The sequence below is a fragment of the Chryseobacterium sp. PCH239 genome (assembly GCF_018924625.1).
In the GTDB taxonomy this organism is placed as follows: domain Bacteria; phylum Bacteroidota; class Bacteroidia; order Flavobacteriales; family Weeksellaceae; genus Chryseobacterium; species Chryseobacterium cucumeris.
Map to the genome: position 1 here is coordinate 4,499,273 of NZ_CP073027.1, position 57,671 is coordinate 4,556,943.

Annotated in this window: 51 protein-coding genes (2 of these 51 running past the window's edge); 38 read left to right on the forward strand and 13 right to left on the reverse strand. The window is 36.9% G+C overall.

Features of this window, described 5'->3' with window-relative positions:
* From KBP46_RS20760 to KBP46_RS20810, 11 genes are all read left to right on the forward strand, one after another.
* On the forward strand, positions 1 to 1,085 hold the 3' portion of the coding sequence (locus KBP46_RS20760; RefSeq protein WP_062674240.1) for a DUF2235 domain-containing protein. The gene continues 328 nt to the left of window position 1, outside the view; the window shows 1,085 of its 1,413 coding nt (coding positions 329–1,413); the start codon falls outside the window, past its left edge; the stop codon is at positions 1,083 to 1,085.
* A gap of 53 nt (positions 1,086 to 1,138) precedes the next feature.
* On the forward strand, positions 1,139 to 2,182 hold the full coding sequence (locus tag KBP46_RS20765) for a hypothetical protein (RefSeq protein ID WP_216444070.1): 1,044 nt from the start codon (positions 1,139 to 1,141) through the stop codon (positions 2,180 to 2,182).
* A 29-nt stretch (positions 2,183 to 2,211) separates the two neighbouring features.
* Positions 2,212 to 2,700: a DUF4280 domain-containing protein gene (locus KBP46_RS20770; RefSeq protein WP_062674244.1), complete on the forward strand. Its 489-nt coding sequence runs from the start codon at positions 2,212 to 2,214 to the stop codon at positions 2,698 to 2,700.
* Between the two features lie 11 nt (positions 2,701 to 2,711).
* A complete protein-coding gene (locus KBP46_RS20775) occupies positions 2,712 to 5,504 on the forward strand; it encodes an OmpA family protein (RefSeq protein WP_216444071.1) in 2,793 nt (930 codons plus the stop codon).
* 10 nt (positions 5,505 to 5,514) lie between these two features.
* On the forward strand, positions 5,515 to 6,102 hold the full coding sequence (locus tag KBP46_RS20780) for a hypothetical protein (RefSeq protein ID WP_148045399.1): 588 nt from the start codon (positions 5,515 to 5,517) through the stop codon (positions 6,100 to 6,102).
* A gap of 3 nt (positions 6,103 to 6,105) precedes the next feature.
* Positions 6,106 to 6,876: a hypothetical protein gene (locus KBP46_RS20785; protein WP_216444072.1), complete on the forward strand. Its 771-nt coding sequence runs from the start codon at positions 6,106 to 6,108 to the stop codon at positions 6,874 to 6,876.
* A 68-nt stretch (positions 6,877 to 6,944) separates the two neighbouring features.
* Positions 6,945 to 7,727 (forward strand): E3 ubiquitin ligase family protein, encoded by a 783-nt coding sequence (locus KBP46_RS20790; RefSeq protein ID WP_216444073.1) that lies wholly within the window; start codon positions 6,945 to 6,947, stop codon positions 7,725 to 7,727.
* Positions 7,727 to 8,287: a LemA family protein gene (locus KBP46_RS20795; protein WP_123279363.1), complete on the forward strand. Its 561-nt coding sequence runs from the start codon at positions 7,727 to 7,729 to the stop codon at positions 8,285 to 8,287. The genes KBP46_RS20790 and KBP46_RS20795 overlap by 1 nt, the downstream gene beginning before the upstream one ends.
* On the forward strand, positions 8,268 to 8,648 hold the full coding sequence (locus KBP46_RS20800; protein WP_076596124.1) for a hypothetical protein: 381 nt from the start codon (positions 8,268 to 8,270) through the stop codon (positions 8,646 to 8,648). The genes KBP46_RS20795 and KBP46_RS20800 overlap by 20 nt, the downstream gene beginning before the upstream one ends.
* Positions 8,649 to 8,665: 17 nt before the next feature.
* Positions 8,666 to 9,319, forward strand: coding sequence for a hypothetical protein (locus KBP46_RS20805; protein WP_216444074.1), 654 nt, complete (start codon positions 8,666 to 8,668; stop codon positions 9,317 to 9,319).
* Between the two features lie 105 nt (positions 9,320 to 9,424).
* Positions 9,425 to 10,144: a hypothetical protein gene (locus tag KBP46_RS20810; RefSeq protein ID WP_216444075.1), complete on the forward strand. Its 720-nt coding sequence runs from the start codon at positions 9,425 to 9,427 to the stop codon at positions 10,142 to 10,144.
* 200 nt (positions 10,145 to 10,344) lie between these two features.
* Here KBP46_RS20810 and KBP46_RS20815 read toward each other — a convergent pair whose 3' ends face one another.
* From KBP46_RS20815 to KBP46_RS20825, 3 genes are all read right to left on the reverse strand, one after another.
* Positions 10,345 to 12,135 carry an endonuclease gene (locus KBP46_RS20815; RefSeq protein WP_123279366.1) on the reverse strand — a complete coding sequence of 597 codons (1,791 nt, stop codon included), beginning with the start codon at positions 12,133 to 12,135 and terminating at the stop codon, positions 10,345 to 10,347.
* A 289-nt stretch (positions 12,136 to 12,424) separates the two neighbouring features.
* Positions 12,425 to 12,952 (reverse strand): DUF4136 domain-containing protein, encoded by a 528-nt coding sequence (locus tag KBP46_RS20820; RefSeq protein ID WP_047434230.1) that lies wholly within the window; start codon positions 12,950 to 12,952, stop codon positions 12,425 to 12,427.
* A gap of 1 nt (position 12,953) precedes the next feature.
* Complete coding sequence (locus KBP46_RS20825) at positions 12,954 to 13,136, reverse strand: DUF5522 domain-containing protein (RefSeq protein ID WP_047434227.1); 183 nt, start codon at positions 13,134 to 13,136, stop codon at positions 12,954 to 12,956.
* Between the two features lie 40 nt (positions 13,137 to 13,176).
* Between KBP46_RS20825 and KBP46_RS20830 the strand changes: the two genes are divergently transcribed.
* Complete coding sequence (locus KBP46_RS20830; protein ID WP_120231980.1) at positions 13,177 to 13,503, forward strand: hypothetical protein; 327 nt, start codon at positions 13,177 to 13,179, stop codon at positions 13,501 to 13,503.
* Here the strand turns inward: KBP46_RS20830 and KBP46_RS20835 are convergent.
* Positions 13,487 to 13,633: a hypothetical protein gene (locus KBP46_RS20835; protein ID WP_216444076.1), complete on the reverse strand. Its 147-nt coding sequence runs from the start codon at positions 13,631 to 13,633 to the stop codon at positions 13,487 to 13,489. The genes KBP46_RS20830 and KBP46_RS20835 overlap by 17 nt on opposite strands.
* A 214-nt stretch (positions 13,634 to 13,847) precedes the next feature.
* Here KBP46_RS20835 and KBP46_RS20840 point away from each other — a divergent pair, with 214 nt between their 5' ends.
* The 6 genes from KBP46_RS20840 to KBP46_RS20865 all read left to right on the forward strand — a co-directional run bounded on the left by KBP46_RS20840 (position 13,848) and on the right by KBP46_RS20865 (position 21,251).
* Positions 13,848 to 14,756 carry a 1-aminocyclopropane-1-carboxylate deaminase/D-cysteine desulfhydrase gene (locus KBP46_RS20840; protein WP_216444077.1) on the forward strand — a complete coding sequence of 303 codons (909 nt, stop codon included), beginning with the start codon at positions 13,848 to 13,850 and terminating at the stop codon, positions 14,754 to 14,756.
* Between the two features lie 66 nt (positions 14,757 to 14,822).
* Positions 14,823 to 15,881, forward strand: a complete 1,059-nt coding sequence (locus KBP46_RS20845; protein ID WP_062674272.1) for a glucosaminidase domain-containing protein — start codon at positions 14,823 to 14,825, stop codon at positions 15,879 to 15,881.
* A gap of 75 nt (positions 15,882 to 15,956) precedes the next feature.
* Entirely contained in the window at positions 15,957 to 17,246 is a 1,290-nt protein-coding gene (gene hemL / locus KBP46_RS20850; protein WP_062674274.1) for a glutamate-1-semialdehyde 2,1-aminomutase, read from the forward strand.
* Positions 17,247 to 17,555: 309 nt separating this feature from the next.
* A complete protein-coding gene (locus KBP46_RS20855) occupies positions 17,556 to 18,887 on the forward strand; it encodes an amidohydrolase (RefSeq protein ID WP_216444078.1) in 1,332 nt (443 codons plus the stop codon).
* A gap of 200 nt (positions 18,888 to 19,087) precedes the next feature.
* Positions 19,088 to 19,933, forward strand: coding sequence for a helix-turn-helix domain-containing protein (locus tag KBP46_RS20860; protein ID WP_216444079.1), 846 nt, complete (start codon positions 19,088 to 19,090; stop codon positions 19,931 to 19,933).
* Between the two features lie 79 nt (positions 19,934 to 20,012).
* Positions 20,013 to 21,251 carry an amidohydrolase gene (locus KBP46_RS20865; protein WP_123279371.1) on the forward strand — a complete coding sequence of 413 codons (1,239 nt, stop codon included), beginning with the start codon at positions 20,013 to 20,015 and terminating at the stop codon, positions 21,249 to 21,251.
* A gap of 430 nt (positions 21,252 to 21,681) precedes the next feature.
* On the opposite strand, the gene KBP46_RS20870 is transcribed toward KBP46_RS20865, so the two are convergent.
* Positions 21,682 to 23,091, reverse strand: a complete 1,410-nt coding sequence (locus KBP46_RS20870) for a hypothetical protein (RefSeq protein ID WP_062674285.1) — start codon at positions 23,089 to 23,091, stop codon at positions 21,682 to 21,684.
* A gap of 44 nt (positions 23,092 to 23,135) precedes the next feature.
* Positions 23,136 to 25,925, reverse strand: coding sequence for a TonB-dependent receptor (locus tag KBP46_RS20875; protein WP_062674286.1), 2,790 nt, complete (start codon positions 25,923 to 25,925; stop codon positions 23,136 to 23,138).
* A gap of 275 nt (positions 25,926 to 26,200) precedes the next feature.
* Here KBP46_RS20875 and KBP46_RS20880 point away from each other — a divergent pair, with 275 nt between their 5' ends.
* The 11 genes from KBP46_RS20880 (at position 26,201) to KBP46_RS20930 (ending at position 41,105) form a co-directional block, all read left to right on the forward strand.
* Positions 26,201 to 26,923: a response regulator transcription factor gene (locus KBP46_RS20880; RefSeq protein WP_216444080.1), complete on the forward strand. Its 723-nt coding sequence runs from the start codon at positions 26,201 to 26,203 to the stop codon at positions 26,921 to 26,923.
* 48 nt (positions 26,924 to 26,971) lie between these two features.
* The gene (locus tag KBP46_RS20885) at positions 26,972 to 28,003 is read left to right on the forward strand and encodes a cell wall metabolism sensor histidine kinase WalK (RefSeq protein ID WP_047434197.1); all 1,032 of its coding nucleotides are present in this window, start codon (positions 26,972 to 26,974) and stop codon (positions 28,001 to 28,003) included.
* A gap of 134 nt (positions 28,004 to 28,137) precedes the next feature.
* Complete coding sequence (locus KBP46_RS20890) at positions 28,138 to 28,737, forward strand: plasmid pRiA4b ORF-3 family protein (RefSeq protein ID WP_216444081.1); 600 nt, start codon at positions 28,138 to 28,140, stop codon at positions 28,735 to 28,737.
* A gap of 214 nt (positions 28,738 to 28,951) precedes the next feature.
* Complete coding sequence (locus tag KBP46_RS20895; RefSeq protein ID WP_253297100.1) at positions 28,952 to 30,226, forward strand: alpha-amylase family glycosyl hydrolase; 1,275 nt, start codon at positions 28,952 to 28,954, stop codon at positions 30,224 to 30,226.
* Positions 30,227 to 30,376: 150 nt separating this feature from the next.
* Positions 30,377 to 30,817, forward strand: coding sequence for a hypothetical protein (locus KBP46_RS20900; protein ID WP_216444082.1), 441 nt, complete (start codon positions 30,377 to 30,379; stop codon positions 30,815 to 30,817).
* A 135-nt stretch (positions 30,818 to 30,952) separates the two neighbouring features.
* Positions 30,953 to 31,747, forward strand: coding sequence for a thymidylate synthase (locus KBP46_RS20905; protein ID WP_062674291.1), 795 nt, complete (start codon positions 30,953 to 30,955; stop codon positions 31,745 to 31,747).
* Positions 31,748 to 31,977: 230 nt separating this feature from the next.
* Complete coding sequence (locus KBP46_RS20910) at positions 31,978 to 32,196, forward strand: hypothetical protein (protein WP_062674294.1); 219 nt, start codon at positions 31,978 to 31,980, stop codon at positions 32,194 to 32,196.
* A 12-nt stretch (positions 32,197 to 32,208) separates the two neighbouring features.
* Positions 32,209 to 34,719, forward strand: a complete 2,511-nt coding sequence (locus KBP46_RS20915) for a M1 family metallopeptidase (RefSeq protein ID WP_216444083.1) — start codon at positions 32,209 to 32,211, stop codon at positions 34,717 to 34,719.
* Positions 34,720 to 34,886: 167 nt separating this feature from the next.
* Complete coding sequence (locus tag KBP46_RS20920) at positions 34,887 to 36,215, forward strand: hydroxymethylglutaryl-CoA synthase family protein (RefSeq protein WP_216444084.1); 1,329 nt, start codon at positions 34,887 to 34,889, stop codon at positions 36,213 to 36,215.
* Between the two features lie 619 nt (positions 36,216 to 36,834).
* A complete protein-coding gene (locus KBP46_RS20925) occupies positions 36,835 to 39,630 on the forward strand; it encodes a SusC/RagA family TonB-linked outer membrane protein (RefSeq protein WP_062674300.1) in 2,796 nt (931 codons plus the stop codon).
* A gap of 14 nt (positions 39,631 to 39,644) precedes the next feature.
* Complete coding sequence (locus KBP46_RS20930; protein WP_062674302.1) at positions 39,645 to 41,105, forward strand: RagB/SusD family nutrient uptake outer membrane protein; 1,461 nt, start codon at positions 39,645 to 39,647, stop codon at positions 41,103 to 41,105.
* 74 nt (positions 41,106 to 41,179) lie between these two features.
* Here KBP46_RS20930 and KBP46_RS20935 read toward each other — a convergent pair whose 3' ends face one another.
* Entirely contained in the window at positions 41,180 to 42,103 is a 924-nt protein-coding gene (locus KBP46_RS20935; RefSeq protein WP_120231970.1) for a helix-turn-helix domain-containing protein, read from the reverse strand.
* A gap of 183 nt (positions 42,104 to 42,286) precedes the next feature.
* Here KBP46_RS20935 and KBP46_RS20940 point away from each other — a divergent pair, with 183 nt between their 5' ends.
* The 3 genes from KBP46_RS20940 (at position 42,287) to KBP46_RS20950 (ending at position 45,526) form a co-directional block, all read left to right on the forward strand.
* The gene (locus tag KBP46_RS20940; protein WP_062674306.1) at positions 42,287 to 43,816 is read left to right on the forward strand and encodes an aldehyde dehydrogenase family protein; all 1,530 of its coding nucleotides are present in this window, start codon (positions 42,287 to 42,289) and stop codon (positions 43,814 to 43,816) included.
* A gap of 202 nt (positions 43,817 to 44,018) precedes the next feature.
* Complete coding sequence (gene adhP / locus KBP46_RS20945; RefSeq protein WP_047434164.1) at positions 44,019 to 45,053, forward strand: alcohol dehydrogenase AdhP; 1,035 nt, start codon at positions 44,019 to 44,021, stop codon at positions 45,051 to 45,053.
* A gap of 89 nt (positions 45,054 to 45,142) precedes the next feature.
* Entirely contained in the window at positions 45,143 to 45,526 is a 384-nt protein-coding gene (locus KBP46_RS20950; protein ID WP_062674311.1) for a DUF779 domain-containing protein, read from the forward strand.
* A gap of 20 nt (positions 45,527 to 45,546) precedes the next feature.
* Here KBP46_RS20950 and KBP46_RS20955 read toward each other — a convergent pair whose 3' ends face one another.
* Entirely contained in the window at positions 45,547 to 46,746 is a 1,200-nt protein-coding gene (locus tag KBP46_RS20955) for a dicarboxylate/amino acid:cation symporter (protein ID WP_216444085.1), read from the reverse strand.
* A gap of 93 nt (positions 46,747 to 46,839) precedes the next feature.
* On the opposite strand from KBP46_RS20955, the gene KBP46_RS20960 reads away from it, so the two are divergent.
* Genes KBP46_RS20960 through KBP46_RS20970 form a run of 3 tightly spaced genes read left to right on the forward strand, consistent with a single transcriptional unit; the run spans position 46,840 to position 48,628 of the window.
* The gene (locus KBP46_RS20960; RefSeq protein WP_120231966.1) at positions 46,840 to 47,754 is read left to right on the forward strand and encodes a DnaJ C-terminal domain-containing protein; all 915 of its coding nucleotides are present in this window, start codon (positions 46,840 to 46,842) and stop codon (positions 47,752 to 47,754) included.
* A 3-nt stretch (positions 47,755 to 47,757) separates the two neighbouring features.
* Positions 47,758 to 48,060, forward strand: a complete 303-nt coding sequence (locus tag KBP46_RS20965; protein WP_120231965.1) for a chaperone modulator CbpM — start codon at positions 47,758 to 47,760, stop codon at positions 48,058 to 48,060.
* A gap of 37 nt (positions 48,061 to 48,097) precedes the next feature.
* A complete protein-coding gene (locus KBP46_RS20970) occupies positions 48,098 to 48,628 on the forward strand; it encodes a hypothetical protein (protein WP_216444086.1) in 531 nt (176 codons plus the stop codon).
* A 58-nt stretch (positions 48,629 to 48,686) separates the two neighbouring features.
* Here KBP46_RS20970 and KBP46_RS20975 read toward each other — a convergent pair whose 3' ends face one another.
* Both KBP46_RS20975 and KBP46_RS20980 read right to left on the reverse strand, forming a co-directional pair.
* Positions 48,687 to 49,679 carry a PLP-dependent cysteine synthase family protein gene (locus KBP46_RS20975; RefSeq protein ID WP_216444087.1) on the reverse strand — a complete coding sequence of 331 codons (993 nt, stop codon included), beginning with the start codon at positions 49,677 to 49,679 and terminating at the stop codon, positions 48,687 to 48,689.
* A gap of 146 nt (positions 49,680 to 49,825) precedes the next feature.
* On the reverse strand, positions 49,826 to 51,055 hold the full coding sequence (locus KBP46_RS20980; RefSeq protein ID WP_216444088.1) for an FtsX-like permease family protein: 1,230 nt from the start codon (positions 51,053 to 51,055) through the stop codon (positions 49,826 to 49,828).
* 4 nt (positions 51,056 to 51,059) lie between these two features.
* Between KBP46_RS20980 and KBP46_RS20985 the strand changes: the two genes are divergently transcribed.
* A complete protein-coding gene (locus KBP46_RS20985; RefSeq protein WP_216444089.1) occupies positions 51,060 to 52,256 on the forward strand; it encodes an exo-beta-N-acetylmuramidase NamZ domain-containing protein in 1,197 nt (398 codons plus the stop codon).
* On the opposite strand, the gene KBP46_RS20990 is transcribed toward KBP46_RS20985, so the two are convergent.
* Genes KBP46_RS20990 through KBP46_RS21000 form a run of 3 tightly spaced genes read right to left on the reverse strand, consistent with a single transcriptional unit; the run spans position 52,257 to position 54,284 of the window.
* A complete protein-coding gene (locus tag KBP46_RS20990) occupies positions 52,257 to 52,463 on the reverse strand; it encodes a hypothetical protein (RefSeq protein WP_062674325.1) in 207 nt (68 codons plus the stop codon).
* 4 nt (positions 52,464 to 52,467) lie between these two features.
* On the reverse strand, positions 52,468 to 53,094 hold the full coding sequence (locus KBP46_RS20995) for a DUF3575 domain-containing protein (RefSeq protein WP_062674326.1): 627 nt from the start codon (positions 53,092 to 53,094) through the stop codon (positions 52,468 to 52,470).
* Positions 53,095 to 53,108: 14 nt separating this feature from the next.
* Positions 53,109 to 54,284, reverse strand: coding sequence for a thioredoxin fold domain-containing protein (locus tag KBP46_RS21000; RefSeq protein WP_062674328.1), 1,176 nt, complete (start codon positions 54,282 to 54,284; stop codon positions 53,109 to 53,111).
* A gap of 229 nt (positions 54,285 to 54,513) precedes the next feature.
* Here KBP46_RS21000 and KBP46_RS21005 point away from each other — a divergent pair, with 229 nt between their 5' ends.
* Both KBP46_RS21005 and KBP46_RS21010 read left to right on the forward strand, forming a co-directional pair.
* The gene (locus KBP46_RS21005; protein ID WP_110010169.1) at positions 54,514 to 56,097 is read left to right on the forward strand and encodes a histidine kinase; all 1,584 of its coding nucleotides are present in this window, start codon (positions 54,514 to 54,516) and stop codon (positions 56,095 to 56,097) included.
* 129 nt (positions 56,098 to 56,226) lie between these two features.
* Positions 56,227 to 57,671 carry the 5' portion of a zinc-dependent metalloprotease gene (locus KBP46_RS21010; protein ID WP_253297101.1) on the forward strand. It continues 1,129 nt past the right edge of the window, so the window shows 1,445 of its 2,574 coding nt (coding positions 1–1,445); its start codon is at positions 56,227 to 56,229; its stop codon lies beyond the right edge, outside the window.

Below are 57,671 nucleotides of genomic sequence, written 5' to 3' on the forward strand. Positions count from 1 at the left end.
AAGTGAGAAAAGGCTGCGAAGAAATTGTAAAAAAGGTGAAAACCCTTAAAGCTGAAAAGAAAGCTGATAAAATTGCGGTACTTACTTTCGATGTATTCGGATTCAGCCGTGGAGCTGCTGCCGCACGTAATTTTGTATACGAAATAGGAAAGGCAAAATATAAAGCCAGTTCACGCACCGTCGCAAACGAAGCTGTTTCAGTGACCACCTATTCAGATGATGACGGGAAAAGTGTTGATTCTGAAGAACTTCCAAAATGGGGACACCTTGGTCTCAAGCTCGAAGAAGCAGGATTAAAGGTAGATGTCTTAAAAGTAAGATTTCTGGGAATTTACGATACTGTTTCTTCCTATTCAAAATATCTGTCACCGGTACCCAATTTCAGCAATGACGTAGAAGAATTAAGCCTGAATGAAATTGGAAAAGCCCAGACTGTAGTTCACTTCATTGCAGCCGATGAACACAGAGAAAACTTTGACCTGACAAGAGTACATATCGGAACTGAAAAAACATTCCCTGGTGTACACTGTGACGTAGGCGGAGCTTATGAAAACGGAAATGAAACATGGGAAGAAGTTGAAACATCATGGACTACCAGCAGCAAATTAGAAGCACTAAAGACAGAGCTTGAAAATGAAGGATGGTATCATAAAGGTGAGCTCACCATTACCCCCGGATTCTATTTGTCGTTAAGAGGTTCACGTGATCTTGTAAAGACTTTTAGTTATATCCCTTTGCATTTTATGGCAGAATACGGCATTGATAAAAATCTTCCTATCACCTTAAAAAAGATGACGGATGATAAATATTCCATTTTGAATGATCAGTTTTTAATAGGAATAAAAGACCGTCTTAGAACTTACGTCATGGGAGACGGTAAACCTTATTCTTTCAGACATTACAAAGAGCTTAGGGATGCCTATGGAGGAAATGAAATCCCGGAACACCGTCAGGCAGCGTATCAGAAAGAAGTAAAGGAACAGGACGATTTAAGAAAGCTTCGTCATGAGTACCTTCATTGGTCTGCAAGAAGAGAAAAAATAGGAATGGATCCGAGACCCAACAGAACAAGGGTTATCCATTAAACATTTAAATAAGAGTATTATACCAAAAAAGAATTTGAAGCAGGAACATTTTTATGCAGAAATATAATATACATACCGTTCAGAAAGATGAAACTTTAAAAAGTATAGCCTCACTGTACGGGCTTGATAAAGATGCATTAAAACTCTTCCATAATAACCACTGCGCCGTTAAGGATATGATCCTGATTAACCTTAACGGGCAGAAAGAGCTTTTTGTTCCGAGAACTGCTGTTGCAGATAAAAACATTTTAGTCAAATTCGGAAGAGGAAACAGCCTTACTCTTCAGCCGGAAACTTCAGTGCGAAGATATAGCGTAGTTATTACCATTGAAAAAGGAGAACATAAAAGCGAATTAAAATATGAAGTATCCGTTCGGTGGCTGAAAACAGATAAAGGGCATCATTTTTTTGAGATAGACAGAACATCAAAGCTTTATCTCAATGAAGAAGAAGTGAATGAAATTGCAGATCTGCTGGCTTACAGAACTTCTAAAGTTTTATACCCTTTACACATCAGTACAGATGAACATGGTCAATTTGAAGGAGTAGAAAATGCTGAGGCTTTTTCAAAAAGATGGCCAGCTATAAAAGAAGAGCTCTATAAAGAATTTGAAGGCAAAACGGTAAGCGACTACTGTGAAAAGATTGAAAAAGTAATCAGTCAGCCTGAGGCGATCAGTCTTTACCTGAAAAATGATTACTTCGTCCGTGCTTTATTTTTTGGAATATATCAAAGTTTTGGAAAGGAATTTAAAACAGAGATGACAACAACCTTTCCTTTAGTAGACAATGCAATTGAACCCAGCTACAAATTGACACTGGAAACAGATCCGGTGAAAGGAGAAACAGGCCTGATTACCATAGAAGGGTCAGGAAAATTATATGAAGAAAGAAATATTGATGATTTTATAAGAAGATCACCTTTTTCATTGATTATAGAAGACGACCCTGTGATGAATGAAGAAGGACATTTCAGACTCATAAGCTATCTGAAAGGAGAAACTTCACTTCCGGAATCTCTTTACCTCGAATGCAGTATCATGCTGCAGGAAGAGAAAAAGATTTCAGTATCAGTTTCAGGAATTGATGAAAACTAAATTACCACTTCACTAAAGATAAAATTAATATGGCAGAAAAACATATTGTAGTACAGGGCGCCCTATGCAAATGCCAGTTCGGGCAGGTTCCGGACAAGCTGAAAGTACTTACACATCAAAAAGAATATGCCAATGATAAAAGCGCTTCCAAAAAACTGATCGTCACCACGAAAGAAATTGGAGCCGCCACATTTGAAAAAAATACATTCGGAAACTGTACCAAAATGGGAGTGCCGCCGCCGCCGTGCAAAATTATGGTTACAGAATGGCAGAAATTTTATGATAAAGTACAACTCAGCAATGGCGGATATATCATTGTGGAAGACAGCAAAGCCGTATGTGCTGTTGCAGGAACGCCATGCATCGAGATTATAGACCATGGGCAAAGAGCGGAAGCCAGCCAGCAGAACTTTAAAAATGCCGACAAAGATGTTCAGCAGCAGATCAATCCGTTGGTAGATTCTGAAGAAATGTATAACGAACAGCCTTCAGGAGGAGGGCAGGATGGTGCAATCTAAATGATAAGAAAATGGCAAAAGGCGTAAAAAAAATAAAAGTTGTAAGCGGATTGTATTACCCAAAAATGTCTGTATTAGGGCAAAGAATTACCATAAAACCGGATCAGTGGGTGCAGTTCGGTGTGGACGAATGGCTGCCGGGCACTACAGATGCAGACAAAAAGAAACCGCTGACCTGGATGAGACAGAACAGCAGCAAAAAAATTATCATCAATCAGATCACCTCTGCTACCGGATATAAATTTTTAATTGGTAAGCAGTACTGCGGAAGCTATCAGTTTTATATTGAAGCCAGTCTTTCAGGAGTAAGAGATCCCAAAAATGATACAGGAATATATGTAAAAGGCTGGTGTGAACCTAAAATTGTAAGCAGCAAATGGTCTACGCAGAAAAACAGCAAAAGCATCAAAAACAATAAAAAAGTTGATTACATTTCCTATGGACATATTGTTCACCTGAACCTCGTGACAGAAGGGCTTAATGGAAATACAGTCAGTATCGAACTCTGGAATCAGCAGACAGCCAAGGCAGATAAACTGGTACATACCTACAACAATGTACAGGTAATAGATGGTGAAGTCAATCTGAAAATAGAAAACACTTTTGCCTGGATGGCCTTTGTAGACAATATCCAGAATGTAGAGGAATTCTATGTTAAAGTGAAAGATGTTGCTTCCAAACAATATATCAAAGATAAATTGGGTGATGATCTTCATGCCATCTATCTGAATGTTAAAAATAAAGTAGTCACTACCAATACCAACGGTGCTCAGAACCAGACACCAACCAAAGTATATAAGCCGGATGTAAACTCTGTCAGACTTGAGCCCTGCAAATTTGAAGTGATCAAGATTACTGAAAATGAAACTAAGGACGGAAAAGCCAGCAATACAACTGTTAAAGTTTTTGACAATGGGAATGGTGTTAAACTGATAAAATCTGCTGCATTACAGGAACATATTCAGAGAACAATCTATTATAAATTTGATTCCACAGTCATTGATAAAGATGGGGTTGCTATTCTTAATAATGTACTCAAATTCCTTTTGGAACATAAAGATGCCACCATGAATCTCAGCGGCTATGCCTGTGTGATAGGAAAAGAAAATTATAATAAAGGACTTTCCCAAAGAAGAGCAGACGTTGTCAAAAAATTCTTTGCCGATGGTGGATTAGATCCCAGAAGAATAATATCCGTAGGAAAAGGAGAAGTAGATCCTACCGATGATAAAATGGGAAGAGACAATATCAAATACAAAAATGAGAAAGACTACGAAAATAACCGCAGAGTAGATATCTCATTTGTTTTTAATGCCCATGATGCACAAACTATTCATTATGAAGTAACAGCACCAGATGTCTCTACAAAGAAAAACCTCATCATTGATGTCACAGGTTTTCAAACCAATGAGTGTTTCAGGGATAGTAAAGGAAAACATAAAAAACAGATTCAGGTTGTAGATGTAGGACAGGCAATCGATAAAGGAGATACGGTAAAAACATTTACCACACCTACCTTTACTTATGGAGTATATTCAGATTTATCTCAATTTAATGCTCTTCCTATACAATATATCTGGCCTGCAGGGACAAATCCGAATCAGTTTCATCTGCATGTTCATACCTGCAGATATTATAGCAATGAGAAAAGGACGACAGTATTGATAAAAGCCTATCCGGATATCAACTGGACATTGAGCTTTACTTTGAACCTTACCAATGATCTCAGTGTAAAGTGGATGAATATGGATCCCCATGAGCATAAAGAACTGCAGAAAAGAGCAGGTAAAATGGGAGCAGAAAAAAGATGGAAGCAAAAGGATGCCTCACTTGCATTCAGTTTAAAGGCAAAATGGAACAATGATAAGCAGGAAAAAGAATTAAAATATCAGTACGAAACCAAGTTTAAAAAAATATATGATACATTTGCTGCCATAGGAGCATTGTCAGATGGAGTTCTTAATCAGGCCAAAGGAAAAGTACGCTCCATTTCTCCTAAAGGGATTCCGGTAAGCTTTGCTGTGAAACCTCCTAATATGGAATTGTCAGGTAACTGGCTTTTAAAGCATCCTAAGGATAATAATGCCATTATTGGTACAGATGTAGCTATAGGTTTGAAAGCAAATCCGCTGATTGGTCTGGAAATGACAGTTGATCTTCTGGGAGCCCTGGTATTTGGTATTTCCGGAGCGGTAAGCGGAGGAACAGCTGCGCCGGGAGTCACAAGGCTGTATCAGGAAATTCAGGGAAAACTGAAATCCGGAATAGATGTAGGGAATGATAATGCAGGCTTCAAGGCATCTGTTGATATCTTTATGGATCTTATTATTTCCAGTACGATAGAAGTGGAATCCGAATTTAAATTTAATACGGCAGGAAAACTCAAAGATTCCGAATTTAAAGTCTCAAGTAAGAGTAAACTTAAATTGGAATTGAAAGTAGGAGTGAAAATTCAGGGAGAAGTTTCACTGGCTGTTATAAAAGCAGAAGCTTATTTTGAAGCATCAGCATCCGGAAGTGCTTCCATAACCTATGGACATGGTATCAACTATGATGAAAAAGGACTTTATTACCGTCCTGTTCTCGGATTTGACGGCCTTGATGCCCAATATGTAGTTACAATAAGTGTGGGTCTTGCTATTAAAATTGCAAAAAATAAACATAAAGTGGAGGAAAGCAGAAATGGAAAATATGAAATTGCCAAAGGGGATTTTAAAAATGTAATTCCTCCTTTTGATGTGATAAAAGAATTAGAGTCCTTATTTGGAATGAGTGCAAATATTCCGTTGATTAAAAATGATTAATATTCATACAATGAAAAATCTTATCTTATTATTTAGCTTTTTGGCTATTGTGTCCTGCAACGGACAAACCGATCTGGAATCTTTAAAATTTGATGAAAAAGTATCAGATAATATTACGAAGGGAGAAAAAGAAACAGAAGCCAATTACGGATTATTATCATATAAACAGGCCGATGTTAAAAACTATAAGCTGGGAACTGTATCATTTTCTGAATATACCGTACCCAAAGGATATGATTATTCCAACAACAACCTTGCGCTTTTTGTAAACTCTTACCAGAATAATCAATACCTCGGATTTATACTGAACCTTGCTAAAGAAGACGAAGGGAAAAAGCTGATTGATTATTTGACTAAAATCTATGGTAACCCGGAAAAAAGATCCACTGATAAAACAGGAGCTGCTTACTTCTGGGATGCATCAGCTAAAAATAAATGGATATTTTTAACCCAAACTCAGGAACTGACACAGGACAATACAAAATATACCAATACCAAACTGATTGTAGTAAAGAAAGGAACCAGAGTGGAGAATTCTTCAGATGCCGGCACTTTCTCCATCTTAGACAGTTTTACCCTTGCTTATCCTAAAAAATAAAAAATGAAACCTTATTACGAAATAGATTTTAGTGCGGTAATGTGTTCATTTCAGATCAAAATTAATGATGTGGAATTAATTTCATTGAGTATTGAGGGACAGACCAGATCAGATTTTCCCATCAATCATCTTATTCTGGAAGGAGGTAAACAAACGATTGAAGTGAAAGGTCTTCCCATGGACGGGCATCAGGAGTTACACGAAGATTCTTACATAAGATACAGAGTGAATCTCTATGATATGGCTTCCGGAGAATATGCTTTTGTAAAACAGTTTGATGAATATTTTACCAAAAAGCCCGATAAAAACATACCTTTTATAGGACACGCAAGTACATTTGAAGCAGATGTACCTTATAAATTGGAGGCATGGCAGAACGGAATGAACCTTAAAGACGCTAAGTTCGACGTTAAAGAAAAACTAATCAGAAAGTATAACGAAATTATAAAGCTGATTAATGGCGGCAATTACAGTTCGTTCATAGCACAATATCAAAAAAGAGAAAATAATAACGCTGTAGCCATGTATCTTAGCAAAAGCCAGGCAGAAGGCAGGATGCAGAGTATCATTTCAGATATGCAGAATGGATACAAAGCGCAGAGCCTTCCGGATGATATTCAGGTAGAATATTCAGCATTTGGAAAGTTGGCCGCGTTAAAATGTACAGATATGATGTCTGCATTACGCCTTGAAAATCCGGAAAGTGAGGAGGAATTAGTTCTGCCCATAACATTTTATATCCCAGAAGGGAAGGATGAGTTTGAGATTATATAGCAATATTTAAAAGAAAGAAATACTGAAGCAAAATTCAGATATTTCCACCAGATTTTAGAACAAAATAGATGGAAGTAAAAAAAGGAAAACCATACATTGCATATAGTATTTTAGGAATAATAGCTGCAGGCTTTATTTACTTTATTCTGTGGATTATTTTCAAAGATAGAATGCCGCTGCATGAATATGCTTCTGAAATTTCCAATAACTATGACAGTTACGCAGAGAAAGCAATCGTTTTTTTTCCTTTACTTTTTTTTGTTTTCATCTTTATTGTTTTAATGAAGCCTACTGCTTCAAAACGTTTTTTACGCCTGCAATCCTCACTACCTACCTCTAAGATCCATTCTGTAGCAAAAGGACTGGCAGAGATTGAAGGAACTTTAATGATGATGAATCCTTTATTTTCACCAGTAAATAATGAAGCCTGCATCGGATATTATTATACCATTGAAGATATTGACAGAGATTCAGACGGAAAAGAAAGTTACAGAACCATTCACAGGGAAACGAAATGCAATATCTTCCGGGTTAAAGATGACACAGGAATCATAGAAGTAGAACCGGAAGGAATAGAGCTGGTTTTATTAGAAGAAACCAATGTAAGCAGCTACGGCGGTAAAAGGTACAAAGAAACTCTTTTAAAAGATGGTCAGAAGATGCTGCTGGTAGGCTATGCCGATTCTAAAAACGGAGTACCTTTCATCAGAAAAGACGATTATTATAAAATACTCGGTATTACTTCTTCCTCAGGAATCACAGTCTGGAACAAATACCAGCCCTTGCTGAGGTCATTTATGTTTACCTGTTCCATCATCCTTTTAATAATTATTTATATACTTACACAATAATGAATCAGACGGTCGCTATCATATTACTTATCCTGCTTGGGGTAGTTGTTATAAGTTTTCTGATCAATCTGTACAACAAATTGGTCATGCTCAAATTTAACGTTGACAAAGCATACGGCAATATTGATGTGGTGCTGAAACAACGTGCGGATGAAATTCCCAATTTGGTCACCGTTGCCAAACACTTTATGAACTATGAAGAAAAGCTGCTTACCCGCCTTACAGAGCTCAGAACTTTTTACAATAACAGTACTGATGCCAATAAGAGAACCGAGATTGCCAATGAAACCTCAAAAGCGCTTTCTTCATTCTTTGCGGTTTCAGAAAACTATCCGGAACTGAAATCTAATAATAATTTTCTTGAACTGCAGAAAAGAATTTCCGATCTGGAGAACAAAATAGCAGACAGAAGAGAATTTTTCAATGACAGTGTAAACCTTTATAATATTGGAATTCATGAATTTCCCAATGTGATGCTGGCAAAAATGTTAGGCTATAAAGACAAAACGTTACTGGAAATTACAAACGAAGAAAAACAGTATGACGGGGTTCAGTTTTAATACTTTTTTCGGATTAGAAGGCAAAATAGCTGCTTACCCGGAAGCAACCATTTTCGGAGCGATGTTAGTACCCATTTTGCTGCTCATTCCGATAGCAGTGATAGGATGGATCTTTAGAAAACTGAAATTCAATATGTACATCATTCATGTATTGATGTATACTTTGCTTTTTACATTTATAATAGGAACACTGACCATATTTATCCTTTTCTTTATTACCGATAAAAATGGAGTGAAACTGGCCTATTGCTGGCTTACGATACTTACGGGAATGTTTGTTTTCAGTTTAATCAATGCCAATACTATTACCAAAATGTTTAGTGATTGGTCTAAAATAATTAAGGAAAGACAAAATCAGTAATTTTAGAAAAATATAGCATGATGAAAAAAGCAAGAGTGCTGGTATTGATTTTTGTAGTATTGATCAATATCTGTTGTGGAAATCAATCATTTGACCTGTCATCAGTTTCATTAGGGGAGGATGCAAAGAAGTATGATTTTGAAAACAAAGACTTATTTCTGAAAGATGGAGCAAAAGCTGATATCATTCAATATTATGCTGATGAAAACAAAGGAATAACCTACGGAAATATACCATTAGATAATAGCATGGGTACAAGGATTACAGTATACAAAGGAAAAGTAGGAGCTCTCGACACCAATGCTGCCGAAAAATCTTCTCTGGAATTTGTAGAAAAAATAGTAAAAAAGAATGGAAATCCTACTGCTTCTATTACAGATAAAGCCACGGTAGATCCCAAACTGGTAAAACCTATTTTTGAAAAGCTTAAAAAACTTTCTCCGGAAAAAGTGTCATGGAATCAAAATGAAAAAAATTCCTTTACATTTCCTACTTCTTTCTTCTGGGATGACGGGAAAAATTATTCCATATTAAGTATCTCCATTGAAGATGATGGGAAAATAAGAAATAAGTACATTTCTGTGACAAAAGAAGCTTACCGTAATAACGCAGTTTTTGGATTGAAATATCCAACACCTCCTGCGTCCCCATGGTATAAGTATATGAACTAAATATAGGGCTTAAAAATAGAAAGCAATAAATAAAAAGCATCTCCGGATACTTCAATTACTTTTTTTCTGTTCTATTATTGATAACTGCATACTAACACTAACATTATGAAAAGATTGAAATATATAGTAATACCAATAGTCTGTTTGGCAATTGCTTCATGCGGACATCAGAAAAATAAAGAGACTGAGTCTTTTGTTGAAACACAGGGAAGTACTCAGACAGAGCCCTTCAATCTTGCTAAAATTGCTGTAGGACAAAATATCAATGAAATTTTAAAATCTGCCGGAGCAACGGCTAAGGATGCTGTACGTACCACTGACGTTACGCTGATCGGAAATGAAAAGCTGGCTTTTTCATCAAAAGAATTATTACATTTCAACGGGATAGATTTAGAAGGAAAAAATAATAAAAATACCAATAAAGTCCTTCTGCATTTTGGAAAAGTAGATCAGGAAATCGGCCCGCTTGCTAATGAAAAAGAAGATGAATTGGGAATGTATCAGCTTGATATCTATACAGAACACGAAAAAACAGCACTTCTGGATAATCTGAATAAAACACTTCAGAAACCTAGCTTTGATACCATCCGCGAAGGTTTTGAATCTGAGGTTAAAGACAATGAAATCATTCAGACTCATAATAAATTCAGACAGGAAGTTGCCATCTGGAGAAACAGAGATATGCTCTATTACTACTGTGAAACCAAAATAGATAATAAACCGGACGAATACCGTTGTAATCTCTTCGTATTCAAAAATAAAGAATGGAAAGACCTTCTGAAAGGGTCAGGATATCCGGACCTGGATAAAATCTCCCCGAACTAAAAGAATATAGCAAAGAAATTAAACCATTTGCTTAGCCAGATCAGCTTGCTGATTCCTCTTTGTCCTCTAAAATAAAACATTAGAAAAATAAAATCTCTGCGTTACAAAGATCTGCTCAATCAGTAAAATCTGCGAGAGTTTAAAAAAATAAATGCCGGTCCAAAAAGAACCGGCATTTTTATATCAAATCAGTATTTGAATTATTTTACTAAGAACTGCATCGTTACCTGATCCAGCTTCAAAATATAAACTCCCTGACCAAGATTTCTTGTTTTAATAGAGTTTCCATTTCTGAAAGGCTGATCAATCGTCTGAAGAGTTTTCCCCTGAAGGTTATAAATCTCCGCTTTTCTTACCTTCTGAAGATCTCCTTTTACAAAGATTTCCTGATTGGTGATAGGGTTAGGAGAGATTTTAAAACTGTTAGAAGTAGTTTCAGTAGCTGTACTTTGAGCCATTCTTGCACTTGATCCGGAATAACATGTCCATGCAAGATCATCAATAGCCACTCTGTTGCTTGATGAAGTATTAACCAGACTTACCACTACATTTCCTGAAATGTTGATATTGTTAATGGTCGTCGTTGTAACTGAAGTACTGTAAGGAATAGTTCCTACGGTAGTTCCGTTTACTTTTACATCAAAAGTACCGTTGGTTCCTGAGAATTTAAGCTGCGTAGTTACCGTTAAAGATCCAATACCGTTTGCAGAGCTTCCGGAAGTTAAAGAACCGTTTCTTACCGTAATCGCTTTATTGTTAATAGTTTGGTCTGTTCTTGCATCCGTTGCTGTCCAGGAAGTACCTCCGTTGCTCCACGTTCTCGTTGTATAGGTAGAGCTGGCTGCAGGAATGGTTTCAAAATTTTCATTGGCACAGCTGGTACCCGGAGTAGTACCGCCAGAATTAGTAGTGCCGGAAATTGTTGAGCTGTTTGATGATGAATTTCCTGCGGCATCCTTCGCTACTACATAAAAACTGTAAGTTGTAGAAGGAGTGAGCCCTGAAATGGTTGTTGAAGTCGAACTTGTCGTAGTTTGCAGACTTCCGTTCATGTAAACATTATAAGCTGTTACGCCTACGTTATCGGTAGAAGCATTCCATGCAAGAGAAATACTGCTGGAAGTTGTTCCTGAAACATTCAGACCTGTTGCCGCAGTAGGTGCCTGAGTGTCACCTGAGGGCTGTTGAGAACCCCAGATAAGGTTAACATAATTTGGATTGTCGATAAACGGGTTTCTGTTTCCCTGGAAAGTATATGAAGCATTATTTCTTTTGATCTCAGCCTGAGAAACAGGATCCTGATTATGCCATGCCAGTAGAACATTAAGTTCCCAGGTCTGTAGTCCCGGAAAAGTAGAGCTTCCTAACATATTTCCTGATGAAAATGTTGAAAGTTTGCTTTGGTAACGGGTTACAAAATAGAAAATCATACGGGCCACATCTCCTTTAAACTCATCAATCGGTTCAAATACAGTTCCTGAATATCCTGAAGAAGCAGAAGTTCCAAGCTTCGAGCCATTCAGTGAAGTAAATGAAGCACTTCCCACCTTTCCGAAAGGATAATTACTTCTCATTCCATTTACTTTCCCGTCTGTAGCTCTGATAAAGTGAATATCCGCAACCATTGGCGAAGCTTGATTGAATAGGCTTTGAGGAACAATATGCTCTCTGTTATAACAATTTCCTTCAGTAGAATACGTTCCACACTGATCAGATCCCGGAGTATAAGTATAAGGATCACTACCTGCTGGTCTTTCAGAATAAATATCAAGGATGGTTCCGTCATTTTCATAGTCCTTATCGATATCAGTGGTTTTATAAGCTGTCCAAAGCCCACTGTACCCTTTATCCATATGTCCGTTGGTGATAATGCTGCTTAATTCAGTTTTCAGTGCTGCACCACTCAGTCCGTTGGCAGAATTGTAGTATCCTGCAGGAGCCTGGGCGTGGGCAAGTCCCGCAAATACAGAAAATAAAATGATTTTTTTCATAATTAATATTTAGTATAAAGTTTCAGCAAGAATACCACAATTTTTGTGAATAAAAAATTACAAAATTGTTAATTTTAAATGCACTGTATGCGATACATAATGAGTGATGAATGATGAATGATGTTGTGGTTAAATATCTGTATCTGTATTCAATAGAGGAGGGCTTTAGCCCGCCTTATACATTGTAATTCCATTTATCGGGCTTTAGCCAAAACTTAAAACTTAATAATTTTATCCATAAAAAAAGCCGATACAAAACGTACCGGCTATATAATGGATGACATTAATGTTATTTTCTTTGTGGCGGATAATTTTTCATAATCTCAGCCATAATCTCCGGGATTTGTCTCTGTTTCGCTTTTGGAGAATCTACAGAAATTCCGCTTCCGATACCCTGCCAAACCAATTTGTTGCTTTTTGCATCAATAAGGTCAACAATCAGTGCACCTTCATTATAATTGGTTGTCCATGTTCTGCTCATGCCGACACCCCATCCGAATGGTCCGCCCCATCCCCACATTCCGTAAGGAGAAGAGGAATTGATATCCGTGATTTTTTTATGATTTGCTTTTACGTTGATAATCAGATCAGGGTTTTCTCCGGACTGAAGTCCTTTGCTCTGAAGCTGTCTGGACAGTTCATTCAGTACTCTGTCTTTATCAATATCATTCAGTTTCAGATCATCAATTCTTATTTTATATGTTTTATAAGAATTGAAATTGGCGGTTTCAGCATAATCTGAACGTACCTGAAAAGGGCTACAAGAAGTTAAGCCTAATGTAGCAGATGCCAACAAAATAAAAATATATTTTTTCATTTTATTTATTTTTTTTATCACTTTTAATGAATGTATCAGTCTTTTTATCGTACCCGTAAGGACAGTGTCTGCAGCCGCTTTTACAGCAGTATCCTCTTTTCAGATGGAATTTTTCTGTAAAAACCTTGTACCCCTGTTCATTATAGTAGAAGTCTTCACCTTCTTTGATGTCATAATGGGCCATAAGTTAAATGCTAGTCAAAAAACTTTTTATATTTGTTACTATGATAATTGTATGCCAAAAGCCTTTAAAAAAATTAAAAATTAATGGCATCGCTCTCTTTCCCTTTATCTTCATTAGGAAACCCGAAGATAAGGAAAATAATGTATTGATCAATCACGAAAAAATTCATTTACGCCAGCAACTGGAAATGCTCATCATTTTCTTCTATATTTTCTATGGTATTGAATACTATTACTGGTTTTTTAAACTCAAAGACGGATATCTGGCCTACAGAAGGATCTCCTTTGAAAGAGAAGCCTATGCTAATGAAAACAACCTGAATTATCTCAAAAAAAGAAAATTCTGGAACTTTAGAAAATATCTTTAGAATAAGGGCATGATGCATTGGAGTTCCGGGTTACGAGATTCGGGTTCAGGATTCTGGCTTCCGATTTATTCTTTGTAATGACAGAAGTATTAAGATCTTTCACATCAAGATAACCTGAATATTTTGGCATTGCAGTACTGTATAATTCAATAGGAATGGGCTTTAGCCCTTTTATCAAAAAATCAAAATTTATCCGGCTTTAGCCAAAACTTAAAAAAGTATCAAACAACCATCTGTAGAAATCCGTTTTTCTGTGGTAAAAAAACAATAAAAACAACAAATTGTCACAACACTAAATCTTTTCCTACTTTTGTAAAGAATAAACTCTGATTCGTAAAACTGAAATGCTATTAAAACTTCCCACAAAACCTGTTTCCATCAAGGAAATTCCAATTCATAAAAACGTAAAGCTTTTCATTAAAAGGGAAGATCAGATTCATCCGTTAATTTCAGGGAATAAATACTGGAAACTCTTTCACAATGTTAATCATTATCTGGGAAGAAATCCAGATAATCCTTATATCATCACTTTTGGAGGTGCTTTTTCCAATCACATTGCAGCGGTTTCCGCAGTAGGCAGTATGGCTGGCATTCCAACACTAGGAATCATCAGAGGAGAAGAACTGCAGCATAAATGGCGGGACAATCCAACTTTACTTTTTGCCAAAAGAAATGGAATGAACCTGAAATTTGTCACCCGCGAAGAATATCGTCACAAAGAAAAACTCACGGAATTCCTTCAGCAGGAGTTTCCTGAGGCATTGATAGTTCCTGAAGGAGGTACCAATAAAGAGGCTGTGGAAGGGGTAAAAATGATGCTCAACGAACAAACAAAAGATTTTGACTATCTTTGCACCGCAGTTGGAACCGGAGGTACCATTGCAGGAATTTCAAAATTTTGTGAAGAGAATCAGAAAGTTATAGGATTTAAAGCTGTTGATGATGCTTCTCTGGAAAATAAAATTTTTGAATTAACTTTGAGACAGAATTTTAATCTAATAAATTCATATTTTGGAGGTTATGGTAAAATAAGTGATGGAAACGTCCGTTTTATCAATGATTTCAAGGAGAGATACGGTATTCCTCTGGAACCGATTTATACAGGGAAAATGATGGAGAAGATTTTTGAACTGATAGAAGAAGAATATTTTCCTGAAAACAGTAAGATTTTGTGCTTTCACACTGGTGGATTACAGGGAATTGAAGGAGCTAATCTGCTGTTGGAAAAACAGAATAGAAATTTAATTATATAAGTAAAATTGAAAAACATGAAACATTTAGTGTTCCATCTTTCATTTTAAAACAATAAAAAATATAAGATGAAAAGACTTTTTCTATCCATAAGCCTTTTAGTTTTATCAAAATTTTCAGCCCAGACTTGGGCAACCGAAGATCAGTATATTCAGAAGTTTGCTAAATATGCAGTAGAAGAAATGGAAAAATACAAAATTCCGGCTTCTATCACTCTTGCCCAGGGATTACTGGAAACCGGAGGCGGGCAGAGCAGACTGGCACAGGAAGGTAAAAACCACTTCGGTATAAAATGTAAAGAAGACTGGACCGGTAGAACGATGAAACATACCGATGATGCACCTAACGAATGCTTCCGTGTGTACGACGATCCAAGACAGTCTTATGAAGACCATTCTATATTTTTATCCACAAGAAAATATTACGCTAACCTTTTCAAATTGGATATGAAAGATTACAGAGCGTGGGCAACCGGCTTAAAAAAAGCAGGATATGCTACCAACCCGCGCTATGCTTCCATTCTTATCTCCAAAATTGAAAAGTATAAATTATATGAATACGACAATACCAATTCTAATGAAGTATTGTACGCTGTTCTTAAAATGTATCCGGATCTGAAAGACGACAGAACTTTCATGGCACAGCTGGAACCTTCAAAAGCAACCAGAAAAGTGAAAGAACCGGTTACCGTTGAAGTTCCTTACAAACAGACTTCTTATGCACAACAGCAAAAAAGAGTAGAAAGAATTAAAACGAAAGCTGAAATTCTTAATTCTATTCTGATCAAAAGTCATCCGAATGACGGGTTGAAATATATTATCATTCCTGAAGATACCGATGTGAAATTCATTGCCAACAAATTCAAAGTAAGCGAAAGCAGACTAATGAAATGGAATGAGCTTGAAAACGAAACGTTGAAGAAAAATGACATCGTTTTCCTTGAGTCTAAAAATTCAACCGGAAATACAGCCACCTATAAAGCTGAATACGGAGAAGATATGCATGATATCGCACAAAAATTCGGAATCAAGTTAAATAAATTATATGCTAAAAACAGGATGGATGAAGGACAGCAGCCATCTGCTGGACAGCTTATTTATTTAATAGACAAAAAACCACGAAACTAATTTAATTTTTTTGTTGAGAGTCTACCGTTGACAGCTAAATGCCAACCAGCAACTGTCAACAGCAACTAAGTATATATGAAATATCAAAGAAGTTCGGCTTTATTTGATGAAGCCTACAAATACATTCCGGGAGGAGTAAACTCTCCGGTAAGAGCATTCAAATCCGTAGGAGGAGTGCCTGTTTTCATGAAATCGGCAAAAGGAGCTTACCTTACCGATGCAGATGATAATACTTATATCGATTATATCAACTCATGGGGGCCAGCCATTTTAGGACATACGCATCCTGAAGTATTGGAAGAACTGAAGATACAGGCAGAGAAAGGATTCTCTTTCGGTGCACCTACAGAGCTGGAAACAGAAATTGCAAAATTCATCATTGAAAATGTTCCTAATATTGACCAGATCAGAATGGTTTCTTCAGGAACAGAAGCATGTATGAGCGCCATAAGACTGGCAAGAGGATATACAGGAAGAGATAAGATTGTAAAATTTGAAGGCTGCTACCATGGGCATTCGGATTCATTCCTGATCAAGGCAGGAAGTGGTGCTGCTACATTTGGAAACCCAAATTCTCCGGGAGTAACTGCCGGAACTGCAAAAGATACTTTGCTAGCCCGTTATAATGATTTCGAACAGGTTGAGGATTTATTCCGTCACAATCAGGGAGAAATTGCAGCGGTAATTATAGAGCCGGTTGCAGGAAATATGGGCTGTGTATTGCCAGAAAATGATTTCTTACAGAATCTGAGAAAAATCTGTGACGAAAACGGAACTTTATTAATTTTTGATGAAGTAATGACAGGTTTCAGATTAGCTTTCGGAGGAGCGCAGGAACTTTTCAATGTAAAAGCAGACCTGGTGACTTACGGTAAAGTAATCGGAGGAGGGCTTCCGGTAGGAGCTTTCGCTGGCAGAAATGAAATCATGGATCATCTTGCACCAAAAGGTGGTGTTTATCAGGCGGGAACATTAAGTGGAAATCCTTTAGCAATGAGAGCCGGATTAAAAACCCTTCAGCTTATTAAAAATGACCCTGAATTTTTCAGCAGATTGGAGAAAACAACAGAAACATTGGATTTTGAAATAGGGAAAATTCTGAATGAAAAAGGAATCGCTCACAGAATCAACCGAAAAGGTTCTATGATGTCGGTATTTTTCCACATCAGCAGTGTTTCCAACTTTGATGAAGCGCAGGAAGCTAATCATTCATTGTTCAATAATTTCTTCCACCAGATGCTTCAGAATGGAGTATACCTTCCGCCAAGCGGTTACGAAACATATTTCATCAGTGATGCCATCAAGGATAAAGAGATTGATATGACACTGGAAGCTGTGAGAAAATTTGAATATTCAAATAAATAAAAATAAATGAAACCGGATTTTAGATCCGGTTTTTTTATGGAAAAGAAAATTGATTTGATGAGTTTAGATTGAAAAAAAATCAACGCAATCTCTGTCACTGCGGTAGAAGTCTTAACAGAGTAAAAACAGCATTATCTGGATTCCTATGGAATGACAAGCGTTGTGGGATACTCTTAGTTATAGTGTAGAAAGATAAACTGAGTATTTCAGCAGGGAATTACCACAAAGTATAAATCATACAGATTTTGTAATAAACCATACACTTCGTTCAGGGTACTTCTTTTTAATTTTGTCTTAAATAGATTGGAAATGAAGACCTCAGACAATAATATCTCCCGTAAAGATTTCATCCGAAACTCAGCGTTGGCTGTAGCGGGACTCACCTTAATACCCAATATCATGACTGCATCGCCTTTCGATGAGAAAAATCTTTCAATAAAAGGAAAAATGAGCCTTAAGAATGTTCGTCTGGAAACAGGATTTGAATACCAGGATGGGGAAGTGTCTTCTACCAAAACGGATCTATTTTATATTGAAGTTGAGAACGGAAAAATTATAAAGATTTCACCCAATCAACCTAGTGCTAAAGCGGTAGATGCAAAAGGACTGTTGATGCTTCCTGCATTTAAGGATATGCACATCCATTTGGATAAAACCTTTTATGGTGATCAATGGCAGGCTGTGAGAAAGAGAACCGGAGGGATAAAAGGAATGATAGAACTGGAGCAGAAAATGCTTCCTGAGATGCTGAAGAATTCAACTTTCAAAGCCGAAAAACTGATTGAGTTATTACAGTCTAAGGGAACTTCCTTTGCAAGAAGTCACGTGAATATTGAACCCACTTCAAAACTTCAGTCATTAAAAAATCTTCAGAAAGCTTTAGAAAACAAAAAGAAAGGCTTTGGAGCTGAGCTGGTGGCTTTTCCACAGCACGGTGTGTTCTATACGGATTCCGTACCTTATCTGAAAGAAGCGGCGAAGATGGATATTGATTTTATCGGTGGAGTAGATCCGTTCAACATCGACGGAGATATCGAAAAAGTGATCGATTTCACGGTTCAGCTTGCTTTAGACAATAAAAAAGGAATAGATATTCACTTACACGAAACCGGAGACTCGGGATTGAAAACGGTAGAATATCTGATTAAAAAAGTGACTGAAAACCCTGCTCTGAAAGGGAAAACTTATTTAAGCCACTGTTTTGTTCTTGGAAAATTAGAAGCCGCAAAACAGGAAGAAATTGCTGAGAAATTGGGCGACGCACAGATCGGAATTGTCTCTACAATACCTTTCGGAAGGTTGATTATGCCTATTCCAACGCTTTACAAACATAACGTAACTGTCCTTACCGGGAATGACAGCATTGTAGACCACTGGAATACCTTCGGAACCGGAAGTGTCCTTCAGAAAGCCAATTTAATGGCTCAATTGTATGGATATTCAACAGAGTTTTTATTGTCAAGAAGTTTAAAACTGGCAACAGGAAATATTCTTCCGCTTGATGATAAAGGAACTCAGCAATGGCCAAAGTCAGGTGATAAAGCAAATTTTGTATTGATCAACGCAAGCTGTTCTGCAGAAGCAGTATCAAGAATTTCAGAGGTAGAGTCTTTAGTTCACGATGGAAACGTTGTTTTTTAATTTAGAATAAAAGGATTAAATAAATTAATATATAATCTAGTTGTGTTTTTTCAACCATAAAGGGGATGCAAGTTTACGAAAGTCACGAACGAAGATGAAAAATGAAGATAGCGTGATACAATAAAGCTTTTGTTCCTTTTGTGGTTGTTTTAGTTTTTTCTCTCGTAAATTTTAGTAATTTTAGGAGAAAATCAGGCAGAGTGGCTTACCATACAGATCATTTTCCTATTTTGGGAATTCAGGAATTTAGTGATAATCAGTTGAAAAGCTGTAATCTGCTGTTCAATGAACTTTCCGGAGCGCGCTCCATTGATGATCCGCACAAACATGATTTTTTTATCATCAATCTTTTTGAGAAGGGAGTAGGTTCGCATACCATAGATTTTACAGAATATCAGGTTAAAGACCATCAGATTCATCTTGTTTTTCCCGATCAGGTACACCAATGGGTGATTGAAAAAGAAACCATCGGGTATCAGCTGATGATCAGCAGAGATTGGTTTGAAAGTTTTCTGCCCTCATTACGGTTTTCTGCCTCGTATTATCAGAATCATCCGGTGATCAATCTTTCCAAAGAAGTTTTTGAAACTTTTCTGTATGAATTTCAGGCTATCCAGAAAGAATTGAGTGCGGAAAAAGTCTTTTGGGAATTAATTCAAAAAAGAAGTGAATTGATTGGTTTGCTGGTGAGCCAATCTGTGGAGGGTGCTTTCAAAGATTTTGAAATTTACAATTCTAATCCTATTATTTCAAAGTTTCTCCATCTTATTGATGAATATTTCAAAACAGAAAGATCCGTTTCTTTTTATGCAGATAAACTGAATATTTCCGCCAATTATCTGAATATTGTCTGCAAGAAAAACCTCAATGCTTCAGCTTCATCCCTTATTCAGGACCGTATTTTACTGGAAGCCAAAAGACTGTTGAAAGTTTCCGAAATGTCAGTGAAAGACATTGTCTATGATCTCGGGTTCTATGATCATGCCAGCTTTTCCAAATTCTTTAAAGCCCAAACGGGAATGACACCTTCCCAGTTTAAAGAATAATCTGTACAAAACAAGACATAATTGATACACCGGTTTTAGCTTGAACATGGGTTAATTTTGTATTGTTAAAATTTAAATCATGCAATTTCCCTATCAATTAACTGCAAAAGGAAACTATTCCCTTAAAAATGTCCGCCTGGAGACTGGCTTTGAATACGAAAATGAAGAGGTTATCGGAACAAAAACAGGCCTTTTCAGTATTGAAATTGAAGACGGAAAAATAAAAACAGTAAAAGCTAATGATCCTGCTTCCAAAGCAATTGATGCAAAAGGTTATCTGATGCTTCCTGCTTTCAGAGACATGCATATTCATCTCGATAAAACCCTGTATGGTCTTCCATGGCAGGCACTTTCTCCGAAAAGAAGAACCGTGAAGGATATGATTGCCTATGAACAGGAAATCATTCCTGAATTGCTGAAAACTTCGGTAAGCAGAGCAGAACAGCTGATCAGTTTGCAGCAGCATTACGGAACTCATTTTGCGAGAACCCATTTTAATATTGATCCTACCTCTGGATTGAAATCCCTGGAACATCTTGAGCAGGCTCTTGAAAATAAAAGAGATTCTTTCAAAGCCGAGCTGGTTGCTTTTCCACAGCATGGAGTGTATTATACGGAATCTGCTCCGTTGATGAAAGAAGCAGCACAGTTGAAAAGTGTAGAATTCATTGGTGGGCTGGATCCTTTAAGTATTGATGGAAGTATTGAGAAAGTAATGGATTTTACCGTTCAGCTGGCTTTAGATCACAACAAAGGAATTGATATTCACCTGCACGAAGCAGGAGAGTCTGGAATGAAAACCATCAGTTATCTGATTGATAAAGCGATGGAAAACCCTGCACTTCAGGGAAAAACGTTTGTAAGCCATGCATTTGCTTTAGCCCATCTTTCACCCAAAGAAACAGAGCAGATTGCAGAAAGACTGGCTGCCGGAAAAGTGGGAATTGCTTCTTCCGTACCTTTTAAAGGAAAAATAATGCCTATTCCAACGCTGAAAAAATATGGGGTTAATGTATTGATCGGAAATGATAATGTGCAGGACTACTGGAGTACCTTCGGATCCGGAAATATGCTGCAGAAAGCGAATCTTATTGCAGAGCTGTATGGTTATGCTACGGAATATGCCTTATCAAGAGCCTTGCAGTTTGCTACTCAAAGCACTCTTCCTCTGGATGAAAAAGGAAAGCAGCAATGGCCAAAAGCCGGTGATGAAGCAGCAATTGTTCTGACAGATGCTTCATGCTCTGCAGAAGCTGTTTCCAGAATGTCTGAAATAAAAGCCCTAATGAATGACGGGAATTTATTTTGGAGAAATTAATGTGAAGTATATATATTTTTATACACTTGTTTTTTGTAACTGCCATCGGAAGTTTTTCTGGTGGCTTTTTTTGAATGGGGTGCGGGTTTCGGGTTTCGGGTTTTGAGATTTGTGATTCGAGTTTTGAGTTTTGAGTTTGGGGATTTTGATTGTGAACTTAGAACTTTTTGTATTCAATAGGAACGGGCTTTAGCCCGTTTGAATGGAAAAAAATATACCTCAGGCTTTAGCCAAAAATATGAAAGAATATCTGTATTCAAACCCAAAATAACTGTTCATATTCCCTTTTTATATTTTACAATGTGAACATCTATTCATATTCAAAATTCCTAATATTTGTAATATCCCGTAATAATGATAAAAAAAGCCCCCGGAAATTACTTCCGGAGGCCTCTATTTGAAATTAAATCTAGGTACTTATATGATGATGTTATAAGTTAAAGTTAGTCCATCCTGCATACCAAGTATCAGTGGCATCTTTTACAGCACCTCTGTAAGTAACCTGTGTAAACCAGGTTGCTAATTTAGGGTTTGTAAACGCTCCACCTGTTAACAATGGAGAACCTGCATTAGGAGTAAAGTTTGGTGTAGTTCCTGCAGGAGCCCATGCACCAGCAAGTTTTACATCAGCTGTAGAAGCAAGAATTGTATTTCCTTTAGCATTAAACCAAGTCGTAAGATCGTTTAATGTATATGTTGTCGGAGTAGATGTAGATGGTCCGAATTTTAAAGGAGTTGTATTTCCTGCTAAAACGTTGTTTTCAAAGAATAATTTGTTACCTACGATGTTGTTATCCGTTGGAGATCCTTTAGTAGCATCAATGAATAAACCAACCGGGAATCCTGTAAATACAGAGTTGAATACAGAGATAGAAGAGTTTCTTCTGATCTGTAACGCATTCTGGAATAACGCATTGATTGATCCCGGAGCAGCAGAGTTGATTGGCCCGATAATCGTCATGTTAGAGAATGTAGCTGAAGTCTGAGGCGTTAAAGTAGAACCGTTGGCATCATTATCAGATTCAAATGCGTTAGAACCGGAAACGTCAGCTACCTGAGAATCTCTTACTGCGATACCAAACTGTACATTTCCTGAATACCCGTTGTCAGTATCGAAATCGTCATCAAGACCTTTATAAGAAATAAGGTGAGAACAGTTTACTGTTCCTCCGAACCACTCAAAACTGTCATCGTTAGCATAAGCAACTTCTACATAATCCACTGTAGTTCCGCTACCTACACCACCGAATGTAAGTCCGTTGATCTCTTTATCTGGTAAGAATGCATATCCTGCATATTCTATTCTTACATATTTTAATACTCCACTGTTGTCAGCAGCATTATTTCCTCCATAAAGTCCAAGACCTTCAGAGTTGTTAATACCTCCTTCAATTTCTCCAACGCCGTTTGTTCCTCCGAAAGATGCATTAGTAGGAGCATTTCCTAAAATTACTACACCTGCCCAGTCTCCTCTTTTAGGACTTGCTTTCTCTGAAGTGAAGATAATAGGATTGGCAGCAGTTCCTTCTGCCATTATTTTGCTTCCTCTTGTAATGATTAAAGCTCCGTTTTTATCAGCTTCACCTACAATCTTTGTACCTGGCTCGATCGTTAAAGTAGCTCCGTTAGTTACATATACCAGTCCTCTCAGCTTATAGATTTTATTGGCTTTAAGTGTAGTATTGGAAGTGATTTTTCCTGAAAGAATAAGGTTTTCAGTGTCTCCGTTTCCATTACCTCCATTTTGAATAATGGTAGGTCCATCTTCTTCTATATTTCTACATGCGGTAGTTGATACTAGAGCGCCAAGCATTAAAGAATATAAAACGAACTTTTTCATGTTATAAAGAATTAAATTATTTATTAGATTATTTGTTGAGTGAATTAAAAATTGTATCCCAATGTTAAACTGATATTGGTTCCTGTAAGTCTTTCAATAGCAAGAGCATCTTTGCTGTCATACTTGCCATTGTCATTCAGGTCATGGTAGAATTTAGCACGACGGTTCAGGATATCTGAAACATTCAGCTTGATCTCTCCCTTGTTGCTCCATAGTTTTTTAGCAAGCTGGAAATCCAGAAGAGGTCTAGGTGCTTCCCAGATTGGTGGAACCTGATCGTTTCCTACGTAAAGGATTCTTCTTCCGATCATGTTGAATAATAGCGTTGAAGACCATCCTGATTTTTCAGTGTCATACTGAAGACTTAGGTTGACAGTATATGGAGATTGTCCCTGCATTGGTCTGTCAATATTCGTAGCTTCGTCTGTTACTCTGTTTTTGATTAATGCTACGTTTCCACCAAGGGTAAAGTTTTTAAGAGCACTTACAAAATCCAGTTTTTTTCTGGCTTCAACTTCCAATCCATAAGCATCCGCTTTATCTACGTTAAGGTAGTTGAAAGTGTTACTTGTTCCTACTCCTGATTGGTTGAAGTATAGTTCGATCGGTTTTTTGAAGTTTTTATAGAAACCTGCCACGGATATAATTTCCCCGTTTCTTGGGTAGAATTCCCAACGAAGATCGGCACTCGTTATTTTAGTTCTTTCGATAGATTTGTTACCGATTACAGTTGCTCCAAGGTCAAAATCATAATATGCCAAAGGAGAAACCTCTCTGAATTCCGGTCTTACAACAGTTTGTGAACCCGCAAGACGGATATTCATTTTAGGATTTACCTTGAATGTCAAGTTAACAGCAGGTAAGAAATCTGTAACACGAGTGTTTACAAAACGGTCATCACTCTTTTTTGTGCTACCTACCAACTGATCAAAGTTCTCCACTCTTAATCCCCAGACAGCTCTTAACCATGGTGTGAAGTTATTGTCAAACTGTAAATACCCTGCGTTAAGAATCGTGTTAGCAATATATCTGTACTGGTTTCCAGCAATTTCATCAAATGTAAATCCTCCGTTGGTTCCGAAGTTACCAGGATTGAAGATGGTTTCGAAAGGCTGGGAAAGTAATCCCTGATTGAAGTTTTCAAGTCTTACAGAGAATGGTCTTGAGTTGTATATTCTGTCTTTTACCTGGAATAAATACCCTCCTTTGATCGTTTGTTTTTGTCCGAACATCGTAAACGTCTTGGATACGTCACCTCCTGCATTATACAGATAGTCGCTCAGAGTAGAGTAGAATACACTTCCTGATTTTTGGGAAAGACCGTTGGAAATCAAAGCTAAATAAGGACTTCCCGGCATGTTTGTATATTGGTTATACTGTAAACGCTGCAGCAAAGGAATATACTGATCAAGGATTCCGAAGCTTCCGTACCAGTTTACGGTAAGACCGCCAAGAACATCAATTTTATGATTACCGGAAAGGGTAGAGTTATAGAAAGTTGTTTCTTTAAATCCAATTTCCCTTGCCATGATATTGGTACCGTTAATCGGATCAAATTCAAAGTCCTTTCCTGTTCTGAAGGACATGTGGTTTACTGTATTATTAGTAATGATATTCTTCAGGGAAATTTTGTTGTTGTTGTTCAGCTTTAAAGAAAGGTTCAACATCCCTCCTAAAATAATATCATTGCTGTATTTTTCTGTAAAATAATCGAAGTTGGTATCAGCAAGCTGGTTGTTGATGGTAAAGAAACGGTTGGTAGACTCTGTTCTTCTTTTGTTGTTACTATAGTTTAAAACAGCAATTACTCCTAAATCTTTTCCGAATAATTTCGTATTGAAACCTCCGTCAAGTTGTAAACTTAAGTTTTCAGGATAACCGATACTGTTGTATCCAAGATTCTTTGTATATCCTTTACCAATCTCTGTTTTCTGTGCTTCAGTCAGAATACTGAAAGCATTTTTTGCAGGCATATTGGTAGGAAGTTTTCTGTAACCGTCATCGATTCCTAAAAAGTCCCACTTTCCTCCTTTCTGCATATGGAATTCCTGTCCCATAGTAGCGGTGTTTCCACCTACACCTACCTGTACATTGAAGAAATTTTTATTAGGAATGTCTTTCGTATTTACCTGAATCAATGCACCGCCCCATTCACCTGTATATTCAGGAATGAACGTTTTGTTGATAACAAGGGTTTCGATAACATTCGCAGGGAAAAGGTCAAAAGAGAAAGTCTTTCTGTCAGGCTCCGTGCTGGATAACTGAATACCATTCAGCATCGCCTGGTTATAACGGTCTGATAAACCTCTTACTACAATATATTTTCCGTCAAATAAACTTACTCCGGAAACTCTTTTCAGAACTTCACCTGTGTTCCTGTCCGGACTTCTTTTGATTGCTTCAACACCAATAACCTGAGAAACTACACCTGCGTTCTTTTGTAAACCGATGGTAGAGGCTATGGTTTCTTTTCTTGCATTTGATTTTATGACAACTCCCTCAATTTCTTTTTCTTTGGTAGATGGCTTATCCAGAACGATATCAAGATGAGTATTACCTTCATTCTTTATAATAACCTCACTGATCTCTTTTCTGTTATATCCGTTGGAACTTACCGTTACGATGTAATTGGCTCCGGGAGAAAGGTTGATAGAGTAGTATCCGGAAATGTCAGTAGTTACTTCCTGGCCATTTACTTTTACTTTTACCCCTTCTATAGGAGAATTGTCTTTCTCGTCCAATACCCTACCTTCCAAAATCTGACTTTGTGCAAAAGCATAGCCAGCAGAAAACAAGGCAAGTAGCATGATGCTCTTGTGGAGTTGTTTTTTCATTATTACTTCTTTTACTTCTTTTTCAAGGGCAAAATAAAGGCTAAGTTTTTAAGAAAACTTTAGGAGAATCTTAATTAATTATGAAGTTTGTATTAACAGGAGCGTGACTTTTATACTTATCGATGTTTAATTTATATAATTACAATTTTTGTTTTAATGTTAATTATTATTCCTTATATTTGATTTGTGTATAATTATTTGTTAGTTTTTTATTGATTTTGTAATTAGTGTTTAAAATGTTGTTTTTTAATAATTAGTTAACATTTGGCAGATAGATGAAATCAATTGAAATAATTAATTTTGTGGGAATTCTTAAACTAGAAGATGAGCAAAAAATTCTTTTAATAGACGATGAACTGGACATTTTAGAGATTCTGTCTTACAATTTGGAAAAGGAAGGGTATGATATCTATACCGCTACCAATGGTAACGAAGGTATAGAAAAAGCGAAGGAAATTGTTCCGGATCTTATCTTATTAGATGTCATGATGCCTGAAAAAGATGGTATAGAAACCTGTCAGGAACTTCGTAAAGTGAAAGAACTGCAAAAAACACTTATTGTGTTCCTTTCTGCAAGAAGCGAAGAGTTTTCTCAATTAGCAGGTTTTCAGGCAGGAGCCAATGATTACATTGTAAAACTGATCAAGCCGAAAATCCTTATTTCTAAAGTGAATGCATTATTACAGCTAACCTCTCAGGTGTCTGACAATGCAAAACTTATTGAAATCGGTGACCTTGTTATCGATAAAGATAACTTCAGAGTTTCCAAAAGCGGACAGCAATTTCTTCTTCCCAAAAAAGAATTTGATTTGCTTTACCTTTTGGCTTCCAATACTGAAAAAGTTTTCAAAAGAGAAGAGATTCTGGAGAAAGTTTGGGGTAATGATGTGATTGTAGGGGAAAGAACTATTGATGTTCACATCAGAAGACTAAGAGAAAAACTGGGAATCAATACGATTCAGACATTAAAAGGGATTGGATATAAACTGATCGTTTAATTATTTAAAAATCTTAACTTTACGTTCAATCATTAAAACGTTGTAAAATTGAAATTTTACAGACTTACCCTTGTTGCCTCGTGTCTGCTGACACTGGTAATGCTCCTTTTAGGTGTCGTATTCGATTCGCTGAAAGATATCTATTATGAGACCCCTTTGTTCAAAACGGGTCTTTTCATCTGTATTATTCTGATCTTCCTGATCAACTGTGTAGTACTGGAACTCCTTTTCAATTACTACAGCAGAAAACAGGTTAAAGGCCTTTCCGGATTTCTGCCACAGGAAATAGTGCAGAATCACGACGAAAATATCACCATCAAAGAATTAGGCGAAAGATTCTCAGATCTGAATCAACAGCAGGTATCAGAAATTGATATGATGAAAGAGATGGAAAGTTACCGTAAAGAATACATCGGAAATGTTTCTCATGAGCTTAAAACTCCATTATTTTCTATTCAGGGATATGTAGAGACTTTAAGAGATGGCGGAGTGGATAATCTTACCATCCGCGACAAATATCTCGAAAGAATTGATAAATCGGTAGAAAGACTGATCGCTATTGTGACAGATCTTGATATGATTAACAGGCTGGAAGCCGGTGAAATCAATCTTACCGTTTCAAAATTTGATGTCAACCTTCTGATCAAGGAAATCTTCGACTTACTTGATCTTGAAGCCGAAAAAAGAAATACAACATTACAGATTCAGACTCTTCATCCACAGATCTTTGTAGAAGCCGATAAACAGAAAATTTCTCAGGTTTTTATTAATCTGATCTCTAATGCCATTCATTATGCCAACAGACAGGAAGCGAAAGTGATCGTAAAAACCAGCATTCTGAAAAATAAGGTGCTGATAGAGGTGATAGATAACGGAATGGGAATCAAATCTGAAATTCTTCCAAGAATCTTCGAAAGATTTTATCGTGTGGAAACCAGCAGAAGCAGAAGAGAAGGCGGTTCAGGACTTGGATTGGCCATTGTAAAACACATCCTTGAAGCACACAATGAAAACATTACCGTAGAAAGTGTCTACCTTGAAGGGACGAAGTTCAGTTTTATGCTTGAAAAAAGTAAATAATTCTGGCAAAATGTAAGAAAAAAAAATATTTTAAAAAATCCTGAAATATTTTTTTGTCACATGTCATTTATTATATATTTGCAACAGAGATTTATCATAATTATAAAGGCAAAAAAGTAATTTAAGAAACTGATATGGTTTACAAAATCCGCGTAATATTAGATGCGAAAGAGGATATTTTCCGTGATGTCGAAGTTAAGGGAAAACAAACGTTATGGAACTTACATTTAGGAGTTAAAAGTGCATTCAGTCTGCAGGGAGATGAGCTTTCTACTTTTAATCTGTTAGAAGATGACGGAACAATCGTAAAAAGTGTCCCATTGGAAGATATGAGTGATGATGGTGATGGTGAGATCATGTCAGATGTTTATATAGATGAAGCTTTTGAAAACGTAGGCGACAAAGCACAGTTCCAGTATGGGCTTCTTGATCTTTGGGAGTTCTTCTGCGAGCTTGTAGAAGTTATTGAAGAAACAAAAGGAGTTAATTATCCTATTACCGTATACAGATTCGGAAACGTTCCTTTAAAGGCTCCTAGCAAAAACGGAGGTGCCGGAGGTGGCAAAAAGAAATCAGCAATGCCGTTGGTAGATGATGAGTTTGGTTTTGATGACGATTTCGTAGCGGGTGGAAACTTTTCGGATGAAGATGATGACAGCTTTGATGATGAGGAAGAAGAAGATTACAATGACGATGTCTTTGATGATGAGGATGACAATGATGATGAAAGATAATCATACAATATACTGGCCCTGGATTTAGATCCGGGGCTTTTTTATGCTAAATAAAGCAAATTACCATTCTGCTTTTAACGATTTTGCCTTTTTACCCTTTTACCCCAAAAACAATCCTTATTTTTGTTAAAAATAGTTTAATGAAAAAATTAATTTTGTTAGCTGTAATTGGTCTGGGAATTGTTTCCTGTACCACTCAAAAAATATCAGGAAGATGACAGAACTGCCAAAAGATTGGAAACATACTACAAATATCTACGAAGTAAACATACGACAATATACTCAGGAAGGAACTTTCAAAGCATTTGCAAAAGAAATGCCCCGCCTGAAATCTATGGGAATAAAAACCCTTTGGTTTATGCCGATCACACCAATTGCCCAACAGAATAAAAAAGGAAGTATGGGCAGTCCTTATGCAGCTTCAGATTATACTTCCATTAATCCTGAATTCGGAACGCTGCAGGATTTTAAAGATATGGTGAATGAGGCACACAGACTGGGATTCAAAGTAATCATTGACTGGGTAGCCAATCATACTGGCTGGGATCATGTTTGGACCAAAACACACCCTGAATTTTATCTTAAAGACCCCGACGGAAAATTCCATATTGCTTCCGGAATGGATGATATTATTGAATTGGATTATAAAAATCAGGAAATGCGTCTGGCCATGATAGATGCCATGAAATACTGGGTACGGGAAACCAATATTGATGGTTTCAGATGTGATCTTGCTTCATGGGTAGAAGTCGATTTCTGGGAACAGGCACGTCCTGAAGTGGAAAAAATAAAACCTCTTTTCTGGCTGGGAGAGTTCGATGAACTGGAAAGCCCGGAATATGGTAAAGTTTTCGACGCAAGTTATTCCTGGAAATGGATGCATAAATCTGCCGATTATTATAAAAAGAATGAACCTCTTCAGGAATTAAAAGATCTTTTGAGACAGTATTCTAATATCGGAGATACATCGATGAGAGCCTGGTTTACCACAAATCATGATGAAAACTCGTGGAACGGAACCGAATATGAAAAATATGGAGTGATTACAAAGCCTATGGCAGTATTCTCTGCGACATGGAATGGTGTGCCATTATTATATTCCGGACAGGAACTTCCGAACATGAAGAGACTGGAGTTTTTCGAGAAAGATGTAATTAAGTGGACCAATGCGTATCAGGTTGCTGATTTCTATAAAACACTATTGGATTTAAAAGCTGTCAGCCCTGCTTTAAGAGGTGGAGATCCTAATGTAACTACCTATCTGCTGAATACCACAGCCAACGATAAAATTCTCGCTTATGTAAGGAAAAATGGAAAAGATGAAGTACTGGTAGTTTTGAATATGTCAAAAGAACCTGTTAGCTTTTCTGTTGAAGACGAACACTTATCAGGAATATTCAGAAATGTTTTTGATAAAACGAAAAGAGATTTCAGTAATGGAAAAGACTTTAGTTTCAAAGTTTCTGATTATGCCGTATTTGAAAAGTAAGCAATAAAAACCTCTGAACTTTCGGTTGAAGCACTAATTATTAACAATTAGTCTTTTAGCGTACTCATTTCCCCTCCTCTGGAGGGGTGTCAAAATCACAGATTTTGACGGGGTGGTTTATCTGCCCTACAATAAAAATCCACCATTACAATGAACAAACAGGAAATAATCAATATCATCAAAGCAAAAGCTGCTGACAAAATCCAATACTTTGAAAACCTTATTGCAGATACACGGGCTTCCAATAACGATACGAAAAGCTCAATGGGAGACAAATATGAAACTGGAAGAGAAATGCTTCAGCAGGAAATCAATAATTTGCAGAGACAGCTCAATGAAGTGCTGAATCAGCAGGCTGTTTTGCAGAAAATAACTTCTGATCCTTCGGAAAAAGTTCAGAACGGAGCTTTGGTAAAAACCGATAAAGGACTATTTTACGTAGCAGTTTCTATGGGAGAAATTGTTTTTGAAAATCAGAAAATCATGACGGTTTCTGCAGAATCTCCTTTGGTGAAAATCATGTATAATAAAAAAGCAGGAGAAAATTTCATTGTCAACACCATTTATCAGACTATTGAAAATATATGGTAAAATTACGATCTGTTAGATTGCAGATATACAGTTGTTTAATAGAAAATAATCATTATCTCTATAAAAAGCATTCATAAAAGTGGGTGCTTTTTTTATTGGTTTTTACTAAATTTGGAACTTAAAATCTCATTCAAAATGCAAAACTACCTGGATCTTTTACAGCATATTTTAGACAACGGAACGGATAAAACTGATAGAACCGGCACTGGAACAAGAAGTGTTTTCGGTTATCAGCTGAGATATGATCTGTCAAAAGGATTTCCTTTGGTAACCACAAAAAAAGTGCATTTGAAATCCATTATCTATGAGTTACTTTGGTTTCTGAAAGGAGATACCAATATTAAATATCTTAAAGATAACGGAGTAAGTATCTGGGATGAATGGGCCAATGAAAATGGAGATCTTGGACCTGTTTACGGGGCGCAGTGGAGAAGCTGGAGTGGTGCAGACGGGAAAGTGGTAGATCAGATTACAGAAGTAATTGACCAGATTAAAAAAAATCCGGATTCCAGAAGACTTATCGTATCAGCATGGAATGTTGCAGAAATTCCTAACATGGCTTTGGCTCCTTGTCATGCCTTGTTCCAGTTCTACGTAGCTGATGGTAAATTATCGCTGCAGCTTTATCAGAGAAGTGCCGATGTTTTCCTTGGTGTACCGTTCAATATTGCAAGTTATGCATTGCTGCTGATGATGGTAGCGCAGGTATGTGATCTTGAAGTAGGGGATTATGTTCACAGCTTTGGAGATGTTCATATTTATAACAATCATTTTGAACAGGTAAACAGACAACTTGGAAGAGAGCCAAAAGCACTTCCGACTATGAAATTGAATCCTGACGTTAAAAATATCTTTGATTTCGATTTCGAAGACTTTATTTTAGAAAATTATGATCCGCATCCGGGGATCAAAGCTCCTGTAGCCATTTAATATTCTTACATCACTTTATCTTTTTTATTTACGTCTATTATTTTAACATGAGTAGACGGCATTATCTGTATCCATAAGTTGGAAATCAGAATATAAATACTTTAGCACACTTTCTTTTGGTAATTGTTTCTTACATTTGAAAGAACAACTCCGCTTCTTTGAATTCCTTTTTGTAGGGCCATTCACTGGCTGGTAGTAAATCATAAATTTGAAATGCTTAAGAATAAATTATGAAGTATTTAAAAATTAATATTGAAGAAAATGCAGATATTGAAGCACTGAAGAATGCAGTACTTCAGCTGAAAGGTGTGGCATCCGCAGAAATAGTGGATGACGAAAATCCTGAAAGTGAACTCAAAAAAGCTTTTGCAAAAACGAAGGAACAGCTTAAAACGGGTGACTATGAAACCCTAGTTAATGACATTTTCGATATAATCATAAAAAAATAATAAAGCAGACCGATGAGAAAGGCCATTTTATCAATCGCTATACTTGGAATTTTATGTTCCGCCAATGTATCAGCACAAACCGAAACTTCAGGAAGAGAAAAAGTATACAGAGCTACCCACACGAAAGTAACGGAGCTTAAGCACACAAAACTGAAAGTGAATTTTGATTATCAGAAAGAACAGATGAATGGGGAAGAATGGCTTACCGCTTCACCTTACTTCTATGCCACCAATGAGCTTACCCTTGATGCAAAAGGAATGCTGATTCATGAAGTGGCTCTTGATAACAACGGCAAAAAGTCTCCTTTAAAATACGAATATAAAGACGATATTCTAAAAATTACACTGGATAAAACCTATCAGAGAAATCAGGATTATACAGTTTACATCAAATATACCTCCCGCCCGAATGAAGTAAAACAACAGGGGAGCATGGCAATCAATGATGAGAAAGGGCTGTATTTCATAAACGCTCAGGGAAAAGATCCCAACACACCAACACAAATCTGGACACAGGGAGAAACAGAATCTTCTTCAGCATGGTTTCCTACTATTGATAAACCCAACCAAAAGACAACACAGGAAATCTATATGACAGTTCCTGATAAATATGTAACGCTTTCAAACGGTCTTATGAAAGATTCTAAAAAAGAATCCAATGGACTTAGAACCGATCATTGGGTGATGGACAAGAGACATTCTACTTATCTTTTCTTTATGGGCGTAGGAGAATATGCTGTTGTAAAAGACAAATGGAAAAACATTCCTGTTGATTATTATATTGAAAAGGAATACGAGCCTTATGCTAAACAGATCTACGGAAATACTCCGGAAATGATCGACTTTTTCTCCAAAAAACTGAATTATGACTATCCATGGGCGAAATATGCCCAGATTTCCGGAAGAGATTATGTAAGTGGTGCAATGGAAAATACCACAGCCACTCTTCATGGAAGTGATATCCTGCAGAAACCGGGGCAGCTTATCGATGAAAATACATGGGAAGATACCATTGCCCATGAACTGTTCCATCATTGGTTTGGAGATCTTGTTACAGCAGAAAGCTGGAGTAATCTTACCGTCAATGAATCCTTTGCTAACTATTCCGAATACCTTTGGAATGAATACAAATACGGAAAAGATCAGGCAGATTATCACCTGATGACAGATGTGAATAATTATCTTCACAACCCAACCGACTTTAATAAGAATCTGGTTAGGTTCAATTATGAATCCCGTGAAGACGTTTTTGACCTGGTAACCTATCAGAAGGGAGGAGGTATTTTAAATATGCTGAGAAACTATCTTGGAGATGATGCCTTCTTTGCCGGAATGAATGATTATCTGAAAACCAACGAATATCAGAATGCAGAAGCTCATCAATTAAGGCTTTCTTTTGAAAAAGTATCCGGTAAAGACCTGAACTGGTTCTTTAATCAATGGTATTTCGGAAACGGAAATCCGAAGATCAATTACACCTCCACATTTGAGCCCGTGAAAAAGCAGGTTGCTGTTACAATTAATCAAACACAGGAAAAGCCATTTGAATTTCCTCTGGCGATTGATGTATATGACAACGGAAAACCTAAAAGATATAATGTTTGGGTAAATGCGGAATCAAAAAATACATTTAGTTTTGATGTTTCTAAAGCTCCTGATCTGGTAAATATTAATGCAGATGGTGTTTTATTAGCCGAAATCACCGATACTAAAACTCCGGAACAAAATCTGATGCAGTTTACCAATTCTAAAGAGTTCAAAAGCAGATATCTTGCTTTAAACGGAATTAAAGATCAGGCTGGGAAAAGTCCTGCTGTTGTAAAATTACTGGTTGCTGCATTAAAAGATCCTTTCTTCAGAGTAAGAATAAAAGCATTAAACTTAATAGACCTTACTAATCCTGAACAAATGAAAGCATTGGGTGCTGAAGTTGAAAAACTGGCTTCCAATGATCCGAAAACATTGACTCAAGCTGCAGCTATTACGGCTTTAGGAAAAACAAAAGATAAAAAATACCTTCCTTTATTTGAAAAAGGAGTGAATGCTGTTTCCAATGCAGTAAAAGGAAGTTCTTTGAGTGCGCTTCTTTCTATTGACCCGTCAAAAGCCGGCAATCTGGCTGATAAAATTGATATGAAAGGAGCATCAGACGAACTCAGAGCACAATTACTTCCGATTATTGTTAAAAACAAAATTACCTCTCAGATAGAAAATATTGCGCCTCTGGCTACTTTTTACCCCTTCATTAAATTCCAGAATCCGGAATTGGGAAAAGCGGCGGAAGACGGTTTCAACTGGATCATGACTTCCGATAACCTGAAAGCAACGGAAAGCATTACGAAAATAGCAGGATATGCCAAAAATCAGATGGCAGATAATCCACAAGCTAAAATGATGATGGTTCAGATGCTGAAAGATGGTTTGAGCAAAAAAATGGAACTGCTGAAACAGAATCCACAAAATGCAGCAAGTATCAACAAACAGATCGATGTCATCAATAAAGCCATCGAAAATTATAAATAAAAAGAAAGCCGGCAGATTTGCCGGCTTTCTTTTTATCGTTACGTGTACCTACATTGTCGGATTTTATTTTTAAATACATTGGTTTTTAACGATGTTGTAAAAATTAGCATTTTTTACGACTGTTTTTTGCATTATCTTTCATAAATTCGTTTAAAATTTGGACAATTATGAGTTTTGGAATTGAAGCAGCGGGTTATTATGTGCCTGGTTTATATTTGGAAATTAAGGATTTAGCAGAAAAAAGAGGAATAGAACCAGCAAAATTGGAAAAAGGCTTAGGTCTTCATAAAATGGGACTTTCTGATGTTCACGAAGATGCTGCCACCTTTGCAGCAGAAGCATTACTAAAGCTTATAAAAGACTATCAAATCAATCCTAAAGAAATAGCAAGAGTATACCTTGGAACAGAAAGCGCAGTGGACGCTGCAAAGCCTACAGCTTCCTATGCTGTACAAATGGTAGAAAAAGTATTGGAAGAAGAATTTGGAACAAGATGTTTCAGAAACTGTGACGTACTTGATATGACTTTTGCTTGTGTAGGAGGAGTAGATGCATTGCATAACGCGCTAGACTTTGTAAGAATAAACCCTGACAAAAAAGCAGTGGTGATTGCCAGTGATTATGCAAAATATGAATTGGCTTCATCAGGGGAATATACACAAGGAGGTGGTGCTGTTGCTCTTTTGATTTCCTCAAAACCAGATCTTCTTGTAATAGAAAATAATTGGGGAGTTGCTTCAGAAAGTGTCTTTGATTTTTTCAAACCGAGAAGATCATATAATAAAGAAGACTTGAGCGGAGCTCCGGAAGCCTATCCCGAAAAGATTGAAATTTTCACGGATGAACCTGTTTTTGACGGACAATATTCTAACCAGTGCTATCAGGATAGAATAAAAGAAGCTTATTATCACTATAAAGAGCTAACAGGGCAGGATAAACCATATGAAAACTGGAAGTACATTATCTTTCATCTTCCTTATGCCTTCCATGGAAAAAGAGTTTTCACAGAAATATATAGTCTGGAGAATGGTATTTCTTATGAAACTGCGGACGAACAGAAAGCAATTGCTAAGTCAGAAAATTATCTGAAACTAATTAATGATAAGATAGAAAAGACCCAGAGAGCTTCTTCTGAGATCGGAAATATGTACACGGCTTCTATTTTTATGGCATTTCTTTCCGCATTACAAACATCTTTTAATGAAAATGAAGAACTTACAGGAAAAGAAATTGGTTTTGTAGGTTATGGAAGTGGTTCAAAATCAAAGGTTTTTGCAGGAAAAGTGTCTGAAGGCTGGAGAAAAGTAGTAGAGAAATGGAATTTATTCGAAAAACTAAACCAAAGAGCTTCTGTTGATTTTGATACCTATGAGAAACTTCACAGAAAACAATTGAAGGAATCTGTAAATAATCAATATAAAGGTTTTGGACTTGTTTCTATTGAGGCTGAAAATCCGGTTTTAATTGGAGCTAGGTATTATAGTTATCAGAAGTAAGATTATCTTCTATTAAATCATATAAAAGCATCTCATATTTTGAGATGCTTTTCTTTTTTATCAATGGAAAAAAGCCTGTTGGTTTTCATGATTTTTATGCTTGGATTATTTTTAATTTTATGAGTGAAATGGTTAAAAAAATACAGGTAACATGTAGGTATACTTCTTATGTATTAACTAAATTCTGTAAATATTAAATTAACAGTTTTTAAATTTTAATCTCAGCGACCCTCTTTTAAAACAGGGTTCTGCGGATATAAAGGGGTGTTTTTTATATAAAATTTAAGAAAATAAGCCGTTTTTTCTCTATTTTACTAAAAATTTAAAACTGATTTAATTCAAATTTTTAATCAAAAATTACTTTTAAGTTTATTTTTTTAATCTAATGTTTGTTTTTTTAGTAAATTGATTTTAATTTTCAAATTTATTAAAATTCCGTTAATATATAAATTGACTTATTTTTGTTAATTTTTAAATGTAATTAAAATAATTCTCCATCATTTTTTAAGTATGAGTGTGAATCTCTCCTTTCTGGAAGCCTGTTTTCAGTGTTTAATGAATTGATGGTATAGATATTTATCTACATATTTGTCCCTTGAATATATTAAAATCTGTTAATATGAATGTGAAGTTACATGTATTAAGTGCAGGAGCTTTGTTTTTTTTAGGACAAGCTGCTTTTGCGCAAAAATCTAAGAATGATTCTGTTCTGAAGGAGAATAAGATCGATGAGGTAATCGTTACTGGATACCAGAAGAAAAAAGCAGATGAAATTACCCAGGCTCAGGCTGTTGTTGGGGGTGACGAAATCAGAAGAAACTCTCCTACAACATCTATTGGTAACTCTTTACAGGGTAGAGCATCAGGGGTATTTGTACAAAGTACTACCGGACAGCCAGGTGCTGCTGCTACCATTCAGGTAAGAGGTATTGCCGGTGTTGGTGGTTCTTCAGAGCCTACTTATGTAGTAAATGGTATGTATATGACTGCAAGACAGTTCAGTGCAATCAACCCTGCAGACGTAGAATCTATTTCAATTCTTAAAGATGCTGCTGCTACAGCACAGTATGGTGCGAGAGGTGCAAATGGGGTGGTTGTAGTAACTACTAAAGCCGGAAAAGCTGGGAAAACTCACTATTCATTCGAGACTAAGTTTGGTTTCAGTGAAAAGTTGAGAGACAAGAACTATACCATGATGAATTCCAGGGAGTTGATGGATTTCCAGAATCAATTAGGGTACCTTGGATTTAAACCAAGGACTCAACAAGAAATGGATGCACTTGCTGCCTATGATCACAACTGGCAAAAAGATCTGTTAAAGCCTTCAAGCATTCAATCCTACTTATTCAGTGCCCAGGGAGGATCTAGAGAAAGTACTTTCTATTACTCTTTAGGGTATGATTCTGATAACGGGATTATCAGAGATATCGACGGACTTAAGAGATATACAGGTAACTTTGGATTTACCAATAAACTGAGTGAAAAACTAAACGTAGGGATTAACCTAGGTGTTCAGTATCAGGAAACTCAGAATTTCAGAGACAGAAACAATACGCAGAACCCATTTGGAGCAATGTATAAATATGCTCCATATGAGCCGGTTTATAACGCCGATGGAAGTTATAATCAGACAATGAGAGCTGGTTCTAACGTTGTTGAGCAGATCCGTAACTATAGATTAGATGATCAGAGACTGAGAATTCCGGTTACTTTATTCGCAGAATATAAAATTATCGATGGTCTGAAGTTTAAAACAAACTTTAACGGACTTTTTGATTGGTACATGGGAACTCAGTGGTTGAAAAAAGGTTCAAACCTGGATATTACAGTGAACAAAGTTCCAACAGGTTCATTGAACAAAAATTCATTCTATACATTTAACTACACTTGGAATAACTCCATTAACTATAAAAAATCATATGGAGGCCACAACTTTGATTTCTTAGGATTTATCGAATATAACGATAACTACAACGAAACAATGAATGGCGGGGCTTACGGATTGAAATCTCCGGTAATCAATGTTCCATCTATTACAACACCTTCTGATAGAAATACATTTACCGGAGTTAAGGTAAGAAATACTTTATTCAGTTTAGCAGGTTTACTAAACTATGATTATGAAGGAAGATATTTGGTAACAGGGTCATTGAGAAGAGATGCTTCATCAAGATTTGGTGCCAATAACCAAAGTGGTATTTTCTGGTCTGCAAGTGCTGCCTGGAATATCGCGAAGGAAGACTTCATGAAAGGTGGGTTTATTAATGATTTAAAGCTTAGAGGATCTTACGGTACAACAGGTAACGATGGTACTTTGCCTGATTACTATAATGTCAATAATATCAGCTACGGTTTATATGGTACTAACGGTACTTCATATCCTAGTACGCTTTCACAAGGTAATTTTATTATTGGGAACAGCAATCTTAAATGGGAATCTAATGCGATTACCAACTTAGGGGTTGATTTCACAATGTGGAACAGAAGAGTTCGTGGATCCGTAGAAGTATATCAGAACAAGAGAAAAGATTTCGTACAGCTTGTGCCTTTGGATAAACAGGAAGGTGGATACTACCAGTATATCAATGCAGGAGATATGTCTCAGAAAGGTCTTGAAGTTGAACTTAGTGTAGATGTAATCAAGCAGAAAGATTTCCAATGGAATCTACATGCTAATATTTCTTTCCAGAAGTCTGTTCTTGACAAGTTAGCAGATGGCCAGTCGGAAAGAAATTTAGGAGATACTTATCTTAAAGTGGGAGAAACTCCATATGTATTCTATAATGTTAGATTTGCCGGAGTAGATCCAAGCAATGGAAAAGCATTATATTATGATAAAGCAGGAAATGTTACTGATGTTTACAGTGCTTCCAATGCAGTTCCTCTTACCGATAAATCTCCATTCCCAAAAAGTTTTGGTGGATTCGGAACTACAGTTCAATATAAAGGACTTGATTTCAGTGCTGATTTCGCATTTAAGCTAGGTGGATATACTTATAACAACATGTATGCTGCTGCTGTGGATCCAACGTTGGCTGTTGCAGGTAGAAATATGGCTCAGGCTGCTGCTCAGGTTTGGCAAAACCCTGGAGATACAGGAGTATTCCAGAAAGTTGACTCAAACGGTATGCGTGATTCTGATCAGTGGATTGAAAAATCAGATTACTTAAGATTAAGATCACTTACATTAGGATATACATTTGATAAAGCATTCCTTGGAGAAGGATCACCAATCAATAAGCTTAGAGCTTATGTACAGGGACAAAACTTATTTACAGTGACTAAATTCCACGGAGAACCTGAGGTTTCAGTAGGATCTGGTGAATCTACAGCATTGTTTGTTCCAGGAGCATATAACCTTTATACTTACCCTGCTGTAAGAACAATCTTGGTAGGACTGCAATTAGAATTTTAATATTGAATAGCTTTATGAAAAAGAATATAATAAAAATAAGTTTAGCTGCGTTAACCATGTTTGTTACGTTAACGTCTTGCGACAGAAATCTAGATCAAATCTCGTCAATCAATGAAGATCAGGAGCAGGCAATGACCAGACCTGAGACCTTCAGACAGGCTATGGATGGAGCCTATGCAGCTCTTAAAGGAGCTGGATATTATACCAGCGATACAGGAAACCAGCTTATCATGGGTGATCTTACCACTGATAATCTTGTTCGTACCACTACAGGAAGAAATACCAACTTTGCAGCATCAAACTTCGAATTCTCATCAGATAATTCACAGACAACAGGGTTGTATACTGCTGCTTATCTTGTGATCAGCAGAGCTAACTTTGTTTTGAAATACATCAATAACGGAGTATTATCTGGAACACAGAAAACAAATTTGGAAGCTGAAGCAAGAGCATTAAGAGCAATAGCTCATTTTGATATTGTAAGAGCATATTCTCAAATCCCAACTCAATCTGCAGGTGCTAAGAATACAATTGGAATTTATTATTCAGAAACCTATTCTCCTCTAAATAATACATCATCAAGAAATCTTACTGTTGATCAGGTATATGATAAAGTGATAGCAGATTTATTATTTGCGGCTGATAATATTACCCAAAATGATTTGGATAAAGGAAGATTGAGCAAAGCTGCCATCTACGGATTATTATCAAGAGTAAACCTTTACAGAGGAGACTATGCTAACACCATTAAATATGGTGAATTGGCATTAGGAATTTCTTCAAGTATTACTCTAAAATCTAATTTCTATAAGATTTGGAAAGAAAAAGAAGGAGATGTTAATGATGGAGTTTTATTCCAGGTATCAAATTCTGCAGCTGAGCAAAACACAGTAGGTGTTGCTTACAATCAAGCTGTTCCAGCTTTAAGATCAGAGTTTGTTGTAGATTATGACTTATATACTGCATATACAAATAATGATGTAAGAAAATCTGCTTATTTTACTACTGATGTATATAGTAAACAAAAGTATAATCATGTTACAAAATATGCAGGTATTACTGGTTTACCATCTAATATCGTTCCTGTAAGATATTTAAGAGGAGCAGAAGTGTTGCTAAACGTTGCAGAAGCATATTACAGAACAGGTAATGGAGCACAGGCTTTAGTTCTTTTAAATAAATTAAGAGCTGAAAGATATACTGTATTTACTCCTGGTACAGAAACAGGACAGGCTCTTTTAGATGCGATCCTGAAAGAAAGAAGATTGGAGCTTGCATTTGAAAATGACAGATGGTATACATTGAAGAGATTAAACCTTCCTGTTCAGAGATCAGGTAAAGGAGACCTTTTTGACGGTACAGGTACTCCTGCTGTTGCACAAACTCTTGCAGCTGGAAGCTTCAAGTGGCAGTGGCCAATTCCTATTTCTGCTATTCAGGCAAACCCGAACATTAAGCAGAATGATCAGTATTAAAATTTAATTTTTAATAATATAGACGAAGAGCCCTATTCAATAGGGCTCTTTTTTATTGATATTTTATAAATAAGTTATCTCATGACCATACGATCCTGGTAACTTTTCGGAGTGACTCCTTCCAGTTGCTTAAATACCCTTGTAAAATAATTGGTATCAGAAAAACCTGTCTGAAAAGCGGTTTCCTTGATACTGGTCTGGCTGGCTAATAATTCCTTTGCTCTGGTAATTCTCTCCTGCAGAATAAAATCATTAGGAGAAGTACCCAGTTCGTCTTTGAACATTTTAAAGAAATTAGACTTGCTTACATAAGCCAGTTTGGCAATACTGTCAATAGACAATTTCTGGTGCAGATTTCTTTTAATATAATCTACCACAAATCCAATTCTCGATTTATTTTTAACAATATTCTTTTCCACCATGCCTCTTGCCTGAGTCTGCATCAATCTTATCAGAAGTTCTTTCAGTGCAAAATCTGCCATGATATCCTTTTGTGAGTTATCATCCATGGCAATTCTCATGATATTGTTGGTAGCAGAAGCCAGCGATTTATTATTAAACAGAAAATACTCATCCAGCTGAATATTCCATTGCGAAGTTTCATCCACCTTTGGAAGATGATAATTGAGATAATTAAGAGAATCCTCAATAAAATCGGGATTAAGGCTTAAAGAAATACATTGTGTAGGCGTTTCATCCGCTTCCGGAAAATCAATGACCATCGTTTCTCCCGGTGCTACCAGAATACTTTCCCCCGGATAGTAATCAAAATAATTGGTCTTCTTATCCAGTTTCATATGTTTTTTACCTCTCAGCATCGCTGTAAATGCAATATTTTCAAAATGAAGTTTTACATTAAAAGCAGCCTTATGAGTCTCATAAATACTAAACTCACAATTATTTAGATTGAATTTCGTCTGGTTTTCAACAAGACTCAATAGTTGGTTTTCCTTACGTAATTCAGGAGTATTTAATAAAATCTTACTATTGTTATTCATTTCTAAATTTTTTTGAATCGGAGGTAACTCAAATATAGAAAATTTGAGAGTATGTTGCTGTTAATAAAATACTAAAATTGAACTCCTTGCACTATTTTCCACTTTTTTTATAGGATTGTGCTATACTCTTTTTGGCTTCTCAGTGTAATTTGGCGTTATCGAAAAAATAAAAACAATACTAATATGAGCACTATTACAGAACCAAGATCAACCACACTTTTACAGCGTCCGGAATTTAAAAACAGATACGATAACTATATTGATGGAAAATTCACTCCACCTGTTAAAGGACAATATTTTGACGTAGTTTCTCCGGTTGATGGGAAAAAATTTACTCAGGTAGCCCATTCGTCCAAAGAAGATTTGGAGCTAGCGGTAGATGCCGCTGAAAAAGCATTTCAGACATGGAAGAATACTTCCTCCACAGAAAGAAGCATCATTCTGAATAAAATTGCAGACAGAATAGAACAAAACTTAGAATATCTGGCTACAGTAGAAACAATAGATAACGGAAAAGCAGTAAGGGAAACATTGGCAGCGGATTTACCTTTAGCCATTGATCATTTCAGATACTTTGCTTCAGTAATCCGTGCTGATGAAGGATCGCATAACGAGCTGGACAAAGACACTGTTTCCTTAATTGTTCACGAACCTCTTGGAGTGATTGCTCAGATCATTCCATGGAACTTCCCGATACTGATGGCAGTATGGAAACTGGCTCCCGCATTGGCTGCAGGAAACTGCGTCGTGTTGAAACCGGCAGAAAGTACACCTGTTTCCATTATGGTTTTAATGGAATTGATCGGTGACCTTTTACCGGCAGGAGTTATTAATATTGTTAACGGATTCGGAGCAGAACTTGGAAGAGCTCTCGTTACTAATCCGAAAGTAGCAAAAGCAGCATTTACCGGTTCTACCGCTACAGGAAGACTTGTAATGCAATATGCTACAGAAAATATTATTCCGGTAACGTTGGAATTGGGAGGAAAATCCCCTAACGTTTTTTTTAATTCAGTAATGGATGCAGATGATGAATTTTTAGATAAAGCCATAGAAGGAGCCGTTCTTTTTGCCCTGAATCAGGGAGAGATCTGTACATGTCCTTCAAGACTTCTTGTTCAGGAAGGAATTGCAGATGCTTTTATCGAAAGAGTAATCGAAAGAGTAAAAGCCATCAAAGTAGGAAACCCACTGGATAAAACCGTGATGATGGGAGCACAGGCTTCACAGATTCAGAAAGATAAAATCCTCTCTTACATTCAATTGGGAATAGAAGAAGGAGCAGAAGTGCTTGTAGGAGGAGCTGTAAACAACCTGGGTGAAGATCTTGAAGGCGGATACTACATCCAGCCTACGATTTTCAAAGGAAACAACAAAATGAGAATCTTCCAGGAAGAAATTTTCGGCCCGGTGCTGGCATTTACCACTTTCAAAGATGAAGAAGAAGCTGTAAAAATTGCCAATGATACCATCTACGGTCTTGGAGCCGGAGTCTGGACGAGAGATGCTCACCAGTTGTACAATATTCCACGCCAGATTGAAGCAGGAAGAGTATGGGTAAACCAATATCACTCTTATCCGGCCGGAGCACCTTTCGGGGGTTATAAACAATCAGGAATTGGAAGAGAAAACCATAAAATGATGCTTGATCACTACCGTCAAACCAAAAACATGCTGATTTCTTATAACAAGAATAAGCTAGGTTTCTTTTAATATTATTTAGGACGTGCCCGATTGCCTTGGCTTTTTCCAGGGCAACACGGTCGGGCTATCCAGGGCTGCACTTCGTTTCGGTGCTCCATTGCATTTCGCACCGGCTCGTTCCTCGCCGCCCTTCCTATCCCTCACGCAGGGAAATTACAGAAGTGGAGATAAAAACAAATAACCCCAAATAACTCAATCCAAAAAATAAGATATGATTCCAAAAACAATGAAAGCGGCAGTAGTTCAGGGCTACGGCCAACCTTTGAAAATAGAAGAAGTACCTGTAAGAGAACCCGGAAGATATGAAGTCCTTGTCAAAGTAATTGCCTGTGGAGTTTGTCATACAGACTTACACGCTGTGGATGGCGACTGGCCTGCGAAACCTAAAATGCCTCTTATTCCGGGACATGAAGGAGTTGGTATCGTAGTAGCCTGCGGACCGGAAGCTTTTGTGAAAGAAGGAGATGCTGTAGGTGTTCCATGGCTGTACAGTGCTTGCGGATGCTGTGATTATTGTATTACAGGGTGGGAAACCCTTTGTGAAGCACAGAAAAATGGCGGTTACAGTGTCGATGGTGGATTTGCAGAATACGTCATTGCAGACTCAAGATATGTGGGACATTTGAAATCTGATGTTAACTTTTTGGAAATTGCCCCTATTTTATGTGCCGGAGTCACAGTTTACAAAGGATTGAAAGAAACAGAAACAAAACCCGGAGAATGGGTAGCCATTTCAGGAATCGGAGGACTGGGGCATGTAGCCGTTCAGTATGCCAAAGCAATGGGAATGCACGTAGCCGCTATTGATGTAGCAGACGATAAGCTTGAGCTTGCAAAAAAATTAGGAGCAGACCTTGTAGTCAATGCAAAAAACACAGATCCCGGAGAATACTTGCATAAAGAAGTCGGTGGAATGCACGGTGCCTTAATTACTGCAGTTTCACCTATTGCTTTCAAGCAGGGAATCGATGTGTTGAGAAGAAAAGGAACAATTGCTCTCAATGGCCTTCCTCCCGGTTCTTTTGAACTTCCGATTTTCGAAACGGTTTTAAAAAGAATTACCGTTAGAGGTTCTATTGTAGGAACCAGAAAAGACCTGCAGGAAGCACTGGATTTCGCCAATGAAGGATTGGTAAAAGCTACAGTCACTTCTGCAAAATTAGAAGATATCAATGATGTTTTTGATAAAATGAAAAAAGGACAGATTGACGGCAGAATCGTTTTAGATATTGCCGGCTCAAATTAATTTGATGATGTGTTGCTGATCCCGGTTAGAATGTATTTTACCGGGATCTTTTATCAATATAAGGTTTGGATTAAACCAAAATAAAAACAATGGAAACAAAAATATCAAGACTTTCCGCAACAGAACAAGCGCTTGAAGTAATTGACAAGCTGGAAGAGCAATATGGCCCTCTGATGTTTTATCAGGCAGGCGGATGCTGTGAAGGAACCCAGCCACAATGCTTCGAAAAAGGAGGCTTTTTTCCCAGAATGAATGATGCTATGATTGGTACTATTAACGGGCATGAGTTCTGGATAGACCGTGACCTTTTTGAATACTGGAAATATTCACATTTTACCCTTGATGTTACAGACGGTTTCGGACCTGGCGGCTTCTCCCTGGAAACTCCTTTGGGAAAAACTTTTAAGGTTCATTACAGGCTATTTACCCCGGAAGAATATGAAAACCTCGAACCGGTAAAACGTAGTGAATAGTGTGATTTAACAAAAATAAGTCAGACCTTGACAAACCGGTTGACAAACATGGCAGCTACAATATCTCCTACAGCGTTCAGAACAGTAGCCAACGGATCCACTAAAGTTCCGATGATCATTACGGCAGGAATCGCTTCCTGAGGCAGTTTATAAACAGAAATCATCAGCATCTCACCAATGTACCCGCCGTTAGGAATTCCACCCGCTACAATACTCACAAAAACAGTAATCCCCAAAGCTAAAAGCAGATTGGCAGGATCAAAAAAATCCTTTCCAATAATTAAAAAGGCTACATAAATCTTGATAATAGATGACATGGAAGATCCGTTTTTATGCAGTGTAGTCCCGATAGGAATCACCAGATTGGCAATAGAATTCGGAATCCCGATTTTGGAAGCCGCCTGTAAATTAGCAGGCATTGTTGCAAAACTGCTGCATGTGCTTATGGCGGTCAAAGTAGGGTAGATCGCATTTGTCCAAAAGCTTTTCACTCCTTTTTGCCCATTCGCCATGAATGCATAGATAGAAAAGAACACAAGGAAATAAATAACTCCTGCAATATAATATAACCCTAAAGGTTTAGCATAAAATCCAAAAAGTTGTGGCCCTAAAGTAGCGACCTGATAAGCAAAATAAGCGCCCAGACCAATAGGAGCAAGCTTCATCACCAGCAGAAGAAGTTCTTTCATCACTTCATATCCAGAAGCGATAAACACTCTGAAAGGCTGTCCTTTTTCTCCTGTCTTTCTTGCTGCAAACCCTGTCAGAAAAGCAAATACCAGAAGAGCCAGCATATTTCTTCTTGAGAAAAGCTCTGTAAATTCCCCTACTGTAAAGAAACTTACAATTCTGTTGCCCCATGTATCCTCATTGGCTGCTTCAGAAATAATCTCAGAACTTCCAGAGACCCCTGAAACCGGAAAAAGATAGACCGCGCAAATTGTGAAAACAGCTGCTGTGAGAATAAAAAATAAGAAAGTAAGGGCCATTACAAGGATGATTCTTCCAAATTTAGATTGCTGCTCCAGAGAGGCAATAGAATTGGATACCGCAAAAAATACCAGAGGAACCACACTCACAAAAAGAAGATTCAGAAAAATATCTCCCAAAGGTTTAATGTATTCCACAAAACCGGGAGCAACAATTCCTATGATGCTTCCAACAATGATTCCTAAAAGTAAAAATATGATTCCGGAGTAGTTTTTCAATACATCTTTCATGTATAGCTTTTTATCAAAGATAGGTTTATTTTTAACATTCTGTTATACAATTTTCAGACCTAAAATTCATAAATTTGGGTAAACCACATTTCTATGGCTTATATAGATTACTATAAAATTTTAGGCGTAGATAAAAACGCAACACAGGATGATATCAAAAAAGCCTACCGAAAACAGGCTAGAAAACATCATCCCGATCTCAACCCCGGAGACAAAGAAGCAGAAAAGAAATTCAAAGAACTGAATGAAGCGAATGAAGTGCTGAGTAATCCGGAAAACAGATCAAAATATGACAAGTACGGAGAACACTGGAAGCACGGCGAAGAATACGAAAAAGCCCAGCAGCAACAGCAAAGACAGTATCAACAGCAAAGTTATAACGGAGGATATTCCGGTGCAGATTTTGGTGGAGGTGAAGATTTCTCAGATTTCTTCCAGGATATGTTTGGCGGTGCAGGCGGTGGATTTGGCAGAAGTTCAAGAGGAAGAGCCTCCGGTAAATTCAAAGGACAGGATATCACTGCCGAATTGAATCTCAATTTAAGAGACGCCGCAACCACGCATCCGCAAACTTTTGAAATCAATGGAAAGAAAGTAAGAATCACCATTCCTGCAGGAGTGTATGACGGACAGCAGATTAAATTAAAAGGACATGGAAATCCCGGAGTAAACGGTGGGCCAAACGGAGATTTATATATCACCTTCAATATCCCTGCTGATCCGGATTTTGAAAGAATAGGTGATGACCTGAAAACCAAAGTAACCATTGATCTGTACACAGCCGTTTTAGGTGGCGAAGTAAAAGTACATACGCTGAATGGAAGTGTAAACCTTAAAGTAAAACCGGAAACCCAAACCGGAATGACAGTAAGGCTTAAAGGAAAAGGTTTCCCTGTCTATAAAAAAGAAGGAGAACACGGAGATCTTTTTGTAACCTATGAAGTGAAACTGCCAACCAACCTTACCGAAAAGCAGAAAGAACTTTTTGAACAACTAAAAAATTCCTAAGCTATGAGTGAAAGAATATCACGGGAAGAACTCGTAAAAATCTATAATATAGAAATCACTTTTTTTGATGATCTTGTAGACTATGGGCTGCTGAATATTCAGATTGAGAATAATATTCATTATCTGATGTATGAAGATCTGCCCGATCTGGAAAAATTTGCGAACTGGCATTATGATCTCGAAATTAACCTGCCCGGCCTTGAAGTGATTCATAATATGCTGAAAAAACTGGATGCCCTGAACCGCAGAAACAGAGAACTCATGAATAAACTTTCTGCTATAAGTGATCAATATGAAGATATTTAGTTTAGTTTTGTAGCTTTTTAAAGCAAACTCTATAATTATGAATGAAGAAAAGGTGATTACACTAAAGCCGGACAGGAAGATTTTTGAAGATATTTATTTTAGCGGTAATCAGGGAAGTCTGCTTTTTTCACCTACTACAAAAAGTAAAACTATCGTTACCATAGCTGCTGCAGTGATTGTTTTCATCGTTTTTCTATTAAAAGACTTTATGAGTAAAGAAAATGCAGGCGTTTTATACTTCCTGAGTTTTATATTTTTGCTTTGTGCTGTTTTTTTATCAGTCAGCGTTAATAAAGTTTCAAGATGGAAAAAACAGGTGAATCATTATCTGAGCACGCTTGAAAGATGTAAAGTATACGAAATAAGATTTGATAATAACTTTTTCACAGTCAATATTGATGGCGAAAAAGAGACCAGCGAATGGAAAGATTTTGAATACTTTGACAGCACTCATGAATTTATTTCTGTTGAAGGAAAATACAGTTATATGTTTCCCAGAAAATCAATGAATGAGAAAGAATACAGTTTTCTCAAGAATACATTGAAAGAGAAAATTAAAATCGATTAATAAAAACAAAAACGGAGCAAAATAATTTTGCTCCGTTTTTTATTATATACAAGTTAGCTTATTTGTTCTCTTCCAACCAGCCCATTTCCTTCATCCACTCGTCATTGTAGATTTTTCCTACATATCTTGAGCCATGGTCATGAAGTAAAACAACAATGACATCATCTTTTGTGAACTGATCTTTCATCTGAATCAATGATGCAATAGCACTTCCGGCAGAATATCCACAGAAAATACCTTCCTCTTTCGCCAGTTTTCTGGCATAGATAGCACCGTCTTTATCCGTTACTTTTTCAAAATGATCAATTACAGACATATCATAGTTTTCAGGAATGATATCTTCCCCGATTCCTTCTGTGATATAAGTGTAAGCGTGATCATAATGAAGCTCACCTGTTTCGTGGAATTCTTTCAGAATAGAGCCATAAGTATCCACTCCGATTACTTTGATGTCCGGATTTTTTTCTTTGAAAAATGTTGCGCACCCGGTGATTGTACCTCCTGTTCCGGCTCCTACCACAAAATGAGTCAGTTTTCCTTCTGTCTGTTCCCAGATCTCCGGAGCCGTGGATTCATAATGAGCGGCTCTGTTGGACAGGTTATCATATTGGTTGACATACCATCCGTTTTCCGTCTCTTTTGCCAGTCTTTTGGAAACTGAATAATAAGAACGTGGATCGGTAGGTTTTACGTCAGTAGGGCAAACAATTACTTCGGCTCCTACAGCACGAAGAATATCACATTTTTCTTTTGACTGTTTTGAATTGGTTACAAAGATACATTTGTACCCTTTGATGATGGCTGCCAAAGCCAGTCCCATTCCTGTATTTCCGGAAGTTCCTTCAATAATGGTTCCTCCAGGTTTTAATCTGCCGTCTTTTTCGGCATCCTCTATCATTTTAAGAGCCATTCTGTCCTTCACTGAGTTTCCGGGATTGAAGGTCTCTACTTTTGCTAATACCAATGCCGGAAAATCTTCACCTAATACTTTGTTAAGCTTTACCAGCGGTGTGTTACCTATCGTTTCAAGGATATTTTTTGCGTATTTCATAAATGTTTTATAAGCGGCACAAAGATAAGGCTTTTAAAATTATCTGCGCTGTGGATAACGTGTGGATAAGTTGTGGATAACACTGAAATCAACTGATACACAATCAATAACTTTCAATTATCAATTATCAATTATCAATTATCAGGTTAGTTGTACTTAATCGCTTTCACCGGAGAAATCTTACTGATCAGGTAGCTCGGAATAATCAAGGCCAGCCCTGAGATAATAAGAATTCCTACTGAGATAGAAATAATGGCAATTGGGTTAAGATCAACCGGAACAGTACTTACGTAGTAATTTTCAGGATTAAGTTTGATGATTCCAAAGAATTTCTGGATTAAAATCAGTCCTAATCCGATAGCATTTCCGTACAAAAGCCCCGGGATCATAATAATCAGGGTATAATTGATGAAAGTAGCTCTTATCTGTGAATTGCTTGCTCCTAATGTTTTCAGAAGGCCAATAGAATTGGTTCGTTCGATAATAAGAATCAGAAGAACCATAATGATATTGATCACCACTACAATCAGCATGATGATAATGATTAAAGCAATATTGGTATCAAAAATACTGATCCAGTCAGTGATCTGCGGGAATTTTTCTGTCGCTTTTTCAGCATAGTTCTTATATCCGATCAGTTTTTCGATGTCAGGAAAATCTTTGTCGATATCATTCACATTCTTCAGGAAAATATCTATTCCGCCAATTTCATCTGGTTTCATATCCTGAATCTTTCTTGCATGATTGATTCCTCCGATAACAAATTGTTCGTCAATTAGTTTAATGTCAGTTCTGTAAATTCCGATAACTCTGAATTTACGGTAAAGCGGTTTTTGATCTGCTTTTAAAAATATAGTAACAATGCTGTCATTTACTTTAAGATGAAGATCATTGGCCACTTTCTGTGAAATCGCAACATCACTATTGAATCCTTTTTCTGTTACCTTCGGAGTTGTTCCGGCTATAAGGAATTTTTTAAATCTTAGACTGTCAAAATCCTTACCGATTCCCTTAAATATAATGCCTGCGAAATTGTGCTCATTACGCATAATTCCGGTAACCGTTACATATTTTTGGGTACTTTCCACATCGGGAAGTTCTTTTATCTTGGCAATATTCAGTCCCTGATTGTCCAGTACAGAAGTATTGTATGAAGAATTGGATCGTGTAGACCTTACGGTAATATGTCCGCTGAAATCAGCCAGCCTTTCTTTAATAGCTTTTTTTGAACCAAAACCAGTGGCTACGGTAATGAGGGAAACGATAATTCCCAATGCTACGGAAAGCCTGCCAATGAAGATGATAACCCTTGAAAGGTTATTTTTGTTATCTTTGGAAAATGCTATTTTTCTAGAGAAATATAAAGGAAATTTCAAGCTTATGAATTTAGATTTCAAAATTAAAAATTTACTTCTGATTTGCCTAATTTTTTTAGGAGTATTCAACCAATATTATTCTCAGACTCAAGTTCAACCGGATTTTAAAACGGGTGCCGACCAGCCTGAAATTTACCTGCCACTGTTAAAAAATAAAACGATCGGGGTGGTGACCAATCAGACAGGTTTAATGAGTGACAAAACCCATCTGGTTGATTTTCTTGTAAAAAACGGAATTAAAATCAAATCTATTTTCGCACCTGAACATGGCTTCAGAGGTGATGCTGATGCAGGGGCAAAAGTGAAAAACGGAGTAGATGTAAAGACCGGAATTCCCATTGTTTCTCTATATGGAAATAATAAAAAGCCAAAGCCGGAGCAACTTTCAGGAATTGACATCGTTGTTTTTGATATTCAGGATGTAGGAGTAAGGTTTTACACCTATATTTCCACTTTGTCTTATCTGATGGAAGCCGGAGCTGAGAATAATGTGGAGATCATGGTTTTGGATCGTCCCAATCCACATGACGGATACACTGACGGACCTGTCCTGAGAAAAAAATGGTCAAGTTTTGTTGGACTTCACGAAGTTCCCGTAGTATATGGGCTGACAATAGGAGAGTATGGAAAAATGGTGAACGGAGAGAAATGGCTGAAGAATCAAGTTCAGGCTAAATATACGCTTGTTCCGATGAAGAATTATCATAAAAAGCAGCGTTATCCGATGCTTGATAAACCTTCTCCTAATTTACCCAATGATAAAGCAATTAATTTATATCCAAGCCTTTGCTTTTTTGAAGGTACTCAGGTTTCTGTAGGAAGAGGAACAGATCTTCCTTTCCAGATTTATGGTTCTCCATGGACGGAAAATCTGCCTTATCAGTTTACGCCCAAACCAAGTTATGGTGCTAAAGATCCTTTCCTGAACGGGAAGCTGTGTTATGGTGAAAACCTTTCCGGTTATCCTAAAGATTTAAGAGAACTGAATCTTGAATGGGTAATCAAAGCCTATCAAAACTATAAAAATCCACAGCAGGATTTCTTCCTGAAAAATCTTTGGTTTGATACTTTATCCGGAACTGATGAATTGAGAAAACAGATTATCGCAGGAAAATCAATCCCGGAAATTAAGGCTTCGTGGAAAAAAGATCTGGAAAGTTTCGAAAAGATCAGAACCAGATATGTGGTGTACGAAGATTAATTAATCAAAATTTTGGGGCGGATTTTTATCATTTCTGCCCTTATTTAATATAAACAGTCCCACAGTCAGTCCAACAACTCCTGCAAAAGCTGTCATTAAGGCTCTCTGTAATTTATCAGGTAAATCATTCCCGATATAGTTCATTAAAAAAAGTATCACAAAAGTGATAACTGAAATGATAATATGATTTCTTCCGAATGGTTTCATTGTATTATTTTAATTTATAAGAAATCATGACACCTCCTCTGTATGGGATGATTTCACCACTTTTGTTAAACTTTTCTGCAGAATCATAACGTTTTCCTGTAGATTTGTCATAGCCTTTATAAAATCCTTGTGATGTTCCGATTGTTCCATAAATGTCCAGATTCCAACGCTCAGATAATTGAAATTGATATCCTGCTGTAACACCCAGCATCACAGAAAATCCTTTCTGGTACAGGTTGGAGTTTTTAAGGATTTCTCCATTCCAGTTTTCAAAAGTGCTGTCATTCCAATAACTCCATTTTGTGGCATTGTAAGCAGCTACGGATACGTTAGCACCTACATACCAATGTTTGAAAGCCTCAGTAAAGTAATATCTTCCTTCTGCAGAAATAGAGTAAAACTGTAGTTTATGCCCTCCGAAAGATTTCCACGGCGAAATGAAAACATCTCCCTGAAGGGTATATTTTGGACTGATTTGTTTTTCTATTCCAAGGTTTAAAATCCCTATTGGAGCAAATAAAGCATTACCTTTTATGTATAAACTTTTATCCTGTCCCCCTTGTTCCTGAGCGCTCAAAGTAGTTGCTGACAGGAAAGCTAAAATGCCTGCTGCTAATAATTTATATTTCATCCGGTTTATAATGTTTATTTTATCTGCTTTAATAGTTCATCTGCCAGTTGAGAATCCTTATTGCCCTGAACTGCTAAATTTTTAGACATTTCAGCATAGTTTTTTGCCATCTCTTTATTTCCCGTAAGGTGATAAAGTTTGGCAAGAATATAAGTGTTTTCCGAAGTCTCGCTTCTCATAACAGATTTTTCTGCCCATTCTGTAGCTTTCTTTAATGAAGAAGGAGTTTTCACATGATCTGCAAATATCCATGCTGCTCTCAGGAGTTCATTCGGATCAAAAGCATCAGAATTTTTATAATAATCTAAAGCCGCTTTCTCATATTCAGAAAAATTACTGTTCTGTTCATAATAGCTGAGTTTAGTCTGATTCAGCTTTTTAACAGCAGCTTCTTTCCCTACCAATGGTTCGGCAGCTTTCATGAAGTAGTCATCATTGATTTTTTTATTTTTATCATCAATAGACTGTTCTACTATTTTTCCCAGTTTCAGCTGGGCATCAAATTCATTGTACGTTTCTTCAGGAAGGAATTTAATAATCTCTGCTTTTCTGGATGCAAAAACAGGATAGTTGGTATCTTCCGATGATTTTACGAAGTAAAGAAGAAATCCGATTTCATCCTTTGTAAGCTCTTCAGTTTTCTTTTTATTCTGGAAATATCTTTCGGAAGCTTTTTTGGCAAATTCATAATCTGAGTTAGCGTTAAGCTTCATAATGTTGATCAGGAATTCCGGGTCTTTTTCACCGCCGGCAAAACGGTCTTTAAGAGAGCCTTTTTTATTTCCGGGTGAATTAATGTCCTGTGCCATTGCCACAAACAGACTTTCTTCCATATAACCGGTATTTCTGGAAACAAGTTCTCCTTCACCGTTCAGGAAAAGATAAGTAGGATAGGAACGTACTCCGAATTTTGAAGCGATATCTCTGCCTTCTCCCTTCTCCATGTCAAATCTTGCATTAATGAAGTTGGTGTTGTAGTAGTCACTTACTGCTTTCTGTGTGAATACATTTTTTTCCATCATTTTGCATGGGCCACACCAGGAAGCATAGGCATCAATAAAAACCAATTTCTTTTCTTTCTTGGCTTTTGCAATAATATCTTTGAATGGCAGCTCCTGAAACTGTATGGCTTCCTGAGCAGAGATCGCGATGGCACAAAAAATAGATAACCCGGAGATGATCTTCTTCATTTTCAAATAAGATTTGTAGGCGAAGATAATTAATTTTAAAAATATAGCATGCTGAATTGGTGGTATCAATGACGATATTAACGAACTTTAAGACTTCAGCTTATCTGGATTTTTGTTTTTTACTTTAAAATATGAAATCTAAATTTAATTCACTTTATGGTCCTGAAATCTTTGTTATATCTTTGCAAACGAATAATTTATATGTAGAGGAATCCATAATTTAGAGAATTTGATTATTAATTTTAAGCACGCCTTATCCAAAAAATCCATTTATATTACTGCTTTATCTGCCTGCCTGATCGCAGTGGCAGCATTTGCTGTTTTGAGTCTACTGATCACAGAAGACAGCCGTAAGAATACCGATGATTTTGCAAAGAAAACATTCTTCCGAAAGTATGAATCGATAGAACATGAGTTCAGGAATATTGAGGATTATCAGTATTTGCTTCGTGCTCTGATTCAGAAAGACGGACTGAAGAATTACAAGGATTATTCTTCGGTTTTAAATGATTTAAATAAAAAAAGAAATCTGCTGCCCTATAGCTGGTATTATTATGAAAACACCACTTCAGGAAAAACAGATAGTAATAATCCTTTATCCGGTATTTTCAGGAAGACAGATCGTAAAGAAAATTCTATTGTGATAAAGAATAACGGACCGGGACATTTTAAAGACCTTTTGCTTACCAAAAAGGACAGCATGTATTGGATTAGTTACGATTCTTTGATACTACCTGATAAAAACAAATTGTACTATGGCTCTACCGTAAGCCTGGATGATCTTCATCAATATTTTATTAATGTCGATAAAAGTTCCAATACCTACGCTTATGTCTTTACCAAAGAAGGAATCTGTATTACCCATCCTGAGAAGAAGTATATCGGAAAGAATATTTTTGACTTTACAGATATTAAAGCTAATGATACACTGACCAGCAAAACTGAAGCAGGATATACTAAAGGAACAGCCGTTTCAGAATATCTGGGAGTGGAGGTAACACGCTTTATAAAACCATTGAAGACTGATAATTTTGATGGATACACGGTAGTGAATCATGTGAATTTTATTATTGACGAAAATATCAGCAAGATAAAAACCTATACTGTTTATATTTTTCTGGCAGCGTTGTTTCTCATTGTAACGGTATTCATATTGTTTCAGAGAGCAACTAGCCTGGCTTATCAGGAAAAAGAAAAAATACAGTCTGAGAAGAATTTATTGTTGGTAGAAAACGAAAAGATGCACAAAGCAGAAGTGATCAATCAGCTTCAGCAGCTTAAAAATAATATCAATCCCCATTTTCTTTTCAACTCATTGAATTCCCTTTATATGCTGATCGGGATTAATAAAGAAAATGCACAGAAGTTTACCATGAATCTTTCCAGGATTTACAGGTATCTTATAGTACCTCCAAAAGATAATATTGTTCCGGTTTCGCAGGAAATTAAATTTATACAGCAGTATATGGAACTTCTGAAAAGCAGGTTTGATGAAGAACTGAAGTTTGAATTGATTATTAATGCTCCTGAAAGTCTTGAAAAAAGAATTCCGTATTTATCCCTTCAGATAGTCACGGAAAATGCGACCAAACATAATATTGCAACGATGGATCAGCCTTTGGAAATTATCATTATCGTTGATGAGGACGGGATCACGGTAAAGAATACCTTGCAGCCTAAGACGGAAACGGTACAGGGAGAGAAATTCGGAATTGAATATTTGAATCAGGTTTATGGATATTTTAAGAATAATCTTCTTCATATTTCTGTAGATAGTGAATATTTCGTATGTTTTTTGCCTTTAATGAAGTAAAATAAAAATCCATTCACTCCCGAATTAGCACCATTCACTCCCTAATATTATATATATGATTCATGATACCTATAGCTTTGCTGGCTGAAACTAAGATATTTACTATTTGGAATGAATCGGACTATTTTAATGAAGAATTACAGACTTGCACTGTATCTCGGTCTTGCTATGGCCTCACCAATGGCAATAGCACAGAAAAAAGATAAAGATACGGTAAAGGTTAACAAAGAAAAAACAGATAAGACAGAGGCCTCTTCCTCAAAGAAAACAAAAAAAATTGAAGACCTGATCAAAAAGGGAACCTATAAAAAAGGACTCTTTAATACCATTCAGGTAAAGACGGATATTTATTTTGAAATACCTGACAGTTTGATGGGGCGTCAGTTTTTGGTGGTCAACAAGCTTTCTCAGGTACCCATGCAGGTCAATGAGGCAGGTTTAAACAAAGGAATGAACTATGAGAATAAGGTCATCTCTTTTTACCGTGATCCTGTAGCTAAAAAAGTATGGGTAAAAACGGTGGTTCCTAAAGTGTCATCCCCTAAAAATGACGCCATTACAAAATCTGTGAAAGATAACTTTTCAGAATCTGTGATTGAAGTCTTTGATATTGAAGCACAAAACAACGACTCTACGGCTGTAGCCATTAAAGTGAATAAAGTTTTTGACGGAAATCAGAAAAGTTTTAATGATGTGCTGGCCAATGTAGGATTGGGTGGATCTGTGAAATCAAGTCTTTCTTACATAGAAGGTGTGAAGACTTTTCCTAAAAACCTTGTGGTGAAGTCCCAATTGTCCACTTCTGTCAATGAAGGCGGGGTAGATCTTCCGGTAACTTTAGGCGTTACAACCAATCTGGTTCTGCTTTCTAAAATACCGATGAAACCAAGAGTAGCTGATTCAAGAGTTGGATTTTTCTCCGAAAAACACTGGTCGTTTAATGACAACCAGCAAAAAATGGATGAGAAATTCTTTATTACCAAATGGAATCTTGAACCGAAGGACGAGGACAAAGAAAAATATTTAAAAGGTGAGCTGGTAGAGCCTAAGAAACCGATTGTTTATTATATCGATCCGGCAACACCGAAACAATGGCGTGAGAAAATCATTGCCGGAGTACATGACTGGCAGGCGGCGTTTGAGCAGGCAGGATTCAAAAATGCAGTGATTGCGAAAATGCCGGATGAGAAAGATGAAGATTTTGATATTGATGATGTAAGATATTCTGTAATTACTTACGCCGCGTCGCCAAAGTCAAATGCAATGGGGCCATCAGTAGTAGACCCGAGAAGTGGGGAAATTATCGAAGCAGATATCATCTGGTGGCATAATGTAATGACTTCTCTTCACGACTGGATGAGAATTCAAACAGGACCTATTGATCCTAAAGCAAGAGGAAATAAATTCAGTGATGAACATATGGGAGAAGCGATCCGTTTTGTTTCATCTCATGAAGTGGGGCACACTTTCGGACTGAAGCACAATATGGGAGCATCCTTTGCATTCCCGGTAGAGTCGCTTCGTTCCAAAGAATTTACAGACAAAATGGGTGGTACGGCACCTTCCATCATGGA

Coding starts and splice junctions, on each gene's coding strand:
- KBP46_RS20765 (WP_216444070.1), top strand. CDS start 1,139: ATGCAGAAATATAATATACATACCGTTCAGAAAGATGAAACTTTAAAA.
- KBP46_RS20770 (WP_062674244.1), top strand. CDS start 2,212: ATGGCAGAAAAACATATTGTAGTACAGGGCGCCCTATGCAAATGCCAG.
- KBP46_RS20775 (WP_216444071.1), top strand. CDS start 2,712: ATGGCAAAAGGCGTAAAAAAAATAAAAGTTGTAAGCGGATTGTATTAC.
- KBP46_RS20780 (WP_148045399.1), top strand. CDS start 5,515: ATGAAAAATCTTATCTTATTATTTAGCTTTTTGGCTATTGTGTCCTGC.
- KBP46_RS20785 (WP_216444072.1), top strand. CDS start 6,106: ATGAAACCTTATTACGAAATAGATTTTAGTGCGGTAATGTGTTCATTT.
- KBP46_RS20790 (WP_216444073.1), top strand. CDS start 6,945: ATGGAAGTAAAAAAAGGAAAACCATACATTGCATATAGTATTTTAGGA.
- KBP46_RS20795 (WP_123279363.1), top strand. CDS start 7,727: ATGAATCAGACGGTCGCTATCATATTACTTATCCTGCTTGGGGTAGTT.
- KBP46_RS20800 (WP_076596124.1), top strand. CDS start 8,268: ATGACGGGGTTCAGTTTTAATACTTTTTTCGGATTAGAAGGCAAAATA.
- KBP46_RS20805 (WP_216444074.1), top strand. CDS start 8,666: ATGATGAAAAAAGCAAGAGTGCTGGTATTGATTTTTGTAGTATTGATC.
- KBP46_RS20810 (WP_216444075.1), top strand. CDS start 9,425: ATGAAAAGATTGAAATATATAGTAATACCAATAGTCTGTTTGGCAATT.
- KBP46_RS20815 (WP_123279366.1), bottom strand. CDS start 12,135: ATGAAAAAAATCATTTTATTTTCTGTATTTGCGGGACTTGCCCACGCC.
- KBP46_RS20820 (WP_047434230.1), bottom strand. CDS start 12,952: ATGAAAAAATATATTTTTATTTTGTTGGCATCTGCTACATTAGGCTTA.
- KBP46_RS20825 (WP_047434227.1), bottom strand. CDS start 13,136: ATGGCCCATTATGACATCAAAGAAGGTGAAGACTTCTACTATAATGAA.
- KBP46_RS20830 (WP_120231980.1), top strand. CDS start 13,177: ATGATAATTGTATGCCAAAAGCCTTTAAAAAAATTAAAAATTAATGGC.
- KBP46_RS20835 (WP_216444076.1), bottom strand. CDS start 13,633: ATGCCAAAATATTCAGGTTATCTTGATGTGAAAGATCTTAATACTTCT.
- KBP46_RS20840 (WP_216444077.1), top strand. CDS start 13,848: ATGCTATTAAAACTTCCCACAAAACCTGTTTCCATCAAGGAAATTCCA.
- KBP46_RS20845 (WP_062674272.1), top strand. CDS start 14,823: ATGAAAAGACTTTTTCTATCCATAAGCCTTTTAGTTTTATCAAAATTT.
- hemL (WP_062674274.1), top strand. CDS start 15,957: ATGAAATATCAAAGAAGTTCGGCTTTATTTGATGAAGCCTACAAATAC.
- KBP46_RS20855 (WP_216444078.1), top strand. CDS start 17,556: ATGAAGACCTCAGACAATAATATCTCCCGTAAAGATTTCATCCGAAAC.
- KBP46_RS20865 (WP_123279371.1), top strand. CDS start 20,013: ATGCAATTTCCCTATCAATTAACTGCAAAAGGAAACTATTCCCTTAAA.
- KBP46_RS20870 (WP_062674285.1), bottom strand. CDS start 23,091: ATGAAAAAGTTCGTTTTATATTCTTTAATGCTTGGCGCTCTAGTATCA.
- KBP46_RS20875 (WP_062674286.1), bottom strand. CDS start 25,925: ATGAAAAAACAACTCCACAAGAGCATCATGCTACTTGCCTTGTTTTCT.
- KBP46_RS20880 (WP_216444080.1), top strand. CDS start 26,201: ATGAAATCAATTGAAATAATTAATTTTGTGGGAATTCTTAAACTAGAA.
- KBP46_RS20890 (WP_216444081.1), top strand. CDS start 28,138: ATGGTTTACAAAATCCGCGTAATATTAGATGCGAAAGAGGATATTTTC.
- KBP46_RS20895 (WP_253297100.1), top strand. CDS start 28,952: ATGACAGAACTGCCAAAAGATTGGAAACATACTACAAATATCTACGAA.
- KBP46_RS20900 (WP_216444082.1), top strand. CDS start 30,377: ATGAACAAACAGGAAATAATCAATATCATCAAAGCAAAAGCTGCTGAC.
- KBP46_RS20905 (WP_062674291.1), top strand. CDS start 30,953: ATGCAAAACTACCTGGATCTTTTACAGCATATTTTAGACAACGGAACG.
- KBP46_RS20910 (WP_062674294.1), top strand. CDS start 31,978: ATGAAGTATTTAAAAATTAATATTGAAGAAAATGCAGATATTGAAGCA.
- KBP46_RS20915 (WP_216444083.1), top strand. CDS start 32,209: ATGAGAAAGGCCATTTTATCAATCGCTATACTTGGAATTTTATGTTCC.
- KBP46_RS20920 (WP_216444084.1), top strand. CDS start 34,887: ATGAGTTTTGGAATTGAAGCAGCGGGTTATTATGTGCCTGGTTTATAT.
- KBP46_RS20925 (WP_062674300.1), top strand. CDS start 36,835: ATGAATGTGAAGTTACATGTATTAAGTGCAGGAGCTTTGTTTTTTTTA.
- KBP46_RS20930 (WP_062674302.1), top strand. CDS start 39,645: ATGAAAAAGAATATAATAAAAATAAGTTTAGCTGCGTTAACCATGTTT.
- KBP46_RS20935 (WP_120231970.1), bottom strand. CDS start 42,103: ATGAATAACAATAGTAAGATTTTATTAAATACTCCTGAATTACGTAAG.
- KBP46_RS20940 (WP_062674306.1), top strand. CDS start 42,287: ATGAGCACTATTACAGAACCAAGATCAACCACACTTTTACAGCGTCCG.
- adhP (WP_047434164.1), top strand. CDS start 44,019: ATGATTCCAAAAACAATGAAAGCGGCAGTAGTTCAGGGCTACGGCCAA.
- KBP46_RS20950 (WP_062674311.1), top strand. CDS start 45,143: ATGGAAACAAAAATATCAAGACTTTCCGCAACAGAACAAGCGCTTGAA.
- KBP46_RS20955 (WP_216444085.1), bottom strand. CDS start 46,746: ATGAAAGATGTATTGAAAAACTACTCCGGAATCATATTTTTACTTTTA.
- KBP46_RS20960 (WP_120231966.1), top strand. CDS start 46,840: ATGGCTTATATAGATTACTATAAAATTTTAGGCGTAGATAAAAACGCA.
- KBP46_RS20965 (WP_120231965.1), top strand. CDS start 47,758: ATGAGTGAAAGAATATCACGGGAAGAACTCGTAAAAATCTATAATATA.
- KBP46_RS20970 (WP_216444086.1), top strand. CDS start 48,098: ATGAATGAAGAAAAGGTGATTACACTAAAGCCGGACAGGAAGATTTTT.
- KBP46_RS20975 (WP_216444087.1), bottom strand. CDS start 49,679: ATGAAATACGCAAAAAATATCCTTGAAACGATAGGTAACACACCGCTG.
- KBP46_RS20985 (WP_216444089.1), top strand. CDS start 51,060: ATGAATTTAGATTTCAAAATTAAAAATTTACTTCTGATTTGCCTAATT.
- KBP46_RS20990 (WP_062674325.1), bottom strand. CDS start 52,463: ATGAAACCATTCGGAAGAAATCATATTATCATTTCAGTTATCACTTTT.
- KBP46_RS20995 (WP_062674326.1), bottom strand. CDS start 53,094: ATGAAATATAAATTATTAGCAGCAGGCATTTTAGCTTTCCTGTCAGCA.
- KBP46_RS21000 (WP_062674328.1), bottom strand. CDS start 54,284: ATGAAGAAGATCATCTCCGGGTTATCTATTTTTTGTGCCATCGCGATC.